The sequence below is a fragment of the Nonomuraea sp. B1E8 genome (assembly GCF_039871515.1).
GTDB lineage: Bacteria > Actinomycetota > Actinomycetes > Streptosporangiales > Streptosporangiaceae > Nonomuraea.
Genome location: NZ_JBDPLS010000015.1, coordinates 112640 through 168666, shown reverse-complemented (window position 1 = coordinate 168666; position 56027 = coordinate 112640). Strand labels below are relative to the sequence as shown.

At 70.5% G+C, this 56027-nt stretch carries 55 protein-coding genes (1 of these 55 cut by a window edge); 31 read left to right on the top strand and 24 right to left on the bottom strand.

Annotated features, from left to right (window positions below; all coding sequences use genetic code 11):
• Positions 1-142 precede the first annotated feature (142 nt).
• Positions 143-793 (top strand): DUF1707 domain-containing protein, encoded by a 651-nt coding sequence (locus ABGA98_RS38000; protein WP_347623284.1) that lies wholly within the window; start codon positions 143-145, stop codon positions 791-793.
• A 30-nt stretch (positions 794-823) separates the two neighbouring features.
• Here ABGA98_RS38000 and glpX read toward each other — a convergent pair whose 3' ends face one another.
• Positions 824-1858 carry a class II fructose-bisphosphatase gene (gene glpX, locus ABGA98_RS37995; protein WP_347623283.1) on the bottom strand — a complete coding sequence of 345 codons (1035 nt, stop codon included), beginning with the start codon at positions 1856-1858 and terminating at the stop codon, positions 824-826.
• A 229-nt stretch (positions 1859-2087) separates the two neighbouring features.
• Between glpX and ABGA98_RS37990 the strand changes: the two genes are divergently transcribed.
• The 3 genes from ABGA98_RS37990 (at position 2088) to ABGA98_RS37980 (ending at position 3571) form a co-directional block, all read left to right on the top strand.
• The gene (locus tag ABGA98_RS37990) at positions 2088-2696 is read left to right on the top strand and encodes a TetR/AcrR family transcriptional regulator (RefSeq protein ID WP_347623282.1); all 609 of its coding nucleotides are present in this window, start codon (positions 2088-2090) and stop codon (positions 2694-2696) included.
• Between the two features lie 11 nt (positions 2697-2707).
• The gene (locus tag ABGA98_RS37985) at positions 2708-3238 is read left to right on the top strand and encodes a DUF4245 domain-containing protein (protein WP_347623281.1); all 531 of its coding nucleotides are present in this window, start codon (positions 2708-2710) and stop codon (positions 3236-3238) included.
• A 96-nt stretch (positions 3239-3334) separates the two neighbouring features.
• The gene (locus ABGA98_RS37980) at positions 3335-3571 is read left to right on the top strand and encodes an exodeoxyribonuclease VII small subunit (RefSeq protein WP_132512172.1); all 237 of its coding nucleotides are present in this window, start codon (positions 3335-3337) and stop codon (positions 3569-3571) included.
• A gap of 103 nt (positions 3572-3674) precedes the next feature.
• Here the strand turns inward: ABGA98_RS37980 and ABGA98_RS37975 are convergent, their stop codons facing one another.
• Positions 3675-4088 (bottom strand): nitroreductase family deazaflavin-dependent oxidoreductase, encoded by a 414-nt coding sequence (locus ABGA98_RS37975; protein ID WP_347623280.1) that lies wholly within the window; start codon positions 4086-4088, stop codon positions 3675-3677.
• 80 nt (positions 4089-4168) lie between these two features.
• On the opposite strand from ABGA98_RS37975, the gene ABGA98_RS37970 reads away from it, so the two are divergent.
• Positions 4169-4801 carry a TetR/AcrR family transcriptional regulator gene (locus ABGA98_RS37970; protein WP_347623279.1) on the top strand — a complete coding sequence of 211 codons (633 nt, stop codon included), beginning with the start codon at positions 4169-4171 and terminating at the stop codon, positions 4799-4801.
• On the opposite strand, the gene ABGA98_RS37965 is transcribed toward ABGA98_RS37970, so the two are convergent.
• The 3 genes from ABGA98_RS37965 to ABGA98_RS37955 are packed head-to-tail and all read right to left on the bottom strand — an operon-like array spanning position 4768 to position 7345.
• Positions 4768-5001 carry a hypothetical protein gene (locus ABGA98_RS37965; protein WP_347623278.1) on the bottom strand — a complete coding sequence of 78 codons (234 nt, stop codon included), beginning with the start codon at positions 4999-5001 and terminating at the stop codon, positions 4768-4770. The two genes, ABGA98_RS37970 and ABGA98_RS37965, sit on opposite strands and share 34 nt — an antisense overlap.
• 58 nt (positions 5002-5059) lie before the next feature.
• Positions 5060-6283 (bottom strand): exodeoxyribonuclease VII large subunit, encoded by a 1224-nt coding sequence (gene xseA / locus ABGA98_RS37960; RefSeq protein ID WP_347623277.1) that lies wholly within the window; start codon positions 6281-6283, stop codon positions 5060-5062.
• Between the two features lie 48 nt (positions 6284-6331).
• Positions 6332-7345 carry a hypothetical protein gene (locus tag ABGA98_RS37955; protein WP_347623276.1) on the bottom strand — a complete coding sequence of 338 codons (1014 nt, stop codon included), beginning with the start codon at positions 7343-7345 and terminating at the stop codon, positions 6332-6334.
• A gap of 101 nt (positions 7346-7446) precedes the next feature.
• On the opposite strand from ABGA98_RS37955, the gene ABGA98_RS37950 reads away from it, so the two are divergent.
• Positions 7447-8412 carry a 4-hydroxy-3-methylbut-2-enyl diphosphate reductase gene (locus ABGA98_RS37950; RefSeq protein ID WP_347623275.1) on the top strand — a complete coding sequence of 322 codons (966 nt, stop codon included), beginning with the start codon at positions 7447-7449 and terminating at the stop codon, positions 8410-8412.
• 109 nt (positions 8413-8521) lie between these two features.
• Here the strand turns inward: ABGA98_RS37950 and ABGA98_RS37945 are convergent, their stop codons facing one another.
• Positions 8522-9031 (bottom strand): DUF6542 domain-containing protein, encoded by a 510-nt coding sequence (locus tag ABGA98_RS37945; protein ID WP_347623274.1) that lies wholly within the window; start codon positions 9029-9031, stop codon positions 8522-8524.
• 14 nt (positions 9032-9045) lie between these two features.
• Positions 9046-10326 (bottom strand): DNA recombination protein RmuC, encoded by a 1281-nt coding sequence (locus ABGA98_RS37940; RefSeq protein WP_347623325.1) that lies wholly within the window; start codon positions 10324-10326, stop codon positions 9046-9048.
• A gap of 87 nt (positions 10327-10413) precedes the next feature.
• On the opposite strand from ABGA98_RS37940, the gene ABGA98_RS37935 reads away from it, so the two are divergent.
• The 13 genes from ABGA98_RS37935 to ABGA98_RS37875 all read left to right on the top strand — a co-directional run bounded on the left by ABGA98_RS37935 (position 10414) and on the right by ABGA98_RS37875 (position 27388).
• Positions 10414-11145, top strand: coding sequence for a hypothetical protein (locus ABGA98_RS37935; RefSeq protein WP_347623273.1), 732 nt, complete (start codon positions 10414-10416; stop codon positions 11143-11145).
• A gap of 11 nt (positions 11146-11156) precedes the next feature.
• Positions 11157-12233 carry a redox-regulated ATPase YchF gene (gene ychF, locus ABGA98_RS37930; protein ID WP_347623272.1) on the top strand — a complete coding sequence of 359 codons (1077 nt, stop codon included), beginning with the start codon at positions 11157-11159 and terminating at the stop codon, positions 12231-12233.
• Positions 12234-12349: 116 nt separating this feature from the next.
• The gene (locus tag ABGA98_RS37925) at positions 12350-12649 is read left to right on the top strand and encodes a hypothetical protein (protein WP_347623271.1); all 300 of its coding nucleotides are present in this window, start codon (positions 12350-12352) and stop codon (positions 12647-12649) included.
• Between the two features lie 625 nt (positions 12650-13274).
• Entirely contained in the window at positions 13275-13994 is a 720-nt protein-coding gene (locus ABGA98_RS37920; protein WP_347623270.1) for a conjugal transfer protein, read from the top strand.
• An 80-nt stretch (positions 13995-14074) separates the two neighbouring features.
• The gene (locus ABGA98_RS37915) at positions 14075-14320 is read left to right on the top strand and encodes a hypothetical protein (RefSeq protein ID WP_246091063.1); all 246 of its coding nucleotides are present in this window, start codon (positions 14075-14077) and stop codon (positions 14318-14320) included.
• A 53-nt stretch (positions 14321-14373) separates the two neighbouring features.
• On the top strand, positions 14374-17094 hold the full coding sequence (locus tag ABGA98_RS37910; RefSeq protein ID WP_347623269.1) for a TcpE family conjugal transfer membrane protein: 2721 nt from the start codon (positions 14374-14376) through the stop codon (positions 17092-17094).
• A 47-nt stretch (positions 17095-17141) separates the two neighbouring features.
• Positions 17142-19619: an ATP-binding protein gene (locus tag ABGA98_RS37905; protein ID WP_347623268.1), complete on the top strand. Its 2478-nt coding sequence runs from the start codon at positions 17142-17144 to the stop codon at positions 19617-19619.
• The gene (locus ABGA98_RS37900; RefSeq protein ID WP_347623267.1) at positions 19616-21856 is read left to right on the top strand and encodes a type IV secretion system protein; all 2241 of its coding nucleotides are present in this window, start codon (positions 19616-19618) and stop codon (positions 21854-21856) included. The genes ABGA98_RS37905 and ABGA98_RS37900 overlap by 4 nt, the downstream gene beginning before the upstream one ends.
• Before the next feature lie 159 nt (positions 21857-22015).
• Positions 22016-22642: a hypothetical protein gene (locus tag ABGA98_RS37895; protein WP_347623266.1), complete on the top strand. Its 627-nt coding sequence runs from the start codon at positions 22016-22018 to the stop codon at positions 22640-22642.
• A complete protein-coding gene (locus tag ABGA98_RS37890; RefSeq protein WP_347623265.1) occupies positions 22639-23727 on the top strand; it encodes an NlpC/P60 family protein in 1089 nt (362 codons plus the stop codon). The genes ABGA98_RS37895 and ABGA98_RS37890 overlap by 4 nt, the downstream gene beginning before the upstream one ends.
• Before the next feature lie 13 nt (positions 23728-23740).
• Positions 23741-24133 carry a (deoxy)nucleoside triphosphate pyrophosphohydrolase gene (locus ABGA98_RS37885; RefSeq protein WP_347623264.1) on the top strand — a complete coding sequence of 131 codons (393 nt, stop codon included), beginning with the start codon at positions 23741-23743 and terminating at the stop codon, positions 24131-24133.
• A 122-nt stretch (positions 24134-24255) separates the two neighbouring features.
• Complete coding sequence (locus ABGA98_RS37880; protein ID WP_347623263.1) at positions 24256-25992, top strand: hypothetical protein; 1737 nt, start codon at positions 24256-24258, stop codon at positions 25990-25992.
• 73 nt (positions 25993-26065) lie between these two features.
• A complete protein-coding gene (locus ABGA98_RS37875) occupies positions 26066-27388 on the top strand; it encodes a hypothetical protein (RefSeq protein WP_347623262.1) in 1323 nt (440 codons plus the stop codon).
• 86 nt (positions 27389-27474) lie between these two features.
• On the opposite strand, the gene ABGA98_RS37870 is transcribed toward ABGA98_RS37875, so the two are convergent.
• The 7 genes from ABGA98_RS37870 to ABGA98_RS37840 form a co-directional block, all read right to left on the bottom strand.
• A complete protein-coding gene (locus ABGA98_RS37870) occupies positions 27475-28227 on the bottom strand; it encodes a succinate dehydrogenase/fumarate reductase iron-sulfur subunit (protein WP_132600105.1) in 753 nt (250 codons plus the stop codon).
• Positions 28224-30113: a fumarate reductase/succinate dehydrogenase flavoprotein subunit gene (locus tag ABGA98_RS37865; protein ID WP_347623324.1), complete on the bottom strand. Its 1890-nt coding sequence runs from the start codon at positions 30111-30113 to the stop codon at positions 28224-28226. Before ABGA98_RS37865 ends, ABGA98_RS37870 begins: the two co-directional genes overlap by 4 nt.
• Positions 30114-30137: 24 nt before the next feature.
• Complete coding sequence (locus ABGA98_RS37860) at positions 30138-30926, bottom strand: hypothetical protein (protein WP_347623261.1); 789 nt, start codon at positions 30924-30926, stop codon at positions 30138-30140.
• Positions 30927-31119: 193 nt separating this feature from the next.
• Positions 31120-31566 carry a response regulator gene (locus tag ABGA98_RS37855; RefSeq protein ID WP_347623260.1) on the bottom strand — a complete coding sequence of 149 codons (447 nt, stop codon included), beginning with the start codon at positions 31564-31566 and terminating at the stop codon, positions 31120-31122.
• A gap of 5 nt (positions 31567-31571) precedes the next feature.
• Entirely contained in the window at positions 31572-32708 is a 1137-nt protein-coding gene (locus ABGA98_RS37850) for an ATP-binding protein (RefSeq protein WP_347623259.1), read from the bottom strand.
• Positions 32705-33838 (bottom strand): fused response regulator/phosphatase, encoded by a 1134-nt coding sequence (locus tag ABGA98_RS37845; RefSeq protein WP_347623258.1) that lies wholly within the window; start codon positions 33836-33838, stop codon positions 32705-32707. The genes ABGA98_RS37850 and ABGA98_RS37845 overlap by 4 nt, the downstream gene beginning before the upstream one ends.
• 32 nt (positions 33839-33870) lie before the next feature.
• A complete protein-coding gene (locus ABGA98_RS37840) occupies positions 33871-34800 on the bottom strand; it encodes a LysR substrate-binding domain-containing protein (RefSeq protein WP_347623257.1) in 930 nt (309 codons plus the stop codon).
• 134 nt (positions 34801-34934) lie between these two features.
• Here ABGA98_RS37840 and ABGA98_RS37835 point away from each other — a divergent pair, with 134 nt between their 5' ends.
• The 3 genes from ABGA98_RS37835 to ABGA98_RS37825 are packed head-to-tail and all read left to right on the top strand — an operon-like array spanning position 34935 to position 38361.
• Positions 34935-35681: a succinate dehydrogenase cytochrome b subunit gene (locus ABGA98_RS37835; protein ID WP_347623256.1), complete on the top strand. Its 747-nt coding sequence runs from the start codon at positions 34935-34937 to the stop codon at positions 35679-35681.
• A gap of 17 nt (positions 35682-35698) precedes the next feature.
• A complete protein-coding gene (locus ABGA98_RS37830; RefSeq protein ID WP_347623255.1) occupies positions 35699-37624 on the top strand; it encodes a fumarate reductase/succinate dehydrogenase flavoprotein subunit in 1926 nt (641 codons plus the stop codon).
• On the top strand, positions 37621-38361 hold the full coding sequence (locus tag ABGA98_RS37825) for a succinate dehydrogenase/fumarate reductase iron-sulfur subunit (RefSeq protein ID WP_347623254.1): 741 nt from the start codon (positions 37621-37623) through the stop codon (positions 38359-38361). Before ABGA98_RS37830 ends, ABGA98_RS37825 begins: the two co-directional genes overlap by 4 nt.
• 10 nt (positions 38362-38371) lie before the next feature.
• On the opposite strand, the gene ABGA98_RS37820 is transcribed toward ABGA98_RS37825, so the two are convergent.
• Positions 38372-39202 (bottom strand): alpha/beta hydrolase, encoded by an 831-nt coding sequence (locus tag ABGA98_RS37820; protein WP_347623253.1) that lies wholly within the window; start codon positions 39200-39202, stop codon positions 38372-38374.
• Positions 39203-39461: 259 nt separating this feature from the next.
• Between ABGA98_RS37820 and ABGA98_RS37815 the strand changes: the two genes are divergently transcribed.
• Complete coding sequence (locus ABGA98_RS37815) at positions 39462-40931, top strand: ATP-binding protein (RefSeq protein WP_347623252.1); 1470 nt, start codon at positions 39462-39464, stop codon at positions 40929-40931.
• 69 nt (positions 40932-41000) lie between these two features.
• Here ABGA98_RS37815 and ABGA98_RS37810 read toward each other — a convergent pair whose 3' ends face one another.
• The 5 genes from ABGA98_RS37810 to ABGA98_RS37790 all read right to left on the bottom strand — a co-directional run bounded on the left by ABGA98_RS37810 (position 41001) and on the right by ABGA98_RS37790 (position 43086).
• The gene (locus tag ABGA98_RS37810) at positions 41001-41165 is read right to left on the bottom strand and encodes a hypothetical protein (RefSeq protein ID WP_347623251.1); all 165 of its coding nucleotides are present in this window, start codon (positions 41163-41165) and stop codon (positions 41001-41003) included.
• Positions 41140-41628: a hypothetical protein gene (locus tag ABGA98_RS37805; RefSeq protein ID WP_347623250.1), complete on the bottom strand. Its 489-nt coding sequence runs from the start codon at positions 41626-41628 to the stop codon at positions 41140-41142. The genes ABGA98_RS37810 and ABGA98_RS37805 overlap by 26 nt, the downstream gene beginning before the upstream one ends.
• A 117-nt stretch (positions 41629-41745) precedes the next feature.
• Entirely contained in the window at positions 41746-42153 is a 408-nt protein-coding gene (locus ABGA98_RS37800; RefSeq protein WP_347623249.1) for a hypothetical protein, read from the bottom strand.
• Entirely contained in the window at positions 42150-42398 is a 249-nt protein-coding gene (locus ABGA98_RS37795; protein ID WP_347623248.1) for a hypothetical protein, read from the bottom strand. Before ABGA98_RS37795 ends, ABGA98_RS37800 begins: the two co-directional genes overlap by 4 nt.
• 58 nt (positions 42399-42456) lie before the next feature.
• Positions 42457-43086 carry a TetR/AcrR family transcriptional regulator gene (locus tag ABGA98_RS37790; protein WP_347623247.1) on the bottom strand — a complete coding sequence of 210 codons (630 nt, stop codon included), beginning with the start codon at positions 43084-43086 and terminating at the stop codon, positions 42457-42459.
• Between the two features lie 79 nt (positions 43087-43165).
• Here ABGA98_RS37790 and ABGA98_RS37785 point away from each other — a divergent pair, with 79 nt between their 5' ends.
• On the top strand, positions 43166-44629 hold the full coding sequence (locus ABGA98_RS37785) for a DHA2 family efflux MFS transporter permease subunit (RefSeq protein WP_347623246.1): 1464 nt from the start codon (positions 43166-43168) through the stop codon (positions 44627-44629).
• A 70-nt stretch (positions 44630-44699) separates the two neighbouring features.
• Here the strand turns inward: ABGA98_RS37785 and ABGA98_RS37780 are convergent, their stop codons facing one another.
• Entirely contained in the window at positions 44700-45854 is a 1155-nt protein-coding gene (locus tag ABGA98_RS37780) for an RtcB family protein (RefSeq protein ID WP_347623245.1), read from the bottom strand.
• A gap of 397 nt (positions 45855-46251) precedes the next feature.
• On the opposite strand from ABGA98_RS37780, the gene ABGA98_RS37775 reads away from it, so the two are divergent.
• The 4 genes from ABGA98_RS37775 to ABGA98_RS37760 all read left to right on the top strand — a co-directional run bounded on the left by ABGA98_RS37775 (position 46252) and on the right by ABGA98_RS37760 (position 48341).
• Positions 46252-46392 (top strand): hypothetical protein, encoded by a 141-nt coding sequence (locus ABGA98_RS37775; protein WP_347623244.1) that lies wholly within the window; start codon positions 46252-46254, stop codon positions 46390-46392.
• 17 nt (positions 46393-46409) lie between these two features.
• Complete coding sequence (locus ABGA98_RS37770) at positions 46410-47252, top strand: DUF1996 domain-containing protein (protein WP_347623243.1); 843 nt, start codon at positions 46410-46412, stop codon at positions 47250-47252.
• Positions 47253-47309: 57 nt separating this feature from the next.
• On the top strand, positions 47310-47873 hold the full coding sequence (locus tag ABGA98_RS37765; RefSeq protein WP_347623242.1) for a DUF305 domain-containing protein: 564 nt from the start codon (positions 47310-47312) through the stop codon (positions 47871-47873).
• A gap of 207 nt (positions 47874-48080) precedes the next feature.
• Positions 48081-48341, top strand: coding sequence for a hypothetical protein (locus ABGA98_RS37760; protein WP_347623241.1), 261 nt, complete (start codon positions 48081-48083; stop codon positions 48339-48341).
• On the opposite strand, the gene ABGA98_RS37755 is transcribed toward ABGA98_RS37760, so the two are convergent.
• Positions 48304-49110 (bottom strand): NAD(P)H-binding protein, encoded by an 807-nt coding sequence (locus ABGA98_RS37755; protein ID WP_347623240.1) that lies wholly within the window; start codon positions 49108-49110, stop codon positions 48304-48306. The two genes, ABGA98_RS37760 and ABGA98_RS37755, sit on opposite strands and share 38 nt — an antisense overlap.
• Positions 49111-49145: 35 nt before the next feature.
• Positions 49146-49784, bottom strand: a complete 639-nt coding sequence (locus ABGA98_RS37750) for a phosphotransferase (protein ID WP_347623239.1) — start codon at positions 49782-49784, stop codon at positions 49146-49148.
• Positions 49785-50039: 255 nt separating this feature from the next.
• Here ABGA98_RS37750 and ABGA98_RS37745 point away from each other — a divergent pair, with 255 nt between their 5' ends.
• The 3 genes from ABGA98_RS37745 (at position 50040) to ABGA98_RS37735 (ending at position 54934) form a co-directional block, all read left to right on the top strand.
• A complete protein-coding gene (locus ABGA98_RS37745) occupies positions 50040-51215 on the top strand; it encodes an MFS transporter (protein ID WP_347623238.1) in 1176 nt (391 codons plus the stop codon).
• Positions 51216-51481: 266 nt separating this feature from the next.
• A complete protein-coding gene (locus tag ABGA98_RS37740; protein WP_347623237.1) occupies positions 51482-53170 on the top strand; it encodes an ABC transporter ATP-binding protein in 1689 nt (562 codons plus the stop codon).
• 3 nt (positions 53171-53173) lie between these two features.
• Positions 53174-54934: an ABC transporter ATP-binding protein gene (locus ABGA98_RS37735; protein WP_347623236.1), complete on the top strand. Its 1761-nt coding sequence runs from the start codon at positions 53174-53176 to the stop codon at positions 54932-54934.
• Positions 54935-54977: 43 nt separating this feature from the next.
• Here ABGA98_RS37735 and ABGA98_RS37730 read toward each other — a convergent pair whose 3' ends face one another.
• A protein-coding gene (locus ABGA98_RS37730) for an alpha/beta fold hydrolase (RefSeq protein ID WP_347623235.1) crosses the window boundary here: on the bottom strand, positions 54978-56027 show its 3' portion. It continues 342 nt past the right edge of the window; 1050 of the gene's 1392 nt are visible here — the last part of the coding sequence; its start codon lies beyond the right edge, outside the window; the stop codon is at positions 54978-54980.

Below are 56027 nucleotides of genomic sequence, written 5' to 3'. Positions count from 1 at the left end.
TCTGCCCGGGGACGCTGCCTCCCGCCACGCCGAGACGAACGAGGACCTGGCCGAGGAGATCGTCGCCTCCCCGGCGCGAATCGGCTGACGCGGACCGGTTCGGGACGAGCGCGTCCGGCGAGCGCCAGATATCGTCAGAAGTGTGAACGAACGCGCTGGATCGTGGTTGCCCAAGCTGCAGGAAGTGGGAGAGCGGCTGGCCGAGGAGTGGGTGTCGGCCCGCCGCCCGCCGGTGTCCGGCGACGCACCGCAGCCCCACGAGCTACGCGCGTCCGACGCCGACCGGGAGCGCATCGCCCAGGTCCTCCAGGACGCCCACGCCGACGGCCGGCTCTCCCTGGAGGAACTGGAGGAACGGCTCGGCGTGCTCTACTCCTCGCGCACGCTCGGCGAGCTGGCCTCGCTCACCGCCGACCTGCTGCCCGCCGAGGAGCAGCCGCTCAACCTCGACGGCCGTCCGGTGTCGGCCATCTTCAAGAAGGAGCAGCGCGGCGGGCGCTGGGTCGTGCCCGCCGAGGTCGCCGTGACGGCCATGTTCGGCACGACCAAGCTCGACTTCCGTGACGCGATCCTGCAGAACCGGCAGATCATCATCAACGCCACCCTCGTCTTCGGCGGGCTGGAGATCCACGTTCCCGAAGGGCTCGAGGTGATCAGGGTCGCCAAGGACAAGACCGTCCGGCTGACCAAGCAGCCGACCGAGCCGGGCGGGCCCGTCGTCGAGGTGCGCACGACCAACTTCGCCGGCGAAGTCAAGGTCAAGGAGCCACCCCGCCGCAAGCGCCGCCGCTGACCGCGCCCCATCGGCGCCGGGCCCGCCGCCTCAGCCCGCGGTGTCGAAGTTGATCGCGCTGTACGCCCGCAGCTTCCAGAGCTGGTGCTCGCTCTCGATCTTGCGGATCGTCCCCGACCGGCCGCGCATGACCAGCGATTCCGTCACCGCCGAGCCGGCCCTGAACCGCACACCCCGCATGAGCTCGCCGTGCGTGATGCCGGTCGCCGCGAAGAACACGTCGTCCGACCTGACCAGGTCGTTGGTGGTGAGCACCTGCCCGAGATCGTGCCCGGCCTCGACCGCCTTGCTCCGCTCGGCGTCGTCGCGGGGCCAGAGCCGGCCCTGGATCACGCCGCCCAGGCACTTGAGCGCGCACGCCGCCACGATGCCCTCGGGTGTGCCGCCGATGCCCAGCATCAGGTCGATGTTCGTACCGGAACGGGCCGCCATGATCGCGCCGGCCACGTCGCCGTCGGTGATGAACTTGATCCGCGCGCCCGTCTCCCTGATCTCCTTGACCAGCCGCTCGTGCCTGGGCCGGTCGAGCACCACCACGGTCACGTCGGACGGCGAGCAGTGCTTGGCCTTGGCCACCGCGTTGATGTTCGCGGACACGGGGGCCTCGATGTCGACCACGCCGGCCGCCTCCGGGCCGGTGACCAGCTTCTCCATGTAGAACACCGCCGACGGGTCGTACATCGAGCCGCGCTCGCTCACGGCGATCACCGACACCGCGTCGGGCATGCCCAGCGCTGTCAGCCTGGTGCCGTCGATGGGGTCGACGGCCACGTCGCAGGCGGGGCCGCTGCCGGCGCCGACCTGCTCGCCGTTGAACAACATCGGGGCGTGGTCCTTCTCGCCCTCGCCGATGACCACCACGCCGTTCATCGACACCGTGTTGATCAGCTGGCGCATGGCGTTCACGGCCGCGCCGTCGGCGCCGTTCTTGTCTCCCCGGCCGACCCAGCGGGCCGCCGCCATCGCGGCGGCCTCCGTGACCCGGACGAGCTCCATCGCCAGGTTGCGATCGGGGGCGTGCTCGCCCGTGGCGAGCTGGGCCGGTACGGACGTCTCGTCGGACATGATGCGTGGCCTCCTCGTGGAACCTGTACGTCGATCGTAGTTGCCGCCATATTCCCGCTCAGGGCGGGATAATCTGCCCTGTCGACATTGCTTCTCTGCCCAGAAGCGGGGAGAAGGCGACCTCGGTAAGCTTCGACTGGTCGCCCTGCCTGTCGGAGGACGGGTCCCGCGCTGGAGATCCCGCCTCCGCCGTGGAGCAGGATGGCGCCTCGCCGTGGAGGGGATGCGAATGAGCGATGTGGAAAACGTGGTGGCCCAGTCGCGCACGTCCGAGCGGGGCGCGGCCACACGCAGCTCACTGCTCGCCGCAGCCAGGGAGGTCTTCGTCTCCAAGGGCTTCGCGGAGGCGGGCGTGACCGACGTGGTGGCCAAGGCGGAGGCCAGCGTGGGCAGCCTTTACCACCACTTCTCCGGCAAGGCCGACCTCTACCTCACGTTGTGGGAGGAGTTCCAGGCCGGGCTGTCCCAGCGCACCAAGCTGGCCGCCCGCGCGGCCCGCGCCGACGGCGAGACCGACCCGATGCGCGTGTTCGTCAGCGCCGCCCGCGCCTATCTGGAGGGCTGCCTGGAGGAGCGCGAGCTGGCCGCGCTCTTCCTGCGCGGCGACGGCCCGCCCGGCTTCGACGTCATCATGCGCGACCGGCTCCGCAAGTGGGCCCAGCTCAACGCCGCCCTGTTCGAGGACGAAGGCGCGCTGGTCGTGGTGATCACGGGGGCGCTGGCCGCGGCCGTGTCGGAGGTCGTACGGTCAGGAGACCGGGGCCTGGCCGAGGACGCCCTCGCCATCATCGGCCAGATCCGCCCGGCCACTTCGGCGACCGCCTCGTCCAGCGGGTAATCTCGCAAGGTGTGCGACGGTTCACCGAAGGTTTCTACGGCTACGCGGTAGCCCTGCTGGTCTGCCTGGTGGGAGCCGGGGTGTTCCTGCTGGTCACCCCGCAGAGCCGCGATGAGCACATCCCGCGGGTCGACTACTCCATCACCGTCGCCAACTTCGGCCACGAGGTGCCCTACGGCGTGTGGGCGCCGCGGAACGACCCGGCCGGATGGGTGCCCAACAGCAACCGGATCGCCGCAGGCACGGGCGGCGCCAAGGTCCTCTACCTCGGTTACGCCACCGCCGAGCGGGAGCACGCGATGTTCGCGCAGAGCGACGAGAAGCCGCCCGCCGGGTTCGCGAGCCGCATGGCCAACAGCGACAAGGCCGTGGGCACGCAGCAGATCGGCGGGGTCACGTGGGAGCGGCGCTTCCGCGAGGACAAGAACCAGCGCACCCTGGTGCGGATCCTGCCCGACGTGACCCTGGTGGTCACCGGCACCGCCGGCTGGCCCGAGCTGGCCGAGCTGGCCGCCCTCCTCCAGCAACGTCCCCAGGGCTGACCCCGCGCCCGCGCTCCCGCCAGGGCATGCCCTGCCGCTCGCGTACGGGTACGCGCCTGCGCCCGGGCACGCGCCGTCGCGTCTAGGGTGGGTGCCGTGGCAGACGAGAAGGCACCCTCATATGAGCAGGCCCGCGAGGAGCTGACCGAGGTGGTGCGCCGCCTGGAGACCGGCGGGCTCACTCTGGAGCAGTCGATCGAGCTCTGGGAGCGGGGCGAGAAGCTGGCCGCCGTCTGCGAGGAGTGGCTGCAGGGGGCACGGGTCAAGCTCGCCGCGGCCATGGCCCGCCGCTCCGACCCCACATCGGACGACGCGGGCGACGCCCCGTTCTAGCCAGCCCGCCCACGTCGGGCGGCGCTTCCGCCTGCGGCGGGGTCCGTAGCCGTTCCTGCCGCGGCCGGTCCCAGGCCTGGTGACCGATCGCGGTTCAGGATCGTCAGGAGCCGGCGGGTTCGAGGACGACCACCGGGATGCGGCGGGTGGTCTTGGCTTCGTACTCGGCGAACTGGGGTGCCTGCGCCACCATCCGCGCGTAGAGCCGGTCGCGTTCCTCGCCCTCAACGGCGACGGCCCTGGCCTCGAACGTGTCCACGCCGACCTCGATGGTGGCCTTGGGGGTGGCGCGCAGGTTGTGGTACCACGCCGGGTGCTTGTCGGCGCCGCCGGCGGACGCGATGACGACGTGGCGGTCGCCGTCCGGCAGGTACATCAACGGGGTGGTGCTCTGCTTGCCGCTCTTGGCTCCCGTGGTGGTGAGCAGCAACAGCGGCGCCCCCTCGAACATGCCCCCGACCCGCCCCTCGTTGGCGCGGAACTCGTCTATGACCTGCTGGTTGAAATCCTGCATCATGGCTCCTCAGGGAATCGGAGAAATCTCCGGTTCGAAGATTAATCGGAGAGTTCTCCGTTTACAAGCTGTATGCTCCCTCCGTGTGCGGACGCCGAACCCTGCCCGTGATCGGGCAGCCCCAGCCGGAACGGGCCGACGCCGCCCGTAACCGACGGAAGATCATCGAGGTGGCCGCCAGGATGATCGCCGAGCACGGCGCGGACGACATCTCGCTCGACGAGGTGGCCCGCGTCGCCGGCGTCGGGGTCGGCACGGTCTACCGGCGCTTCGGCGACCGCGCCGGGCTGGTCCTAGCCCTGATCGACGACCAGGAGCGGCGGTTCCAGGAGTCGTTCCTCGCCGGGCCGCCGCCGCTCGGGCCCGGCGCCCCCGCGGCCGAACGGATCACCGCGTTCCTGGGCGCTCTGGTCGACCGGGTCGTGGCCCAGCAAGGGCTGTTCGTGCAGCTGGACACGTGCGGCAAGACCCTCAGGTACGGCGGGCCGTACCGGGTGTACCACGTCCACCTGGCCACGCTGCTCGTCCAGGCCTGCCCGGCGGCCGATCCGGCGTTCCTGGCCGACGCGCTCCTCGCACCCGTCAACGCCCGCCTGATCGCCTTCCAGCAGGAAGAGCGCGGCATGACGATTGAGGAGATCAAGGCCGGCCTGGCCCGGCTGGCCACCGTGGTCACGTGCGGCTACAACGTCCCGCCCGGAGGCAGCCAGCGGTAGCCGGGGCCGGCCTCCTGGGCCAGCCACCCGTTCACGCTCGCCAGCCCCCGCTCGTTGACCTGCGCGTCATGGATCCCGTACGCCCGCCGCGCCCGCACCGCGCGGACGAAGTCGATCACCTCGGCGGTCTTCAGCCACGACGCCTGCAGCTGAGGGCTCGCTCCACGTCCCCGGGTCGATGACCGGCCTGCGCCCCTCATGCTCCACGCGTACGCAGGCGTGCGTGAACTTCGTGACCTTCAACCGCCGGACCTCAGGTCAGACGCCGCTCGTCTCACCGGGCTCCTCGGTGCGCACGGTCAGGCGGTCGTCCGTAAGGCGGATCGTCAGCACGGTGCCGGGGGAGACGTCCTTCGCCCGGCGCACCACGTCACCGGACGGGTGCTGCACGATGGCGTAGCCGCGCTCCAAGGTGGCGGCCGGCGACAGCGCGATCAGCCGGGCACGCAGGTGGGTGAGGTCGTCGGACGCCCGGTCGAGCGAACCGGTCAACGACCGCCTGGCGCGCTCGCGCAGCGCGTCCACCTGCTCGGCCCTGCGTTCGAGCTCGCGTACGGGATCGGCCAGCGACGGCCGCGACCGTACGGACGTCAGCCATGACATCTCGCGGTCGAGCCAGCCGCTCAGCACTCGCCGGCCCCGGTCGCGCAGCTGGCGCACCAGCGTGAGCTGCTCGCCGACGTCGGGCACCACCTTCTTGGCCGCGTCGGTGGGGGTGGACGCGCGTACGTCGGCCACCAGGTCGAGCAGCGGGCTGTCCTGCTCGTGGCCGATCGCGCTCACCACGGGGGTGCGGCAGGAGGCCACGGAGCGCACGAGCGTCTCGTCGGAGAACGGCAGCAGGTCCTCCAGCGAGCCGCCGCCCCGGGCGATGACGATCACGTCGACCGAGGAGTCGGCGTCGAGCCTGCCCAGCGCCTCGGTCACCTCGCCCACCGCGTACGGCCCCTGGACGGCCACCTCTTCGACCTTGAACCGCACGGCGGGCCAGCGCCTGCGGGAGTTTTCCAGCACGTCGCGCTCGGCCGCCGAGTCGCGACCGCAGATGAGCCCGATCGTGCCGGGCAGGAAGGGCAGCCGACGCTTCCTGTCGGCGTTGAACAGCCCTTCGGCGGCCAGCAGCTGCCTGAGGCGTTCGAGTCTGGCCAGCAGCTCGCCCACGCCGACTGGGCGGATCTCCATCGCGGTGAAGGCGAACGATCCTCTGTTGACCCAGAAGTCGGGCTTGACGTGCACGACCACCCTGGCGCCGTCGGCCGGTCTCGGCATGGCCGCCTCATAGACCCCGCGAGGGGCGGTGACCCTGGCCGACACGTTGGCGACCGGGTCGCGCAGGGTCATGAACACCGTGCCGCCGCGGGCGCTCAGGTCGGTGATCTGGCCCTCGACCCAGACGGTGCCGAGCCTGCCGATCCAGCCGCCCACCATCTGCAGGACAGTGCGGATCGGCAAGGGTGACTCGGGCGAGGTCTTCGAGGTCATGACGGAAGACTACGCGGGCTTCCGCACGGGCCGGACGGTTCTTCCCCGCTACTCGCCGGCCTGCAGCTTGGCGAGGCGGTTCTCGAACATGCGGATGACCTCGGCCCTGGCCGTCGTCGCCCGCTCGTAGGCCAGGAAGGCGCTGATCTGCTCGGCGGTCTTTCCGCGCATCCTCGCGCGCAGGGAGGCGACGGTCAGCTCCGCGTAGCCGGGCAGCGGCTCGGCCAGGTCGGTCGCCGCGGCCGTCACGGGCTCGGGCGCCGCGGCCGGCTCCGTGGACGCCGCCGGTTCGGGTGCCGCGGCGGGCTCCTTGGCGGCGGACTTCCTGGTGGCGGGCTTCCTCGCGGCCTTGGGCTTGGCCTGCGTCGCCTTCGGCTTCGCGGCGGGCTTCGCGGCGGGCTTCGTGGCGACGGCCGGCTCGGCCGCTACGTCCGGCTCCTCAGCGCCGGCCGGCTTGGCGACGGCCCCCTCCGCGATGGCGGGCTCGTCCGTGACCGCCGGCTTGTCCTCGACGGCGGGCTCTGCGGCCTTGGGCGTGGTGGGCGCTGCCGTCGCCTCCGCGGTCCTGGCTTCGGCGGGCTTGACCTCCGGAGCCTTCGCCTCCGCGGTCCTGGCTTCGGCGAGCTTCGCCTCCGCAGCCTTCGCCTCCGCGGGCTTGGTCTCCGCTGCCTTACCTGTGGGCGCGGCGGGCTCGGCGGTGGCGGGCTCCGCCTTGCCGGCCGGGGCGAAGATGACCGGGTCGGGCCTGCTCTTGCCGGTGCCGTTCGGCTCGGCGGCCCCCGGACGAGGGGCGAAGATGACCGGCTCCTTGCGGGCGGGCTTCTCCTCGTCCTCCGCGGCGGGCGCGGCGAGCTGGTCGGCGGCGGGCCGGGAGTCCTGCTCCTCCTTGTCGCCCGACCCCCTGATGGAGTTTTTCACCCGGTCGACGAGCAGCATCGCCTGCCCGGCGGCGCTGAGCGCGGTCTGGGCGACGAGAAGCGGCAGATCCTTGGCCTTCTCCTTGAGCTCGTCCTTGTTGGTAACGGTTTTGGCGATGTTGCGTATCACGTCGCTGAGGGACATGTACGTCTCCCTGGGAGGTCAGTATTGAACGGCCAGTGTGGCAAACCGCGGGCGGCCACGCATGCGCGGGCCTACTGGCCGCTCCACGTAGCATAAGAAGTATGGAGCCGCAGACCCCCACTTCCCGCCGAGTCCTCGTAGCCAAACCACGTGGCTACTGCGCCGGAGTCGATCGAGCCGTGGTAGCGGTCGAGAAGGCTTTGGAGCAGTACGGTGCGCCGATCTACGTGCGCAAGCAGATCGTCCACAACACCCACGTCGTCAAGACGCTCGAGGCCAGGGGCGCCATCTTCGTCGAGGAGACCGAGGAGGTGCCGGAGGGGGAGATCGTCGTGTTCTCCGCCCACGGCGTCTCGCCCGTCGTGCACGAGGAGGCCAGGGCCCGCCGGCTGCGCACCATCGACGCCACCTGCCCGCTGGTCACCAAGGTGCACAACGAGGCGAAGCGGTTCGCGGGTCAGGACTACGACATTCTCCTGATCGGGCACGAGGGCCACGAGGAGGTCGAGGGCACCTCCGGTGAGGCGCCCGACAACATCCAGCTGGTCGACGGGCTCGACGCGGTCGACAAGGTGCAGGTGAAAGACCCGAACAAGCTCGTGTGGCTGTCGCAGACCACGCTGTCGGTCGACGAGACCACCGAGACGGTCGCCCGGCTCAAGGAGCGTTTCCCCACGCTGATCGACCCGCCGAGCGACGACATCTGCTACGCCACCCAGAACCGGCAGGTCGCGGTCAAGGAGATCGCCGCCGACTCGCAGCTGGTCATCGTGGTCGGCTCCGAGAACTCCTCCAACTCCAAGCGGCTGGTCGAGGTGGCGAAAGACTACGGCGCCGAGGCCGCCTACCTCGTCGACGACGCCACGTTCATCCGCGACGAGTGGCTCGACGGCGTCACCACGGTCGGTGTGACCAGCGGCGCGTCCGTTCCTGAAGAGCTTGTGGATGGGGTGCTGGCGCGGCTGGCCGAGCACGGGTTCGGCGACGTGACGGAGGTGCAGCCGGTCGACGAGCGCATGCGCTTCGCCCTGCCCCACGAGCTGCGTAAGGACATGCGGGTCTCCTGACGCGGGCGGTGATCGGCCGCCCCGAACCGGGTGGTCCTTCCGTGACGTCCGGGCGTCATCGCGCGTTCTGCTCGTGCATGGCGCCCGGAGCACCCGGTGCCGGCCGGTCTCAGTCGTCGGCGCGCGGCGTGCCGTACACCTTCGGCTCGAAGTAGCCCTCCGGCTCGGGCACGAACGGCTGGCGCGGGCGCGGCACCTCCGCGCCGGCCTTCAGCTCCTCGCGCAGGTCGCGTACGTTGTCCCGCAGCCCGCGCCGCCACGCGACGCCCAGCACGGCGGCCGAGCCGGCGAACAACCACGGCGCCCCCTGCGTCAGCGACGTGTAGAGACCGAGCGCCAGCGACTGCACGATCGACACCGAGCCGAACGCCCGCCCGAGCTCGACGAAGAGCGTCGCGCAGAAGAACACCAGCGGCGGCGTCACCACCAGCGACAGCAGCTCGCGCCGGTTGACCAGCAGCACGCCAAGCAGGCTGGCCAGGACGAACGCACCGCCCACCAGGTGGGGGACGTCGAGCAGGGCGGTCAGCACGTAGCCCGCGAGGGTGGCGACCAGGGAGAGCGCGATGGCGCCGCGCGCGGTCAGCTTGACCGCCGAACGCCTGCCTTTCCCGGCCACTGGCCCACCCCCGTCTACTGCGACCCGTTGGCCAACTTACCGTTCGGGTGCGAAATCAGTGACGAGGTTGGCTGAGAAGCGGTTTCGAGCAGCTCGGGTGAGGCGAGGGGCCTGGGCAGCCCTTCGAGCATCTCGGGGGAGTCGAGGTCGCCGTCGACGACGCCCAGATCGTGCAGCTTGCGCGCGGTGACCAGCACACGGCTTTCGAGCGATCCGACCGACTTGTTGTACGCCTCCACGGCCCGCGTCAGCGCCCTGCCGAGCGAGTCGACGTTCCTGCCCAGGGTCGAGAGCCGTTCGTACAGTTCCTTGCCCAGCTCGAACACCGCCCGTGCGTTCTCGCTGAGCGCCGCCTGCTGCCAGGCGTAGTGCGCGGTGCGCAACATCGTGATCAGGGTCGTCGGCGTGGCGATGTGCACCCGCCGCGTCATGGCGTATTCCAGCAGCCCGGGGTCGCGTTCGAGAGCGGGCGCCAGGAACGCCTCGCCGGGGATGAACAGCACGACGAACTCCGGCGACGGGTTGAACCCCTGCCAGTAGGACTTGGCGGCCAGCCGGTCGATGTGCTCGCGCACGTGCCTGGCGTGCGCGTCGAGCCGGACCGTGGCGAGCGACTCGTCGGACGCCTCCGCGGCCTCCAGGTAGGCCGCCAGCGACACCTTGGAGTCGACCACGATGTTCTTGCCGCCGGCCAGCCTGACGACCATGTCGGGCCGCATGGAGCCCTCGGCGACCTGTTCGTCGAAGTCGCAGTAGCGCTGCATCCCGGCGATCTCGGCGACCCTGCGCAGCTGGAGCTCACCCCACCGGCCGCGCGCCTCGGGCCGCTGCAGGGCCCTGACCAGAGCGGTGGTCTGGGAGCGCAGCTGCTCGTGGCTCTGGCGTACGAACTCCATCTGCTTGGCCAGCTCCGCACGCGCGGCGCGCTGGCCCGACTCGGTGTCGCGCAGCTGCGACTCGACCCGGGACAGCGCGTCCTTCAGCGGCTCGACCAGGTGCTCGACGGCCTGCCTGCGCTGCTCCAGGTCGCCGGTGGCCTCGGCGCGGCTGGCGGCGAGCCTGGTCTCGGCCAGCTCCAGGAAGCGCACGTTGTTGACGTCGAGCGCGCGCGTGGACAGGGCCTGGAAACGTTCGGCGAGCTGCTCCTCGACGTAGACCAGCTTCTCCGCGGCGGATTTCGCCCGCGCGTCGGCCTCGGCCACCCGCACCGCCGCTCGTGTCCTGGCGACGAGGAAACCGATGAGCAGCCCGGCGGCGAGACCTGTGAGAAGCGAGATGACATCCACTTCATCGATGATTGCAGGACTCCCGGGCGCGGATCTCCCCGACACGCTTGGGCGTTCCGCTTGTGCGCCGAGACTCTCGTCGCCGAGAGTAGTGGAATGGACACGCTCGCGAAGCAGGGGGTGGTGGGCGTCTCGGTGGCGGTGGCGCTGGTCGCGCTGGCCGGGGCCGTCATCGCCGGCGCGGGGAAGAGCTCCCGGCCCGAGCGGACGCCCGGGCCTGCCGCGCTGCGCTGGTCGCCGGGCGCGTGCGTCACCGGCGACTTCGCGCTGACCCCGTGCAACGGCGGTGTCTCCGAGGTAGTGGCCGTCGCTCCCGACCCGCCGGGTCCGGGTGACTGCCCCGAGGACACCGACGACGTCCTGCGCGTCGGGCCGGGCCGTACGGCGTGCGTACGCAACTTCCTCGACCCGCACCCCGGAGCCCCCGGCGGTGGCGGCGGACTGCTCAGGGCGGGCGACTGCGTGGCGCACGACGGTCGCGAGCGGCCGTGCGCCCGGCCCGGCTGGTACGGCAGAGCCGTCGCGGTCACGCCGGACGCCGCCGCCTGCCCCGAGGACACCCTGGACACCCTCGGCAGCGGCTCCAGGACGATCTGCCTGGGTCCTGGCGGACAGGTGCTCGACCGGGGCGCGTGCGTGGCGCGGCCGCCGAGCCGGGTGGCCGACCGCTCGGACGTCACCAGGGTGGCCTGCGGCTCGGCCCGGGCGTGGGCCAGGGTGCTGTCGTCCGAGACGGCCGCGCGGAACTGCCCGGCGCGCTCCGAGCGTTACCTGCGCTCGTCCTCCGCCCCGCGCCCGGTGACCTGTCTGGACGTGCTGAGCAAGTAAACTCGACGTCCGTGAGTCTCTCCATCGGCATCGTCGGCCTGCCCAACGTCGGCAAGTCCACGCTCTTCAACGCGCTGACCAAGTCCGGCAACGCGCTCGCCGCGAACTACCCGTTCGCCACGATCGAGCCCAACGTGGGCATCGTGGGCGTGCCCGACGACCGCCTGCCCAAGCTGGCCGAGATCTTCGGTTCGGCCCGCATCCTGCCCGCCAAGGTCGAGTTCGTCGACATCGCGGGCCTGGTCAAGGGGGCTTCCGAGGGGCAGGGCAGGGGCAACCAGTTCCTCGCCAACATCCGCGACACCGACGCGATCTGCCAGGTCATCCGGGTCTTCGACGACCCCGACGTCACCCACGTCGACGGCGAGATCTCGCCCAAGCGCGACATCGAGACCATCAACACCGAGTTGATCATGGCCGACCTGCAGACGGTCGAGAAGGCCGTCCCGCGCCTGCAGAAGGAGGCGCGCAACAACAAGGACAAGAAGGTCGCGCTCGAGGCCGCGGAGGGCGCCCTGAGGGTGCTGGAGACCGGCAAGACCATCTTCGAGAGCGGTCTCGACCGCGACGAGCTGCGCGAGCTGCACCTGCTGACGGCCAAGCCCTTCCTGTACGTGTTCAATCTCGACTCCGACGAGCTGGCCGACGCGGCGCTCAGGGAGCAGCTGTCCACGCTGGTCGCGCCGGCCGAGGCCGTCTTCCTCGACGCCAAGATCGAGTCCGAGCTGGTCGAGCTCGACGAGGAGGAGGCGCTCGAGCTGCTGCAGTCGGTCGGCCAGGAGGAGTCGGGCCTGCGCCAGCTGGCCAGGGTCGGCTTCGAGACGCTCGGCCTGCAGACCTATCTGACGGCGGGCCCGAAGGAGACCAGGGCCTGGACGATCAGCAAGGGCGCCACGGCGCCGGAGGCGGCCGGCGTGATCCACACCGACTTCCAGCGCGGCTTCATCAAGGCCGAGATCGTCTCCTTCGACGAGCTGGTCGAGGCGGGCTCCATCGCCAACGCCAGGGCCGCGGGCAAGGCCCGCATCGAGGGCAAGGACTACGTCATGCGCGACGGTGACGTGGTGGAGTTCCGCTTCAACGTCTGACCGGACGGTCCCGGAAAAGGAATGGACGTCTGATCCCGGGACGAGTGATGCGTCAACCTCCGCGGGCGTCCGCGCGTCGAATCGTCACGGCGTTCACGCTGACTCGGGAGACCCTCATGATCCGTCGCATCATCCGGAAACGACGCCCCGCACCCACGCTCACGGGCATCAGCCTCGAGGAGGAACTGGCCCTGATCAGGGTCGAGCTCATGTACGGCCTGCGTGTCAACCGCGAGGCGTACCTCCGCAGGAAGGTCGACGAGCGCAACGAGATGGTGACCCGCATGCGCGAGCAGGGGCCCACGGGCATGCTGGCCGATCTCCGCGGCTCCCTGGAGCGGGCGGTGCAGCCGACGGTCGTCGACCTGGAGAGCAGGCGCCGGTCGCACTCGTCTCAGGACCCCGAGCCCGCCTGACGCTCCGCCTCCGCTCGTGACCTATGCCGAATCCGCAGGTCGCGAGAGTCCTTGCGCGATTTGGACAGGAATCCGTGGCCGCCACGCTATGCGTTTTTAGGCGTTTGGCCTGGTCAAAAGCCGTTTACACCGGGAACTCACTGGAATCGGGTCTGGGGCCTGTCATGAGGGCCCGGTTTGCCGTGAGGACGGTCATGCCGCAGCATGGGCGTGGCTTTCCTGGAACAATGGCGGAGACCGGATAGGGTGACTACTTCACCGCGGATGATGGGGATCGGCAACGGACGACACCGCGCCAGCCGGGGGGATCGGCGCGAGCGGAGGCGTGATGGCTCGTAGGTCTACCGTCCAGCACGATCCTCGGATCGCTGGCGAGCCCGAGCTTTCCGCGCGCCTCGACACAGACGACTTCGACGCGCCGCCGCCTCGCCGGCCCCGGCGCGGCGGCTGGTCGGGCGGCGGCGGACGGTGGCTGGTGTGGACCGGCCGCATCATTCTCTGGGCACTTATTGTGGTTGTCGTGGTGAATGGGATTCGTGCCCCATTTGAGAGGTTTACCCAGCAAGAGGTTGCCGCGCCCAATGGTGCGGCGCAGGAGCACCATGGATTCCCCGCCGAGCGTGGCATGGCATTCGCCGCCCAGTTCGCGGGCGTCTACCTTAATTTCAACCCCGACGACGCGGCGAGCAGGTCCAGCAAACTCGCCGCGTTCCTGGCCCAGGGCATGGACCCGCAAATGGGCTGGGACGGCTTCGGCAAGCTGGCGGCCGTCGCCATCCAGGCCTACGACATCGAGGCGGCCGACGCCCACAACGCGGTGGCGAGCGTGGCCTTCCAGACCGGACCGCGCAGGATGATGTTGTCGGTCCCGATCTACTTCTCCGGCGACGACGCCGGAGCAAGGTTCGTCGTCTCAGGGCGTCCGGCGATCCTGCCCGCCCCGGCCCCGGCCGACCTCCCCCAGGTGGCCAGGCCCGAAACCGACGACGCGGCGGCGGCCGAGCTCAAGCCGCAGCTGGAGGGCTTCTTCAAGGACTACGCCGACGGTGACGCCGCCGGGCTGCAGCGCTACGTCGCCGCGGGCAAGAGCCTGCCGAGCTTCGGTGGCGCCTTCACCTTCGCAGAGCTCAAGGAAGTCGTGGTGCCTGTGGGGGGTGCCACCAGAGAGATCCAGGCGGTGGTGGTGTGGACCGTCCCGAACGGCGACGTCCCGCCCACTCCCGACTCCACCGACCCAGCGACGGCCGGCGGGCGTCTGGAGCAGGCCTATCGCCTGACCGTCGAGAAGCAGGGCGACAAGTGGTTCGTCGCCGATATCCGCGGCGCCGGCCGGGTCGCTGATTAGGGCATGGCCACGCTGCTGATCGGTACCCCCCGGGAGGACAAGAAGTGACCTATAAGACCGTACTGCTCACCTTGATCGAGATGACGCCGACACCGGTGTCGACCGGCATCGACACCGGAGGGCTCGCCGACTTCCTGCGCGCGTTCTTCGCGCCGCTGTTCCTGGTCGTCGTCTCCGTGGTCGCGCTGTTCTTCCTCTTCACCCGCGAGATCACGCGGTTCGTGCAGTTCCTCATCTTGGCCGTGGCCATCGGTGTGATCTTCTACGTTCCCAACATCATCGAGGTGACGGCGAAGGCGATCGCCGGCGCACTGGGCATCACGTAAGGGTTGAGACCGCTCCCCGGCGGTCATGAACGAGCGGGCGAGAGGAGGGCCGTGTGGACCTGCCCACGTACACGAACATCTGGCGGATAGAGAAGCGGCTGTACAAGCTGTACGACCTGCGCCTGCCGATGCCGCTGCCGATCGTCTGGATCGGCGTCTTCGTCGGGGTGTTCGTTCCGTGGTCGCTCCTGCTGGTCCTGGTGGGCGTGCCGGTGGAGATGCCGTGGCACGTGCTGTTCCTCGTCCCGCCCGGGATCGTCACGTGGTTGTCCACCCGTCCCGTCATCGAGGGCAAGCGGCTCACCGAGCTGCTCGAGTCCCAGCTCCGCTACCTCGGCCAGCCCAGAGCCTGGTACCGCCTCGCGCCCGGCGCCGAGCCCGAGACCGTCACGTTCTCCGCTCGCGTCTGGCGTGCCACCCCCGCCAGGGTCAAGACGAAGAAGCCGCGCAAGGCCCGCCAGGCGCAGCGCAGGCGCGAGGGCCAGCGGATCACCGGGCCTCGCCAGGTGCGGCCCGCCGTGGCCGCCGCCGCTGCCGCCGCCGCGCAGGCCCCGGTGGGCGAGCAGACCGGCGCGCGTCCCGGCTGGGGCACGCGCCGCGGCACCGCGCCGGCGCTCAAGGCCCAGGCACACCAGGCGCCCCCCTCCCCGGCACGCGGCAGCGCGGGTGGCACGATCCGGCGCGAGAAGGGGCTCTCAGGCGGCGCTGAACGCCGTCACGACCGCTCGCCCGTGCCGTCCGCGGGCTCCGGCGCGCCGGAGCCCGGAGACAGGCGTACATCGTTCGGCGAGACGGACGCCGAGGCGCGGGCCGCACGGGACGCGGTCGTGCCGATCAAGACGGCGGAGAGCCGCAAGCCCGTCGCGGGCAAGCCGATCGACACCGAGGCGCTGCGGAGGTTGAGAAGACTCGCGGCGAGCGCCGACGCGCCCGCCGGGACGCCGGAGCCCGCACCGGAGCCCGCGCCGGAGCCCGCACCGGAGCCCGCACCGGCCGAAAGCCCCTGCGACGACGCGCGCCACGATGCTCGTGACGGCGCGCGCCACGACGGTGGACAGCGGCGGGACGACGGGCGGCACGAGGACGAGGCCGCACGCGATCAGCACAGGAAGGGGCAGCCGCCCCGGCTGGGGCCGGCCCTGGTGCTGACGGGCACGCAACGGATCTGGCCGCCGCTCAACCCCGACGCCAAGCCCCTACCCCGCCCCGCCACCCCCACAGAAGCCACTCCCACGGACGACCGCGCGGCAGCCACCTCCACGGGAGCCACCGCCGCAGGAGACGACCGCACGGGGGCCGCTCCGGTAGGAGACGACCGCCCGAGAGCCACTCCCACGGGAGATGACCGCGCGGGAGTCTCCGCCACAGAGGACGACCACGCCGAAGCCGTCCCTACCGCACCCGACACGGCGAAGGCCGACGACGTTCCCCCGGCCGCTGCCGGTGATGCGCCTGTGGCCGCTGACGTTCCGTCGGTTGCTGGTGACGCGGCTGTGGCCGCTGACGTTCCGTTGGCGGCTGCCGGTGACGCGGCTGGGAACGTGGACGCGCCGTCGGACGCCGAAGAGGCGGGGAACACCTCCAGCCAGGTCGCGGACGTACGGGAAGCGCCAGGCACCCCGCAGGCGCCCGACGCGGCAGCCGACCGTGACGTTCCCGCGGCGCGCGCTCGCGGTGCCCGTGACGCCCGGGCCGCTGGTGGGCGCGGCGGTCAGAGGGCTGCGGGGCGGGAGGCGCCCCCGTTGCGGAGCGAACCCGGCCGGGGCGGCGAGCTGGTGCCACCGGTGCCCGGGCCGCGTCCGGGTGAGGGCAGGGTGCGCCGGGTCGAGTCGGTGGTGGGGCGCGACTCCGGCGGATGGCGGCGGATCGCCCAGGTGGTCGTCGGCGGGGGTGGTGTACGCACCGACGGGTCCGAGATCGACGAGGCCAGGGCGAGGGGCGTGTTCAGCGGCAGCCGCAGGGTCGTCGTGCTGGGCTGCACCGGCGGCGCAGGGCAGAGCACGACCGCGCTCATGCTGGGCCACACGTTCGCCCGCTACCGCGACGACAGGGTGGTGGCCGTCGACGCCAACACCGGCGGCAGCACCCTGACCAGCAAGATCGAGCTGGAGACCCCCGAGACGCTCACCTCGCTGCTGTCCGGTCTCGACCGGGTCAGCGGCTACCTCGCCATGCGCGGATACACCACCAGGACGGCCTCCGGGCTCGAGGTGATCAGCGCGGACACCGACGCCGGCGCCGAGCAGCGCCTGGCGGACCGGTCCCTCTTCTCCGACCACCGGCTGGGCGAGTCGATGCGCCTGCTGGACCGCCACTACAAGCTGGCCGTCATCGACCCGGCGGCGGCGCTGGCGGCACGGTTCCTGCCGTACGCCGACCAGCTGGTGCTCGTGGTCCCGGCGAGCGAGGAGGCGTCCGAGGCGGTGGCGATGACGTACGAGTGGCTCGACGGGCACGGCTGCGCGGAGCTGCGCAGGCGTGCGGTGATGGTCGTGAACGGCGTGAGCAGGCGTTCGATGGCCGACGTCGAGCAGGCGGAGGCGGTGGCCAGAGGCAGGTGCCGGGCCATCGTCAGGGTCCCATGGGAGGACGATCTGGCGCCCGGCGGTGCGGAGGTCGTCGAACCCGGGCAGTTGCGCGCGGCCGGGCGGCGGGCCTACCTCGCCCTCGCGGGCGTGGTGATAGCGGGCTTCGCGGCACAGGCACAGACCGTCCGACCGAGCGAGGAGGAGTTGGCGAGTGACCCCCCGGGCACGAGAATCGGTGAGCGATAAGTGAACAAGCGAGCAGGCCTGGCCCGTTCATGCGCTGAGGGGGCGGCATGAGCAGGGCGTCACGAGCGCACCAGCGCCTCGCGGTCCGCTATTTCGACGACCGCATCCTGCTCACGGACACCTGCGCATGGGCGTACTTCAGACTCCCGACGGTCAGCTACGAGTTCGTCACGCCTGAGGAGCGCGAGGCGCTGGCCACCAACATCACGATCGCGCTGGCCGCGATCAGGATGCCCGACGCCGAGGTCCATCTGAGGGTCGCGCACCGCACCTACCCCGCGGCGGAGTGGGCCATGGCGCTCAACGCCACGTCCGACGAGGGGCCGGGCTGGCGCGACTACCTGGAGGAGATGTACCGGCACGTCTGGGCGAAGGACTTCTGGTCGAAGGAGGTCTACCTCGGCGTGCGGCTCGGGCCGCGCGGCAAGCAGCTCGGCAGCGGCGTGCTCAGCCAGCTCCTCGGCTTCTACCAGAAGACCGAGAAGTCTCTCGGCATGGAGGACGACCACGTGCCCGACAGCGAGATCGGGCGGTGGACCGAACACGCGGAGCGGCTGGGCAGGGCGCTCGCGTCGAGCGCCCTCTACGCCAGGCACGCCACCTCCGTGGAGGTGGCGTGGTTGTTCCAGCACGCGGCCGCGGGCGCTCTGGGCGACCCGCCGCCGTCGGCGAGCCCGAAGCGGCGCTGGGGCAGGGGCGAGATCGAGGCGCTGGTGGAGGGCGAGATCCACAACGGCAGGTCGTTGTTGCGGATCGTGCAGCCGCAGGGCGACTCGTACGTGGCTCATCTGTCGTTCGCGCGTTTCCCCGATCTCATGCCGTTTCCCGACGGCGAGCCGTGGATGCACTTCGCCGACCAGCTCGCGTTCCCCGTGGAGATCTCGTCGCGGATGCGGCTGATCCCGCCGGTCAAGGCGTCCAAGGACGTCGCGCGCAAGCTGGCGCACGCCCGTGACATGGACCACCACATCCGGGAGGCGGGCGCGGAGGCGCCGCTGGCGCTGGCGGAGCAGATCGACGCGGCCCGGATGCTGGAGCACGGCATCACGAAGGAGCGGCTGCCGTTCGTGTACGGCTGGCACCGCCTGATCGTGTCGGCCCCGACCGAGGACATCTGCGTGCAGCGGGTGGAGGCGGTTGTCGAGCACTACCGCGACATGGGCATCGACGTGGTCAACTCGACCGGCGACCAGTTCTCGTTGTTCCGCGAGGCGTTGCCGGGGGAGAAGGTGCAGGTCAACGCCTACGCCCAGCGCCAGCCGCTGCGGACGATCTCGGGCGGCATGGCCACGGCGACCGTCGACCTGGGCGACCGGCTGGACGACGGCAGCGAGGGCTGGCTGGGCCCGTACATCGGCGAGACGGTGGGCAGGGCGCGCAGCATCGTGCACTTCGACCCGCTGCTGGCGGCCAGCCGTAACCGGCCGACCGCCATCGCGATCACCGGCGAGCCGGGCGGTGGCAAGACGACGCTCGCGCTGCTGATGATCTATCAGATGGCGTTGCGCGGCGTGACGGTCGCGGTGATCGACCCGAAGGGCGACGCCGAGTCGCTCGTACGGCTGCTCGACAAGCGGGGGCGTAAGGCGCGCATCATCCCGCTCGGGTCGGCGGCGCCAGGGCTGCTCGACCCGTTCTCGTTCGGCGACGACATCGCGGCGAAGAAGACGATGGCCACCGAGACGCTGCGCCTGCTGCTGCCCCGCATGTCGGAGGAGCGCGAGTCGGCGATGATCCAGGCGGTGGCCGCGGTGTCGAACGCGCCCGACCCTTCGCTGGGCAAGGTCGTCGACTTCCTGGAGCAGGCCGGCGACGCCGCCTCGAAGAACCTCGGCGCGGTGCTGCGCTCCATGTCGGAGATGCACCTGGCCAGGCTCTGCTTCGACCCTTCCGGCGGCGACCAGATCGACACGGAGGGGTGGACGACCGTGTTCACGCTGGGCGGGCTGACGCTGCCCGACGTGGCCACGACCAGGGACGACTACTCCTACGAGCAGCGGCTGTCGGTGGCCCTGCTCTATCTGGTCTCCCAGTTCGCGCGCAGGCTGATGAACGGCCTCGACCGGCGCGCCCCCAAGGCGATCTTCCTGGACGAGGCGTGGGCGATCACCTCCACGCCCGAGGGCGCCAAGCTGGTGCCGGAGGTCAGCCGGATGGGCCGCTCCCGCAACACCGCTCTGGTGCTGGTCTCGCAGAACGCGGGAGACCTGCTGAACGAGCAGGTGACCAACTGCCTGTCGTCCGTCTTCGCGTTCAGGTCCACCGAACGGGTGGAGGTGGACCACGTCATGTCCCTGCTCGGGGTGGAGCCGTCGGAAGAGCACAAGGCCGTGCTGCGCTCGCTCGGAAACGGCGAATGCGTATTCCGTGATCTGGATGGCAGGGCGGGCCGCATCGGAGTAGACCTGATCTCCGAGGAACTTCTCCGTTGGCTCGACACGAACCCCACACACGACAAACCCGTCGCCGACGGGCATGATGATCTTCAGGGGGGCGTGGGCAGAGCGCAGGAGGTACGGTCATGAAGGTCCGGCTATCCCGACGACTCGCGCTGGCGTTCGCGCTCGTCACCGCCGTGCTCGTGGTGCCCGTCGTGGTGGGCGGCGTGTCCGCCCCGGCGGCCGCGGCGCCCTGCGACCTCTCGGGCGCGCTCGCGCCAGAGGTGATCGGCGGCGGCACCGACGGCATGATCCAGCCGCCGCCCCCCGAGGGCGGGGCGCAGGCTCCGACCACCAACTACGGCCAGTTCGGGATGAGCGGCCAGTTCTGGCACACCCACGAGCTGGGCTGTTCCGACTACGTCGCCGTGCTCGGCAACATGTGGGCCAACGGCATCTTCACCGCGGCCAAGGCCGTCGACCGGCTGACGATCACCACGTACCAGGCGGCGGCGACCGAAGGGCCACTCCAGTCGATCAAGGACGTGGTCGACGACATCGTCACGAACCTGGCCGACGCGATGTACTGGCCGCTCCTCCGGCCGATCGTGATCATCGGCGCGATCTGGCTGGCCTGGTACGGCCTGATCCGCAAGCGGGCCACCACGACCGCCGAAGGCGTGATCTGGATGGTCCTGGCGGTCACCGTGGCGGTCTGGTTCTTCAGCAGGCCCGGCGACTTCACCGGCCTCGGCAAGGTGGTCACCGACAAGACCGGCGAGGTCGTCAACTCGGCGTTCTCCGGCCTGCCCGGCGCGGGCGGCGCGTCCTGCCTGCCGCCTCCCGGCGACAGCGATCCCGAGCTCAAGCCGGGCGGCTTCGGCCAGGGCGGCACGCCGGGCGTCGAGCAGAACGCCGACGCGCTGTGGTCCACGCTGGTCTGCAAGCCGTGGCTGGTGGGCCAGTTCGGCACCGCCGATCCGCAGCAGCCCATCGTGCGCGACTTCGGCCGCAAGATGCTGGAGATCCAGTCGATCCCGCCCGCCGTCGCCGGTCAGCCCGCCCCCGACGTGGGGGCCCGCCAGTCGGAGTACGCGGAGCTGGCCTCGCAGCTCAGGAACGACCCTCGTTACACCGTCTTCTCCGGCAGGGACTGGTCCAACCGCCTCGGCGTGGCCGTCGGCGCGTTCATCGCCGCGCTGGTGGCCGGCACGCTCATCTTCCTGGTGGCGGTCTCACTGCTGGTGCTGAAGGTGGGCTTCCTGCTGCTGCTCATCCTCGGGCCGATCTTCCTGCTCATCGGCGTGCATCCGGGCAGCGGGCGGATCATCGCCATGCGCTGGGTGGAGATGCTCGTCGGCACGCTGCTGAGACAGGCCGTGCTGACGATCGTGCTCAGCGTGCTCGTGTACGGTTACGCGCTGATCATCTCCACGGCCATGCCGTGGGGGCTGCAGGTGTTGTTCATGGCCCTGCTGACGATCGCGGTGTTCTTCTACCGCCGCCCGTTCCAGCACCTGTTCGCCTCGCTGAACGGCCACACGGTCACCACCCGCATGCTCGGCGAGGCGGCCGGCTCGTCCGTGCTCGAACGGTCCGCGGGCGCGCTGCCACCGGTCGCGTCGGCCAGGATCGGACGCTGGGGGCTGCGCAAGGCCGAGCCGGTCATCAGGGCGGCGGCCGCGGCCAACCCGGCGGGTGCGGCGGCCACGGCGGCGACAGGCCAGGCCAGGGTCCGCGCCGAGGAAGGGGAAGGCGCTCCCTCCGGCACCCGCGTGCCGGCCACGGCGGCGCCCCTCGACACCGACCAGCAGGGCGGCAAGGCGGCGACCAGGGCGCCGCTCGAACCACGCAGGGGCACGGCGCCGCCGCTCAACCTGGGCGCTCCCACCCGCACGCGCGGCGGGGCGGGCGGGCCCAGGCCCGGCGGCGGTCCTGGCGGCTCCGGTGGCGCGGCCGGAGGCAGGGCCGGTGCGGGCGCGGGCTCCGGCGGGTCCGCGGGCTCCGGCGGCGGCTGGTTCGGCGGCGGGTCCGGTGGCGGCTGGGCGCGGCGCGGCGGATCGTCGGGCGGCTCGCGTAACGGATCGTCGGGCGGCTCGCGCGGGTCCCGGTTCGGCGGGTCGGGCGGCACACGTTCCAGCGGCTCCGGCGGCGGGCTGTTCGGCGGCTCCAACGGCTCAGGCCGGTCCGGCGGGTCGCGATCCGGCGGCGGCGGTGGCCGCGGCCAGGCGGGCCCCCGGATCTTCACGTCCGGCGAGTCGTCGTCCCGCTCCTCGGAGGCGCCACCGCTCTGGCTGCGCAGCGGCAGCGACGGTGGCGGCTCCGGAGGCGACAGCCCTTCCGTGCCGTTCTGGCTCAAGCCGAACTCCCCCGACAAGGACTGAACGTGACTCCTCCGCGCCCTGAGGGGAGCGGCTTCTCGCCCCGCTTGAGCGGGAGACGACGGCCAAGTCCTGACCGATGCCCGAAAGCACGAAGCCGATCCCGTCCGGAGGTGGCGACAATGGCTGAGGTTCTGGCGACGGTCCCCTCGGGAGGATCTGATGGCACAGCCAGGTGACCGGCGCGGGCTGGCCTTCGCCGTCATCGTCGTGGTCGTCGCCGCGGTCGGCGTCTACCTGACGATCGGGCCGCCCTCGGAGGAGCAGGCGGAGCCCGCGCCTGAGACGACCCCCGCGGCCGTCGCACCGGCGGCTTCGAGCACGCCGCTGGCGACCGCGAGCGCCGAGCCGTTCGACGTCTACTCCTACCTGCCCATGCAGAAGGAGCAGCTCGCCGCGGCTGCGGACCTGGCCGAGCGGTTCACCGCCGAGTACGGCACGTTCCGTTACGACGAGGATCCGGCGGCCTACGCGACGCGGCTGAAGGCGTACACGACGGCCGAGTTCGGCAACGAGCTGACCAGAACGCTCTCCTCGGCGGGCACCATCGAGCAGAACCGCAATGACGAGATCGTCTCCACGGCCACGGCCCGGCTGAAGGAGATCAGGCAGGTCGAGAAGACCTCCATCGTCTTCGTGATCAGCGCCAGCCGGCAGGTCGCCGCGAAGAGCGGTTCCAAGCAGCACAACGAGGAGTACGCGGTCACGGTGAGCCAGCAGGGAGCCGACTGGCGCGTCTTCGACCTCCGTCCGTCGACGGAGGGCCAGGAGGGGGACATTCTGGAGTGAAAGGTTCGCGTCTCGCCCTGGTGATCGGTCTCGCCGGGGCATTGGTCCTGGTGGCGGTCATCGTCTCGCCGATGTTGCTCATCTCGTTGCCGTCCTTCATCTCCGGCGGCGGCAGCTCCGTCGACTGCGAGGACGACACGCAGGTGGAGGAGGTGTCCGACTCGGGCTCCTCCGACATCCCCGGAAGATACCTGGAGCTGTACAAGAAGCACGGCAAGAAGATCGGCGTGCAGTGGAACATCCTGGCCGCCGTGGGCAAGCGCGAGACCGACCACGGCCGCTCCGACCTGCCGGGCGTCAAGGACGGCACCAACCACGCGGGCGCGGCGGGGCCGATGCAGTTCCTGATCTCCACGTGGGGCGGCAAGGCCAGGATCCCGATGTCGTCCGACTTCAACGGCTACGCCTCCGACGGCGACGGCGACGGCGTGGGCGACGTCTACAACCCCGCCGACGCCATCCTGGGCGCCGCGAAGATGCTCAAGCGCAACGGCGCGCCGGAGAACGTGCGGCAGGCGCTGTTCGTCTACAACCGGGCCTGGTGGTACGTCGACCAGGTGGTCGAGATCGCCAGGAAATACGCCAGGTCCGGCGAGGTGAAGGTGCCGCCGCAGGCCTCGGAGGAGTGCGACGACCCGCTGATCGAGGCCGCGCCGAGCGACGTCGTCGCCAAAATCCTCGAGTACGCGCTCGACCAGCGCGGCAAGCCGTACCTGTGGGGCGGCACGGGGCCGGACGCGTTCGACTGCTCGGGCGTCATCTACGCGGCCTACCGGGCGGCGGGGTTAGTGATCCCGCGGACGACGTTCGTGCAGTGGCCGTTCGGGGTGAAAATCCAGGAAGGGGACGAGCAGCCGGGTGACCTGGTGTTCTTCAACTCCGGTCCCGGCACGTCCGCGAACAACCCCGGCCACGTCGGCCTGGTCGTGTCCAAGGGCAAGATGCTGGAGGCGCGCTGCCGGCTGTGCGGGCCGATCAAGGTCACCAGCTACGAGGCCCGTACCAACAGGGTGGGCTTCACCCGCCCCCTCCAGAACCCCGACGTGCTCGAACAGCTCAAGAAGCTGCAGAATCCATCCCTGTGAGGAATGTGACGTGATGAGCACGGTCGTGGTCGTGGCCGCGGTGATCGTCGCCCCCGGCCGCCGGGTGCTCGCGGCCCAGCGCGCCGAACCGGCGGCGCTGGCCGGCGGGTGGGAGTTCCCCGGCGGGAAGGTGGATCCCGGGGAGGACGAGCGGGCGGCGCTCGTGCGGGAGTGCCGCGAGGAACTCGGCGTCGAGATCGCGGTGGGCGAACGCGTGGGTGGTGACTGGCCGCTTTCGGCGGGGTATGTCATGCGCGTGTGGCTGTGCTCCCTGATTTCGGGCGTGCCCGAGGCCAAGGAGCACCTGGCGCTGCGGTGGCTCGGTCCCGGCGACTATTACGACGTCGACTGGCTGGGCGCTGACCTTCCCATCATGAAGACCGTGGAGAATCTGCTGCCCCGGTGATGGACCTCTCGCTCTGTGTGACATGATGGTGACTCAGTGTGATTTGTCGCAACGGGGGAGTGGAAATGATGCGGCGTGGCTGGATCATTGCCGGAGCCCTCCTTCTGACGGCGGTGCCTTGTGTGCCTGTGGGGGCCACAGGGGTGTCGCTGGTGCTCGAGCGGATCAAGGGGTCTGACGGCGCGGGCCAGCGGGTCAGGACGGGGGACGTCCAGCGGTTCAAGGTACGGCTGAACGGGATGGGCGAGGGCGCGAGGGTCGCGGTGGCGGCCAGCCCGGCGGAAGCGCTGGCGGAGGTCGTCTGCGCCCCGTCGCCCGACCATCCCGCCTGGAGTCCCGGGCCGAGGGCTGTCATGCCGGAGCATGCCAGGCTTCCCGGGGCGGACCGGGAGGAGCTTGCGGAAGGCTCCCGGGCGGAGGTGGCGACGGCGGGCGAGGCGGCCTCCGAGGAGCTTGCCGTACGCGCGTTGTCGGTCCCTTCCGGCTCCACCCGCACCGGCGCCTCCCTGCCGGGAACGCGGGTGTGCAGGCTGGGCGAGGTCTCCGGGGAACGATCCGTGGAGGTGACGCTCACCGCGCCGGCCGGGGCCAGGGCCGTGGCGCTGGCGGCGGCCGCCTGGGTGCGCACCGACGCCGGTGACGGGCTGACGGCCATGGCCGACACCGTCTCCACGGGGGTCAGGAGCACCGTACCGGCGACCCGGCCGCCCGGACCGGACGAGCCCGGCGGCGGAGCGCGGGTGCCCTACGGAGTGCGGGACCGGTCGCAGGACGCTGACTATTCTGCTGTCGCCGGAGCCGGCCGGCCGCCGGCCGGCCCTGGGGTGGGCGAATGGCCTGGTCCGGAGTTCTGGCCGCCCGCCGGTCCGGTGGCCGGGGGTGGGTGGCCTCCCGGTTCAGGCGGGGACGGCCCGCGGCCCGTCGGTCCCGATGATGGACCGCCTCCTGGTTACGGCGCCGAGGCACGTTCACCCGGGGGTGCGGAAGGACGGAGGCCTGCCGGCGTCGAGCGGCATTCCCCGGTGTGGCGCGGTGCGGGCGAGCCCGGGGTGCGGGAGCGTGGCGTGGAAGCGCGGGAGCCTGTGGAGGCCGGGGCGCAGGAGCACGGTCAGGTGATCCGCGAGCTGGAAGGCGCGCGGCGCGAGGCGCAGGGACCACCGGCCATGCGGGGCGGGGTCGAGGAGCAGGGGCCGCCTGCCGTCTCCCCGCAGCGGGCGCCGGGAACGTCGGCACAGGAGCAGGGCGCGGATCCCGGACCCGCTCAACAACCGCCCATCGGGACCCGGTCCCAGGGCTCCCCATCTCACGGGTCCCGGTCTCATGGGGGAGCGCAGTCCCGGGGATCCGGCCAGCCTCAGGGCGCTGTGCCTCAGGGCGTCGGGCAGCCTCAGGGTGCCGGGCAACCTCAGGGGACGGCGCAGCCCGGTGCCGCCCAGCCTCAGAAGACCGCCCAGGCTCAGGGCCGGCAGTCCCTGCCCGCGCAGAACCGGGGGGCAGCGCAGGCTCAGGGCTCGACCCGGTCCCACGGGTCCACGCAGTCGTTGCCCTACGCGAACGCGCAGGAGGTGCCTGACGGGTTCGCGCAGGCGTTCCCCGACGGGGCGCCGCAGGTGCCGGCGACCGCGGGGAACGTTCCATCCCCGGAGGTGTCGTTCCCGCCGGCCGCGAGTCCGGGGTCGGCGCCGTTGCCGTTCGAAATGGTGTCGTCGGCGAAACGTGTGCGCCCGGAAGAGGGGGTCAGCATCGTGGACGGCGCGACGGGTTTCTGGCTGGCGGCCGCAGCCGTCGGACTGCTGCTGGGGGCCTTGGGGCTCATTGTCACGGTACAACAGGGCCGTAACCGTAAATTGGAGTTGTAAATCGGTCTTTACTGTTACTTTGACCCGGCTAGTATTCCCTTGACCATGGTTTCGGGATTGGCGGAGGGCAACGGTGGAGCGCACGAGAGCGACAGCCGTGTCCGCGATCGTCCTGGCGCTGGGCCTCGCCGGTGCGGGCGCGGCCCCGTTCGTCGTGCAGAGCGCCAGCGCGTCCACGGCGGCGTACGACCCCATCGAGGGGTGCAGTCCCGGCGAGGTGTGCGACGCGTGGCCGGAGGATCCCGAGACCACGGTGACGGTCACGGCGACGGCGGGCGAGCCCCCTCCTGACGAGCCGGAGGAGGAGCAGGATCCGCAGACGACGATCACCCAGACCGTCACCGCGACTCCTACGAAGACCACCAAGAGCCCCACGCCGACGAAGACCACCAAGAGCCCGACTCCGAGCAGCACGCCGTCCACTCCGCAGCAGCAGCCGCAGCCGCTGCCCACGCAGAGCGTCGAGGTGCCGCCCAGCACCTCCGCCACTTCCACTCCTGAGGAGAGCGTGGAGATGCCGGCCATCGCGCCGACCGAGACGCCCCCCAGCGCGCCGTTGAGCGAGACGCCGCCTGCCTCCTCCGAGGAGGTGCCGCTGGAGTTGCGGAACGCGGCGCCCGAGTTCGACCAGCGCACGCTGACGCAGAAGCTCAGCATCCCGGCGCTGGTGCTGGTGCTGCTCGCCCTCTTCGCCGTCCTCATCTTCGAGGGGCGGCTGCGCCGGATGGCCCACGCGGCGGCGGTACGCAAGGCGGGGCCGATGGCCCAACCGGAGATGCCTCCTGGTGGCGGCTACCCGGCGGGCCCGGGCTACGCCACGGCCGGCTTCCCCGCCCCCGGCTATCCGGGCGGCACGGCGTACGCGCCGATCATCAGCTTCGTCCCCGTGCAGACCTATCCGGGCGGCCAGGCGCAGTACGGCGCCGTCTACCAGGACCCGCCGCAGGACTACCCGCACGAGGAGCACCCCCCGGCGGAGGATCCGGTGGTGCTGCACCCGGACGAGTTCGGCTCCTACGGTCACGAGCCGCCCAAGCAGAGCGAATACCGTGACCCGTTCGAGCCGGTGATCCCGCCTGCGGACATACCGCCGGGGGGTGCGAGCCCGTACGACGACGAGAGGGAGCGCCCGAGCGCGCCGGCCTCGGCCGCGGAACCGGGTGACGCGGAGCCCTGGCAGGGCCCGTCGGCCTCGCTGTTCGAGCCGCCCGTCCGCGGCGGGAACTACGACCCGCCGCCCTACCTGCCCGCCGACGGCGAGGTGACCGCGATCCAGCCGCTGCCGGACCAGGAGGCGGCCCTGGAGCAGCCGGCAGGCCCGCAGGAGGGTCAGGAACCCGCGCAGGACGCGCCGGGCGACGCCAAGCGCAAGCGCCGCTGGGGCCGCAAGAAGTAGGCGCACGCCGCGGAGGACAAGCGCACAGCGCGGACGCACGAAGGCGGGGGCCGGATCATCCGGCCCCCGCCTTCCGTGTCAGCGCCCTACGAGGTGCGCTTGAAGATCTTGTTGCCCAGCCACACCAGCGGGTCGTACTTCCGGTCGACCACGCGCTCCTTCATCGGAATCAGCGCGTTGTCGGTGATCTTGATGTGCTCGGGGCAGACCTCGGTGCAGCACTTGGTGATGTTGCAGTAGCCGAGCCCGTGCTCCTCCTGGGCCGTCTCCTGCCGGTCCGCCACGTCGTACGGGTGCATGTCCAGCTCGGCGATCCGCATGAGGAAGCGCGGGCCGGAGAAGGCCGGCTTGTTCTCCTCGTGGTCGCGGATCACGTGGCAGATGTTGTTGCACATGAAGCACTCGATGCACTTGCGGAACTCCTGGGACCGCTCGACGTCGACCTGCTTCATCCGGAACTCGCCGGGCCGGACGTCGGCCGGCGGCGTGAAGGACGGGACCTCCCGGGCCTTCTGGTAGTTGTAGGACACGTCGGTGACGAGGTCCTTGATGACGGGGAACGTGCGCATCGGCGTGACCGTGATGGTCTCGTCCTCCTCGAAGGTGGACATCCGGGTCATGCAGCCCAGCCGCGGCTTACCGTTGATCTCCATGCTGCACGAGCCGCACTTGCCCGCCTTGCAGTTCCAGCGCACGGCAAGGTCGGGCGCCTGCGTGGCCTGGAGCCTGTGGATGATGTCGAGGACGACCTCGCCCTCGTTGACCTCCACGGTGAAGTCCTCGAGCCTGCCCTCGCCGCCCTCACCGCGCCAGACCTTGAACTTTGCCTTGTAGCTCATGACTTCGCTATCCCGTCGAACTCGGTCATCTCTTCGTCGGTGAGGTATTTGCTCAGCTCGTCGCGTTCGAAGAGGCTGATCAGGTCGTCGCGCATGCGCGGCTGGATCTTCTCCTCGACGCGGACGGACGAGCCGCCCTCAGTGGAGCAGACGAGCAACTTGCGGCGCCACTCCGGGTTCATCCCGGGGAAGTCGTCGCGGGTGTGCCCGCCGCGGCTCTCCTCGCGCAGCAGCGCGGCGCGCGCCACGCACTCCGACACCAGCACCATGTTGCGCAGGTCGATCGCGAGGTGCCAGCCGGGGTTGTAGACGCGCGAGCCGGCCGCTCCGACCAGTGCCACGCGCTCCTTGAGCTTCTCCACGACCTGGAGAGCCTCGGCGACCTCGTCGGGCTTGCGGATGATGCCGACGAGGTCGTTCATGGTGCGCTGGAGCTCGTGGTGCACCTCGTAGGGGTTCTCGCCGCTGCGTCCGAGCGGCGCGATCGCCTCCTCGCGGGCCGCTTCGACCGCGTCGTCGGCCACCTTGGGCCGGGCCGCGAGCCCGTCCACGTACGCCGACGCGCCCGCGCCCGCCCGGCGCCCGAACACCAGCAGGTCGGACAGCGAGTTGCCGCCCAGCCGGTTGGAGCCGTGCATGCCGCCGGAGACCTCGCCGGCCGCGAACAGGCCGGGCACGGCCGCCGCGCCGGTGTCGGCGTCGACCTCGACGCCGCCCATGATGTAGTGGCAGGTCGGGCCCACCTGCATGGGCTCGGCGGTGATGTCGACGTCGGCCAGCTCCTTGAACTGGTGGTGCATCGACGGCAGCCGCTTCTTGATCTCCTCGGCGGGCAGCCGGGTGGAGACGTCGAGGAAGACGCCGCCCTGGGGCGAGCCGCGACCGGCCTTGACCTCGGCGTTGATCGCGCGGGCCACCTCGTCACGCGGCAGGAGCTCCGGCGGGCGGCGGTTGTTGGCCTGGTCGGTGTACCAGCGGTCGCCCTCTTCCTCGCTGGTGGCGTACTTGTCCTTGAACACGTCGGGGACGTAGTCGAACATGAAGCGCTTGCCCTCGGAGTTGCGCAGCACGCCGCCGTCACCGCGGACGGACTCGGTGACGAGGATGCCGCGCACGGACGGCGGCCAGACCATCCCCGTGGGGTGGAACTGGATGAACTCCATGTTGATCAGGTTGGCGCCGGCGAGCAGGGCCAGGGCGTGGCCGTCGCCGGTGTACTCCCAGGAGTTGGAGGTGACGACGTAGGACTTGCCGATCCCGCCGGTGGCCAGGACGATGGCCGGCGCGTCGAAGAGGATGAAGTTTCCCGTCTCGCGCCAGTAGCCGAACGCGCCGGAGATCGCGTCGCCGTCCTTGAGCAGCCGGGTGACCGTGCACTCGGCGAAGACCTTGATGTAGGCCTCGTAGTCGCCGTGGGTCTCGTAGTCCTCCTGCTGGAGCGCGACGACGCGCTGCTGCAGGGTGCGGATCATCTCCAGCCCTGTGCGGTCACCCACGTGGGCGAGCCGTGGATACTCGTGCCCGCCGAAGTTCCGCTGGCTGATCTTGCCGTCCTTGGTGCGGTCGAACAGCGCGCCCCAGGCTTCGAGCTCCCAGACGCGGTCGGGCGCCTCCTTGGCGTGCAGTTCGGCCATCCGCCAGTTGTTGAGGAACTTGCCGCCCCGCATGGTGTCACGGAAGTGCACCATCCAGTTGTCGTCGGGGTTGACGTTGCCCATCGCGGCGGCGGCGCCGCCCTCGGCCATGACGGTGTGCGCCTTGCCGAACAGCGACTTGCAGACGATCGCCGTGCGCTTGCCCTGCTGGCGCGCCTCGATCGCGGCCCGCAGGCCGGCGCCGCCCGCGCCGATGACGACGACGTCGTACTCGTGGCGCTCTGTGTTTATCGAGTTTTCCACTGAAGCTGGTCCTTACGCGAACGGGAAGGCGATGATGCCCTTGGCGACCAGACGGACATAGAGGTCGGCGCCCATGACGGAGAACATCGAGGCCCACGCGAGCTGCTGGTGCTTGGCGTTGAGCTTGGAGACGAACGTCCAGGCCCGATAGCGCAGCGGGTGACGGGAGAAGTGGTTGAGCCTGCCCGCGGTGATGTGGCGGCACGAGTGGCAGCCGAAGGTGTAGCCGAGGATGAGCACGGCGTTGACGAGCAGGATCCACGAGCCGAGGCCCAGCGGCTTGTGCACCAGCGCCAGGACAGCGTCGTAGGTGAGGATGGCGCCGATCACCACCGCGAAGTAGAAGAAGTAGCGGTGGATGTTCTGGATGATCAGCGGGAACCGGGTCTCACCGGTGTACTTCCCATGGGGCTCCTGCACGGCGCACGCCGCCGGCGACAGCCAGAACGAGCGGTAGTAGGACTTGCGGTAGTAGTAGCACGTCAGCCGGAACCCGCCGGGCAGGCCGAGGATCAGCAGCCCCGGCGGGAGCGCGTACCAGCCGCCGACGGGCGCCCACCCGAACAGCCGCGCGCCGTCGCAGACCTCCTGGGTCGTCAGGCAGGGCGAGGCGAACGGGGCGATGTAGGGCTCGACGAAGTTGCTCGTGTCGATGATCGCCCACACACCGTAGACAAGGAATGAGCTGAGCCCGAGGAACGTCACTAGCGGGACGAGCCACCATCGGTCGGTGCGCAGCGTGCGCACCTTGACCTGGGCACGCTGCCTTCTCGCTGGTGCTTCGGGCGTCGTTTGGGTCATCGCGGACCTCTCCACCTCCCGCGGACCCATCGCGCGGGGGGTCCGTGGTTTTCGTATTCGCTGGGCGCGCGGATGGCGATCTCCGCTCAGGCGCGCGTTGGTGGGGGATACGTTACGACGACAGGATCGAGTTTAGTGAGCGGGGTCACTCACAATTTCGATGACCCGCTGTGATTCCTGTCACGTAGGCGCGTCACATGGGCTGCCCCGAGGTAGGAAGTTTAACCACCGTTACGAAAAAATTATCTATCTGTCGGACAACGCGGATAAATTGCTCAAAGTCCACAGGCTTGGACACGTACGCGTTGGCGTGCAGCCGGTAGCTGCGCAGGATGTCCTCCTCCGCCTCCGACGTCGTCAGGATCACCACCGGGATCGTGCGTAGCGCGGGGTCGTCCTTGACCTCCCGCAGCACCTCGCTGCCGCTCTTCCTCGGCAGGTTGAGGTCGAGCAGGATGAGGTCGGGGCGGCTCGCGTCGCGGTAGTCGCCCTCCCTGCGCAGATAGGCCAGCGCCTGCTCGCCGTCGTTGACCACGTCGAGGCGGTTGCGGACCTTGTTGAGGTCGAACGCCTCCTTCGTCAGCAGGATGTCCCCCGGGTCATCCTCGACCAGGAGCACGTCGATCGGTCGTACGTCCATCGTGATCAGCCTCCGGCCGCAGGTAGTGTCCAGCGGAACGTCGTGCCCCCGCCCTCGGTCTCACCGTCCAGCCACAACCGGCCACCGTGATACTCGACGATCTTGCGGCACAGGGCGAGCCCGATTCCGGTGCCGGGATAGACATCGCGGGGATGCAGGCGCTGGAAGATCAGGAAGATGCGGTCAGCGTACTTCGGCTCCACCCCGATGCCGTTGTCGGAGCAGCTGAACTCCCACATGTCGCCGTTCCGCTCCGCCCCGATGTGGATGCGCGGGGGCTCCTCGGCGCGGAACTTCACGGCGTTCTCGACCAGGTTCTGGAAGAGCTGGGTGAGCTGCACCCGGTTGCCGGTGACCCGGGGCAGCTCGTCGCGGGTGACCGTGGCTCCGGTGTCCTCGATCGCGGCCGAGAGGTTCTCCAGCGCCGCGTCCAGCGCCACGCCCGAGTCGACGACGGCCTTCTCGCCGGTGACCCGGCCCACCCTGGAGAAGTCGAGCAGGTCGTTGATGAGCAGTTGCATGCGCTTGGCGCCGTCGACCGCGTAGTGGATGTACTGCCTGGCCCGGTCGTCGAGCTGCGGGCCGTAACGCTGCTCCAGCATCTGGGTGAAGCCGGCGACCTTGCGCAGCGGCTCCTGGAGGTCGTGGCTGGCGACGTAGGCGAACTGCTCCAGCTCGCCGTTGGACCTGCGCAGCTCCTCGCTCTGGTCGGCGGCGACCCGCCAGGCCGCGACGATGCGGTCACGCATGGAGTCGACGTGACCGGCCAGCTCGGCCAGCTCCGCCGGCCGGTCGACGTGCAGGACGTGGTCGAAGTCGCCGGCGGCGACCGTACGCACCTGTGTGGTGAGCCGGTCGATGGGGTTCAGGACGAAGTGGCGCACGATGAACGCCAGCCCGATGCCGCAGGCGAGCAGCACCGCGAACACCACGATCAGCGTGACGTTCAGCCGGGACAACTGCGCGGCCACCTCGGGGGGCGGGGACAGCTCCATGGTGCGGGCGCTCATCACCAGGACGACCGTGACCCCGGCCACGAACGCGATGCCGGCGACCGCCCCGACGAACAGGAACCAGCGGGCGACCGGCAGCCGGCCCAGCCCCTTGGCCTCCGGGGCGGGCGGCAGCGGATGGATGCTCATGCTCTCCTCCTGCGCAGCAGGATCACGGCGAGGTCGTCGCTCAGCGTGCCGACATGGGGGATGAGCCGGTCGAGGTCGATGTCTCCGCGAGCGCGTACGAGCTCGACCAGGCCGTCGACCCCGATCTCCCCGCCGGGCTCGCCCACGGCCGCCTCGATCAGGCCGTCGGTGTAGAGCATCATCGTCCACTCCTCGCCCAGCGGGACGTCGATCACCAGCCACTCCACGTCGGGGAAGATGCCGAGCGGTGGGCCGGAGGGCGTGTCGCACACCGCCTCGGCGCCTCCGTCGCGCACCAGCACGGGAGGTGGGTGGCCGACCACGTGCATCTTCGCGTGCCGCAGGTCGGGGGCGATGGTGGCCGTGCAGAGCGTGGTGAAGATCTCGGGGGCCTGGCGCTCGGCACGCAGCAGCGCGTCGAGCGTGCGCAACATCGCCTCGTCCGTCTGCCCGGCCAGCACCAGCGTGCGCCAGGCGATGCGCAGCGCCACTCCGAGCGCCGCCTCGTCGGGCCCGTGCCCGCACACGTCGCCGATCACGACGTGCACGGAGCCGTCCGGCGTCTGCACGGTGTCGAAGAAGTCGCCGGCCAGCGTGCCGCCGCTGCCCGGAAGGTAGCGGGTGACGTGCTCGATCGCGCCGGTACGCAGCAGCGCGTCGGGCAGCAGCGCGCTCTCCAGCCTGGCGTTCTCCTTGGCCGTCAGCTCCGCCTGCAGCAGCGCCAGGTGGGCCAGGTCGGCCCGCTTGCGCTCCATCGCGTATCTGATGGCCCTGGCCAGCAGCCGCGCGTCGACGTCCTGTTTGACCAGGTAGTCCTGGGCGCCTGCCTGGACGGCGGTGACGCCCACGTGGACGTCCCGCAGGCCGGTGAGCACGAGCACGGCCGCGTGCGGGGCCAGCGCCAGGACCTCCTCCAAGGCTTCCAGGCGGTTCGCGTCGGGCAGCGTCAGGTCGACGAGCACGCATTGGATGTGCTCGGTCAGCTTCTCCTTCGCCTCGCGCAGACTTCGCGCCCGGAGGATCCTGGGCAGGGCTTCCGCCTCCTCGAGCAGCTCTTCGACGAGGAAGGCGTCGCCGTCGTCATCCTCGATGAGGAGCAGCGTCAGCGTTTCTGAGAGATTTGCCGTCAAGACGCCTCTTCGGGGAGTTGAAGTGGTAGTGCTCATTTTGTGATGAGCTCCACGCCTTGGGGAAGCGTGCCTTCATGTCCAGACTCCGCCACGAAAGCTAGCAAAATCTCGCGGAACGCCTGTGCCGCTCTGGTCGGCTCGACGTCCTTGCGGTGGGCCAGGGCGATCGTCCTGCTGAGCCCTGGCGGCGCGAGCGGCGTGCCCGAGAGGCCAGGCCGCCCGTCGAGCACCATCGACGGCACCACGGCCACGCCCAGGCCCGCCTCCACGAACCGCAGCACCGCGTCCATCTCGCCGCCCTGCACCGCGAATCTCGGCTCGAACCCCGCCTGACGGCACGCCGCCAGCGTGGCCTCCCGCAGGTCGTAGCCGCGCCGGAACATCACCATCTGGCGGCCGCGCAGGTCCTCGATGTGCAGGTAGCGCCCGCGCGCCGCCTCGTGCGAGGGGGTGGCGACCACGAGGTTCTCCCTGAGGATCTCCTCCGTCACCAGGGCCGGGTCATCGCTGTGCAGCGGCATGATGATCAGCGACAGGTCGAGCTGGCCCCGGGCCAACGCCCTGACCAGGTCACGCGAGCCGCCCTCCTCCACCAGCAGCTCGATTCCCGGGTACGCGCGGTGGAAGCGGGCCAGCGCGTCGGCCAGCAGCCCCGCGCACAACGACGGCGTGGCGCCGAGCCGCACCCGGCCACGCCTGAGCCCCGCGAGCTCGGCCACCTCCTGCCGGGCGGTGTCGGCGTCGGCCAGGATCCGGCGGGCCAGCGGCAGCAGCGCCTCGCCCGCCGCGGTCAGCGTGACGTTGCCCCGGGCGCGGGAGAACAGCCGGGTGCCCAGGTCGTCCTCCAGGGTCTTGATCTGCTTGCTGAGGGACGGCTGCGCGACCCGCATGCGCTCGGCCGCCTGGGTGAAGTGCCTGGTCTCCGCGACCGCGACGAAGTAGGCCAGTTGTTGCAGCTGCATGTGACATTCCTCGCATCGGCCGACCGTCCCTGGCGTGGGGCGACCGTACAGACCCGAATCATAGCTTGTGGCTATCGAAACGAGGCCTACGATGACTTGGACGGATCGTCGCTGCGTACATAGCGTCTGGAGACGTGACAGCCACGATAGAGCGCGGCGCCGCCACAGCGCCCGTCACCCCTCCCAGCACCCGGAAGCGCCGCAGAGCGCGCGGCTTCATGGGTTCCTCGAACGGCAAGAAGGCCGTCATGGCCGTCACGGGCGCCGTGATGGTGCTGTTCCTCATCCTCCACATGCTCGGCAACCTCAAGATCTTCTTCGGCCGCGACTCGTTCAACGAGTACGCGCACGCGCTGCGCACGCTGCTCGAGCCGATCGTCCCCTACCGCACGGTGCTGACGATCGTGGAGATCGTGCTCGCCGCCTCCGTCGTCCTGCACATGTGGGCCGCGATCTCGCTGGCCCGGCGGGCGGGCAAGGCCAGGCCGGTGAAGTACGTCGCCAAGAAGTCGCAGGCCGGCGGCTACGCCACCCACATCATGCGGTTCGGCGGCCTGACGATCGCGCTGTACGTGGTCTGGCACCTGCTCGACCTGACCTTCGGCGTCGTCAACCCCAAGGGTTTCGACTCCGCCCCCGCCGACCGGATGGTCGCGGGCTTCGACCCCTCCCGGTGGTGGGTGACGCTCATCTACGTCGTCGCCGTCGTCCTGGTCGGTCTGCACCTGCGGCACGGCGTCTGGAGCGCGTTCCAGACCCTCGGCTGGGCCAACCGGGCCCGCAACAAGATGCTGCGCCTCGGGGCGGGCCTGCTGGCCGCCGGGCTGGTCATCGGTTTCCTCGCCCCGCCCCTCGCGATCACGTTCGGAGTTGTGCAGTGAGGAGTGGTGAACGACCAATGGGCGCGTACAAGGAGGGCTCGGAGATCCGGGACGCCAAGGCGCCTTCCGGCCCCATCGAGGAACGGTGGGAGAAGCGGAAGTTCAGCGCCAAGCTGGTCAACCCGGCCAACAAGCGCAAGCTCCACGTGATCGTGGTGGGCACCGGCCTGGCGGGCGGCTCGGCCGCCGCGACGCTGGGCGAGCTGGGCTACAACGTCACCTCGTTCTGCTACCAGGACTCACCCCGCCGCGCCCACTCCATCGCCGCGCAGGGCGGGATCAACGCCGCGAAGAACTACCGCGGCGACGGCGACAGCATCTACCGGCTCTTCTACGACACCGTGAAGGGCGGCGACTTCCGCGCCCGCGAGTCGAACGTCTACCGCCTCGCCCAGGTCTCGGTGAACATCATCGACCAGGCCGTCGCGCAGGGCGTGCCGTTCGCGCGCGAGTACGGAGGCCTGCTCGACACCCGCTCGTTCGGCGGCGCCCAGGTCTCCCGTACGTTCTACGCCCGCGGCCAGACGGGCCAGCAGCTGCTGCTGGGCGCGTACCAGGCGCTGGAGCGGCAGGTCGCGGCCGGGACCGTCACCATGCACACCCGGCACGAGATGCTCGACCTTATCGTCTCCGACGGGCGGGCCCGCGGCGTCATCGTGCGCGACATGGTGACCGGCGAGATCGAGCGGCACGTGGCCGACGCCGTGGTGCTGGCCACCGGCGGCTACGGCAACGTGTTCTTCCTGTCCACCAACGCCAAGGGCTGCAACACCACGGCGATCTGGCGGGCGCACGAGCGGGGCGCGTACTTCGCCAACCCCTGCTACACGCAGATCCACCCCACCTGCATCCCGGTCTCCGGCGAGTACCAGTCGAAGCTGACCCTGATGTCGGAGTCGCTGCGCAACGACGGCCGCGTCTGGGTGCCGCTGCGCAAGAACGACTCCCGTGCCCCCGGCGACATCCCGGAGGAGGAGCGCGACTACTACCTGGAGCGGATCTACCCCGCGTTCGGGAACCTCGTGCCCCGCGACATCGCCTCCAGGGCCGCCAAGAACGTCTGCGACGAGGGCCGCGGCGTCGGTCCCGGCGGGCTGGGCGTCTACCTGGACTTCCGCGACGCGATCGGCCGGCTCGGGCGCGACGCCGTGGAGAAGAAGTACGGCAACCTGTTCGAGATGTACGAGCGCATCACGGGCGAGAACCCGTACGACGTGCCGATGCGCATCTACCCCGCCGTGCACTACACGATGGGCGGGCTGTGGGTGGACTACGACCTGCAGTCCACGATCCCCGGCCTGTTCGTCATCGGGGAGGCCAACTTCTCCGACCACGGCGCCAACCGGCTGGGCGCGTCGGCGCTGATGCAGGGGCTCGCCGACGGATATTTCGTGCTTCCCACCACTATCGGTGACTATCTCGCGGACGGCCCGTACAACGACGTCGACGAGGAGGCCGTGGCCGCGGCCGAGCTCAGGGTCCGCGACAAGATCGATCGGCTGCTGTCCGTGAACGGCACCCGCACCCCCGACTCCTTCCACCGCGAGCTGGGCAAGCTCATGTGGGACTACTGCGGCATGGAGCGTACGGAGGAGTCGCTGCGCAAGGCGCTGGAGCGCATCCCGGAGCTACGCGCGGAGTTCTGGCAGAACGTCAAGGTGACCGGCACCGCCGAGGAGCTGAACCAGGTCCTGGAGAAGGCCGGCCGCGTCGCCGACTTCTTCGACCTCGCCGAGCTCATGTGCCTGGACGCCCTGGTCCGCACGGAGTCGTGCGGCGGCCACTTCCGCGCCGAGTCACAGGACTCCGACGGCGAGGCGCTGCGCGACGACGAACACTTCGCGCACGTGTCGGCCTGGGAGCGCACCCCTGACGGGCCGGTGCTGCACAAGGAACCGCTCGAGTACGAGTACGTCAAGATGACCCAGCGGAGCTACAAGTGAATTTGACCTTGAAGGTCTGGCGCCAGAGCGGCCCTTCGGACGCGGGACGCATGGTGACGTACCGGGTGGAGGACGTCTCCCCGGACATGTCCTTCCTGGAGATGCTGGACGTCCTGAACGAGCGCCTCATCCTGGAGGGCGACGACCCGATCGCCTTCGACCACGACTGCCGCGAGGGCATCTGCGGCATGTGCGGCATGGTGATCAACGGCGTTGCGCACGGCGAGCAGCGCGCCACGACGACGTGCCAGCTGCACATGCGCCACTTCGAGGACGGCGCCACGATCACCATCGAACCGTGGCGGGCGGCGCCGTTCCCGGTGGTCAAGGACCTGGTGGTGGACCGCAGCGCGTTCGACCGGATCATCCAGGCGGGCGGCTTCGTCTCCGTTCCCGCCGGTTCGGCGCCCGACGCCCACAGCATCCCCGTACGCAAGGAGGACGCGGACGCCGCGTTCGACGCGGCGACCTGCATCGGCTGCGGGGCCTGCGTGGCCGCCTGCCCGAACGGCTCGGCCTCGTTGTTCACCGCCGCCAAGATCACTCACCTGAGCCTGCTTCCCCAGGGCCAGCCGGAACGTGTGTCCCGCGCCAAGGCCATGGTGGACCAGATGGACGCGGAGGGGTTCGGCGGCTGCACGAACACGGGGGAGTGCACGGCGGTCTGCCCCAAGGGCATCCCGCTGGACACGATCGCCCAGATGAACAGCGACTATCTCAAGGCCAACACCAAGTAGCCCGCCGCCCTCACCTCGGGGCGGCGAGGAAGTCCGTGATCAGGGCGGCGACCGCCTGCGGCTGCTCGGCGAGCAGGTCGTGGCCGGAGTCAAGCTCCCTGACCCGGATGTGGGGCGGCAGGGAGGCGAGGTCGCGGCGCACCCCTCTCCTGAACGCCGCCATCAGCTCGCCGCCCGGCACGGCCTGCGGGTCGCGGGTCGGGATCACGACCAGGGCGTCACAGGTGACCTCGCGCAGCAGGGGGATCGTGTCGCGGAACTCCGGGGTGTGGCGCACCGCTTCGAGGAGTTCCGCGCCCGGCCGGGCATAGACCTGCCCGTCCCTTTCGACGAGAGCCCTGGCGGGGAGCATGGGCCGGAGTTCGGCGGGGAGCGGTCGGCCCATGCTCGCGGACTGCTCGTCGAACACGGCCTTGAGGCTCGCCAGCTCCAGGTCCCTCGTCACGGGGTCCATCCCCGGGTAGTTGCCGGGGGAACTCTCGGCGGAGCGCAGTCCGTCGAGGTTGACGATCGCCGGGCATTCGGGATGACGCCTGGCCCACAACACGGCGAGCATGCCGCCCAGCGAGTGACCGGCGACGGCCGGGTTGCCGAGGTCCAGATGTGCCACCACCGCATCGAGGTCGTCCAGCGCCCTTTCCCACTCCCACGGGCCGTCGCCGGACAGGCCGTGGCCCCGCAGGTCGAGTGCCACGGCCCGGTGGCCGGGCAGGTCGAGCGGGTCCCAGGCCTCCAGCGTGCCGCCCAGGCCGTGGAGGAGGAGGACGGGCTCGCCGGGCCCGCCGTGGTCGCGTACGGCGAGGGGGATGTCGTGGTCAGTGATGGTGACGTCGTGCGCCATGACGCTCCTGAGGTTGGTTCAGCCGTTCGCGGATCGAGTGGGTGCTCACCCCGCCGTCGGGATGCCGGTCGAGCTTCGCGCGCTTGACCAGGTCGTGAACGCCCGAAGGGTGAGTAATAGTCCCTTGACACAAGTTAGCAAGTACTTGCTTAGTGTCGTCAAGTAGTTAGCGCGGGCGGACTCCGGCAACTCCGTGAGCTGCGCAGAGAATGATAGGTACACTTATGATTAGTGTAGCTATGGTTCACGGAGGTCCACAATGCTCAGCAAGCCCGAGCGGCTTTTCGGCCGTGACACCGAATGGGAAGAGCTAGTTGAATTCGTCACGAGCCGGTTGGTGGGTGCCACCCTCGGGCTCGTGTACGGTCGCCGCCGCCAGGGCAAGACGCTCATGCTCGAACTCCTGGCCCAGAAGACCGGTGGTCTGCTCTTCGGCGCCACCCAGCAGGCCGAGGCGCAGAACCTGGCAGATCTGGGCGCGGCGTACGCAAGCCATCGTGGCCTGCGCACGCCCGTCTCGTTCGGCAACTGGCGAGAAGCGCTGGACGAGTTGCTGCGTCTCGGCGACGAACGCGCCACGCCAGTGATCATCGACGAGTTCCCCTACCTGGTCTCGGCCACGCCGGCGCTCCCCTCCTACCTGCAGCAAGCACTCAACCCGACCGGGCATGCCAAGGAGAACACCCGCACTCGGCTGATCCTCTGCGGCAGCGCCCTCACGACGATGGCCCAGTTGCTCGGGGGCGGCGCTCCGCTGCGTGGACGTGCCGTGCTGGAGCTGATCGTGCGGCCCTTCGGTTTTCGCGACGCGAGCGCTTTCTGGGGTCTCACGGAGTCGCCGGAGCTGGCGTTCCGGGTGCACGCGCTCGTCGGTGGCACGCCCGCCTACTTGGAAATGTGCGGCGGCTCGGGCCCTGCCGATCTCGACGGGTTCGATCGATGGGTGCAGCGGCGACTGCTCAACCCAGCGTCCGCGATGTTCCGCGAGGGCGGACTGTTGCTCAGGGAAGAGCCGTCGATCTCCGATCCCACCTCGTACGCAGCCGCGCTGGCGGCGATCAGCGCCGGAAACCACCGCCGCAGCGAGATCGCCGCCGCCCTCGGCAGGCCCACGAGCGCGCTGGCCCATCTGCTCGGCGGCCTTCAGAGCATCGGCCTCGTCCATCAGGTCGACGACGCGTTGCGGGAGAAGCGCAGCGTGTTCAAGATCGCTGAACCGATCGTCCGGCTCCATCAGCTGGTCACACAGCGGCGAGAACCAGAGTTGGTCAGCGGCCAAGCGGCCCGGGTCTGGCGCGACCATGCCGATACGGTCGCCTCCAAGATCTATGGACCCCATTTCGAAGACCTTGCGCGCGAATGGTGCTTCCTTCATGCGTCCACCGCGACACTCAACGGAACGGCAAGCACCGTCCGTCCCAGCGAGATCTCGTGTCGTGCGCACCGTCATGGACACGAACTGGACATCGTGGTGTCCGAGGCGAACTCCTTCGCCAGCGATCGGATCACTGCGATCGGTGAGGCGAAGGGCACCCTTGCGCCCATGGACGTCGCGCAGCTTCAGCGCTTGGAGCACCTTCGCGCCCTGCTTCCTGACACCCGCATCGACGAGCAGCCCAAGCTGCTGCTCTTCGCGCGCTCCGGATTCACCGATGGCCTGACGGAAGTGGCGCGTGGGCGGTCAGACGTGGAGCTCGTCGACCTGAACCGTCTGTATTTCGGGGACTGACCACGCGTCGGAGTAGGCGTGGCGACTCAAGGCGTCCGGCTGGGCCGCTCTTCGACGAGCCGACCGGCCTCACAGGTCAAGTGTCGCGGCCTGGTGGCCGGGCAGGTCGAGCGGGTCCCAGGCCTCCAGCGTGCCGCCCAGGCCGTGGAGGAGGAGGACGGGCTCGCCGGGCCCGCCGTGGTCGCGTACGGCGAGGGGGATGTCGTGGTCAGTGATGGTGACGTCGTGCGCCATGACGCTCCTGAGGTTGGTTCAGCCGTTCGCGGATCGAGTGGGTGCTCACCCCGCCGTCGGGATGCCGGTCGAGCTTCGCGCGCTTGACCAGGTCGTGAACTCCCTGCCGGGTAATGCCGAGCATCGCGCCCGCCGTGGCGAACGGCACCGCCACCTTGCCCGGATGGCCGGCGCGCCTGGCCACGGCCCTGCCGAAGGCGGTGCTCCACCACTCGTCGGGGGGATCGAACGGGCCGTCGCCGGGGAAGGCGGCCGCGATCAACCGCGCCGCCGTACGGACCGCGAGGCTTTCGTCGGGGCCCAGCAACTGGGCGGCCCACACCTCGGCCTCGATGCGCAGGCGCTCCCTGACCGGGTCCACCTGCTCCCCGGAGCCGAAGAGGATCTCCAGCGGATCGACGATCCGCCGCTCGACCAGCTCGACCAGCTCACCCGCCAACGCCACGTGCTCACGCGTGTTCACTTGACGTACGATAGCAAGTACTTGCTGTCATTCGTCAAGCAGCGGCAGGTGGGAGTTCGTCGACCTGATCCGTCTGTGTTGCGGAGACTGACGCGTCGGAGCGGGCGGGGTGCTCCGTCAGGCGGTCTGGCGGGACTCGTCGTTGGCGTTGGTGCGGATCTGCTGGATGCGCTGCTTGGTCAGGCCGAGCAGCTCCCCGATGTCGCCGTCGGACAGGCCCAGCTCGTGCATGTGCTTGACACGTTTCTTCAGTGTGCGCGTGTAGTCTTCGGCGATCGCGGCGGCCTGGCGCTGGAGCGCGGCGAAGTCGTCGAGGTCCTGCTCGGACAGGCCGGGCAGCGCGTAGTGGAAGACGGGCGCGGGCGGCCGGTCGCGGTCGGCGAACAGGAACGGCAGCCCTTCGGTGACGTCGGCGTGCAGCTCCTTCAGTGTGCGCGCGGACATGCCGCCGGCCACGCCGTCCACCTGGGCCAGCCACAGGCTGCCCGCCAGGGTGATGTGAACGTCAACGCGGTCCGCGGTCATGAGTCCTCCAGCCAGTGGTCGCCGAACAGGTGGGCGAGCCCCTGCTCGAGGGAGTCGACCAGATGGGGCGTCTCCCCGGGGTAGAGCGGGACGATCGCGCGGGCCGCGACGCGGCCCTCGGCGTCCCACAGCAGGAGGAAGCGCTGCCGCCTGGTCGTCTCCGCCCAGTCGCAGCGCAAGCCATGGGTGTGGGAGAGCCCGATGATCCGATCGCGGATGGCCGCGTAGTCGTCTCGTTCCACCACACGCGGCAGACTATATCCCTTGCCTACCTCCGACAAGAGGTCTTGTCGCCGACATCGGCTATGGCGTGTTCCGGCCCCAGGCGCGCATGAAGGTGCACACGGTGGCGCGGGCCAGGTCGTGGAGCTGGGTGTCGCTGATCTGACGGGTGCCCAGGCGGGAACGGGCCTCCAGCGGGCCGAGGAGCAGGGCGAGGAACTGCTCGGCCACGAGGTCGGGGTCGCCGGCGCGCAGGCGGCCTGAGAGCGCGAGCCGGGCCAGGCGGTCGGCCAGCGCCTGGGTGAGGTGGTGGGGGCCACTGCCGGTCACGACATCGAGGATGTCAGGAAATCTCGTGCTCTCGGAGTAGAGCAGCCGTTTCAACGCGCACGAACGTTCGTCGGTGTGCAGCCGGAGCAGCGCGTGGGCGACGCCCTCCAGCACGCCGGCCAGATCGTCGCCCGGATCGGCCAATGGTGCGAGCGCGCCGATCCGGGCGTCGAGCGCGGCCTGCGAGGCGGCCTCCACGGCGTGCCGGAACAGCGTGGCCTTGTCGGTCATGTGGTTGTAGACCGTGGGTTTGGCCACGCCCGCCTCGTTCGCGATGTCCTGCACGCAGGCCTGCGCGTATCCCAGGCGGGCGAAGACGGCGAACGCGCCGTCGAGGATCGCCTGGCGCTTGTCGATGCGCCCGCGTGTGCTGGTGGCCATGCCTGTGATTGTACGCGCTGGTTCATCCCTATGGACGTGCAGGTTGTATGAGAACGCATTAGATAACTAAATTGAACCCATGAGTTCAATACCACCGGACGACCGGATGGATTCCCGGCTCCTCGGCATGATCGGCGTGATCCTGCTCGGCGGGCTGCTGGGCATCCTCAACAGCACGATGGCCGCCGTCGCCATCGACACCCTGGCCGGCGCCTTCGCCACCTCGCTCAGCACGGTCGGCTGGACGTCCACCGGCTTCCTGCTCGCGGTCACCGCCACCATCCCGTTCACCACCTGGGCCGTCGACCGGTTCGGCGGCAGGCGGCTCTGGCTGGCCGGGTTGTCGCTCTTCCTGGCCGGATCGTTGCTGGCCGGGCTGGCCTGGAACGTCGGCAGCCTGATCACCTTCCGGGTGCTCCAGGGGTTAGGGGCAGGACTGCTCGACCCGCTCGTGCTGATCCTGCTGGCCAGGGCCGCCGGGCCGCGCCGGGCCGGACGCGTGATGGGACTGATGGGCGTGGTGCTCTCGCTCGGGCCCGTGCTCGGGCCGATCGCGGGCGGCGCGGTGCTCGCCGGACTGTCGTGGCGGTGGATGTTCCTGCTCAGCGTGCCCGTCGGACTGGTCGCCCTGCTGCTGGCCGTACGGGTGGTCCCCGCCGACGAGCCGTCCCATGGGCCGTCCGGCGCGTCGCCCGCCCGGCTGGACGTCGTGGGACTGGCGCTGCTCGGGCCCGGATTCGCGGCCGTCGTCCTGGCGCTGTCGCAGACGGCCGAGCAGGGGTCGTTCGCGGCCTGGCAGGCGCTGCTGCCGCTGGGCGCGGGAGTGCTGCTGCTGGCCGGCTACGCCGTGCACGCGCTGCGGTCGCGCCCGATGGGTTCACCGGCCAGGCGGAGGAACCCGCCGCTGATCGACCTGCGCCTGTTCGCCAACCGCGGGTTCACGGCCAGCGTCACGATCATGGGCCTTGGCGGGTTGTCCCTCTTCGGGGCGCTGTTCGCGCTGCCGCTGTACTACCAGCAGGCCCACGGGCACGGCGTGCTCGCCGCCGGCCTGCTGATGGCGCCGCTCGGACTCGGCGGCTCCATCGCGATGCCACTGGCCGGGCGGCTGTCGGACCGGATCGGCGCACGCGGGCTCGCCATCGCAGGCGTCACCGTCGCCCTGCTCAGCGCGCTCTCCTTCACCCGGATGGGAGCCCACACGCCCGAGATCTGGCCGGCGCTGGCGGCGCTCAGCATCGGGCTGGGCAGCGGATGTTTCAGCGCGCCCACCATGGGCTCGCTCTATCGCACGCTGCCCGAGTCCATGGTGGCGCAGGGCAGCTCGGTGCTCTACATGCTCAACCAGCTCGGCGCCGCGCTCGGCGTGGCGGTCGTCACGCTCATCCTGCAGACCGCCGGCGACGTGATCACCGGTTTCCACGGCATCTTCTGGCTCGTCGTCACCATGCTGGTGATCGTGCTGGCGGTCATCCCGCTCCTCCCCGGCCGCCCGCCTCGGGCGCAGGCCGCGGCCGGGGAACTCGCGAGCACCCCGGGCTGACTGCTCACCAGCGCTCCACGAGGTGCTCGCGGCCGGGCGGCGGCTCGCAGGGCTGAGAGGTGGAGCCTGGTCAGCCCTTGTAGTTGAAGATCTGGCGCAACGTGTGCCGCACCTCCACCAGATCGGTCTGGTCCGCCATCACCTGGTCGATGGGCTTGTACGCCTCAGGATGCTCGTCCACCAGGGCGGCGGCCCGGTCGGAGTTCCAGGTGCGGCCGCTCATGGCCGCGGTGAGCGAGCTCGCCGACAGCTCGCGCCTGGCCTTCGTCCGCGACATGCGGCGACCCGCCCCGTGGGAGCACGAGGTGTACGACTCGGGGTTTCCGCGCCCGCGCACGATGTACGAGCGCGTGCCCATCGAGCCCGGGATCACGCCCTCGTCGCCGCTGTCGGCCTTGATGGCGCCCTTGCGGGTGATCCACATCGACTTGCCGAAGTGGGTCTCCCGCTGGGTGAAGTTGTGATGACAGTTGATCGTGCGGACGCGCTGTCCCTTGCCGACGACCCGGAACAGGGCGTTGATCAGGACCTTGTCCATCCGGGCACGCGAGGCCATCGCGTAGCGCTGGGCCCACAGCATGTCCTCGATGTACGCGGTGAACTCCGGAGTGTCCTGGACGAAGTACGCCAGGTCCGGATCCTCCAGGCCGACCTCCTGCTTCTTCATCAGCTTCTTGGCGCCCGTGATGTGCAGCTGGGCGAGCTGGTTGCCGATGCCGCGCGAACCCGAGTGCAGCACCGTCCAGACGTGGTCGCGCTCGTCGAGGCAGACCTCGACGAAGTGGTTGCCGGACCCGAGGGTGCCGAACTGGTCGGCCACCTTCTTCGTCTGCTTCGGGTTGAGGTCGGTGTGGGGGAGCCCGAGGTCGCTGAGAGCGCGGTCGGTCGAGGGGTCGTCGTGGCCCTTGCCGACGCCGGCGGGGATGCGATGCTCCACCATGGGCATCAGGGCCGCGAGCGTTTCGGGCAGGTCCGCGGCCGTGAGCGTCGTCTCGCTGGCCACCATGCCGCAACCGATGTCGACGCCGACGGCGGCGGGAATGATCGCGTTCTCTGTGGGGATCACCGAGCCGACCGTCGCACCGATGCCGACGTGCGCGTCGGGCATGAGAGCGACGTGGCCGGAGACGAACGGCAGGCGGGCGGTGCGTGCGGCCTGCATGATCGCGCCTTCGTCGATCTCGCTGGCCCACGACAGCAGGTTCGGTGCGGGCTGGTTCGGCATGAAAATGCTCCTTACTGGTTGTTGATCAGTGTGGCGGGGCCAGTAAGGATTTCCCACCCATTTATCGGCTGCGGGTCACGCCGACCGTTCCAGGTTCACATGGTCCCTTTTTTAGAGAGCGCTCCCTCATCGGGTCCGGGTGCAGGTGTCGGGTGGTCAGGGCCGGGTGGACCGTCTCCTGTTGGCGCGGCTCGGGAGAAAGCGCCGGGGTGCGGCGCGAGGATCTGTCATTCTCGCTGGTCGAAGCTGTATATAGGCGTGTGAGGCGCGGCTTCTCGCGTGTCAGGCAGGTTTTCATCTGGTAACGAGCATCTTGACAGCGGCAGAGGAGGCGAGCACTCTCCCAATCAGGGAGCGCTCCCCGAACATCCCCGCTTCTCACCCTGACGGAGACGTCGTGAGTCCACACCCCGACCCGTGGATCTTCGACCCGCCATCCCCCGCCCTCGCGGTCGCGGCGACCGGCCGGGACCGCCTGACGCGTCCACGCCGTTTCCCGTCGCGGATGCTCATCGACCTCGTGCGCGTCCACCCATGACGACCAAGGGAGCCGCCATGCTCGCCTCACGACTCTTCGCGCTGCTGACCCTGCTGATCGGCCTGGTCGCCGTCGTGCCCCGCCCGGCGGTGGCGGAGCCCGTACGGGTGGCGGAGTTCCTCGCCGACTGCCCGTTCAGCCACCGGCTGCCCGATGACCCGATCGTCTTCCCCGGCCTGCCGGGCGCCTCGCACATGCACAGCTTCTTCGGCAGCCGCGTCACCAACGCCCACACCCAGCTCAACGACCTGCTCAACGGCGCCACGAACTGCAACCCGGCCGTGGACAAGTCGTCGTACTGGGTGCCGACCCTCTACAGGGACGGCGCACCCGTGGAGCCGGCCATCGTCACGTTCTACTACCTCGGCGAGGGCGTGCGGGACGACATCGTCGCCAGGATCCAGCCGCTGCCCCTCGGGTTGCGGATCGTCGCGGGCAACGCCATGGCGACCGGCCCCGACCACACGACGATCTCCCGGTGGTCCTGCCTGCACGCCGGGCACGTCGGCGCGTCGAAGGACTTCGTCACCTGCCCGCCGGGGACGATGCTGGAGTCGTACCTGGACTTCCCGCAGTGCTGGAACGGGCGCGACCTCGACTCCGCCGACCACAAGAGCCACATGGCCTATCCGGTGGCCGGCGCCTGCCCGAGCACGCACCCCGTGCCGGTGCCCAAGCTGCGGCAGGTGATCCGTTACCCGGTGAGCGGCGACCCGTCGCACTTCCGGCTGGCGTCGGGTGGCGGGTTCACGATGCACGGTGACTTCTTCAACGCCTGGCCGGCGGCGGAGATGGAGCGCCGGGTGCGCGACTGCATCCGGCCGATCATCAAGTGCGGGGCCGACGGGCGGCCGTCGTAACTCCTGTTCCTCGCCCGGGCGGGCCGTCACCGCCCGGGCCCTCCGGAGGTCGTACGCGTGTCACGGGTGCTCGGAATCCTGCTGCCGGCCGTCCTGCTGCTCGGCTGCTCGGCCGCTCCTGACCCTGTTCCTGTTCCTGCTCCTGTGCAGGCGCCCGCCTCCGGCGGGGCCTTCACCACCACGGACGTGGCCTGGCTGCAGCTGGCCGAGGCCCTGCACACGCGGGCGCTGCCCCTCCTGAAGCTCGCGCGAGACCGCGCGGCCGACCGGCCGCTCGCCGGTCTGGCGGCCCGGCTCGGGGAGGAGCACGAGAGCGGGCGCGGCCGGCTGCGCGCCCTGCTCGCCCAGGCCCGGGTCACCGGCGAGAACCCGCATGCCGGGCACGACATGCCCGGCATGCCCACCGTCGCCGACCTGGACGCGCTGTCGGGGCTGCGGGACGAGGCGTTCGACCGCAGGTTCGTCACGCTGTTGCGGGCGTACCTGAAGCAGCTCGCGCTGGTGGCGAAGGGCGAGCAGGGCGCGGGCGGCGCGCGACAGGTGCGCGAGCTCGCGTCCGCCATGCGGCGCGACCACACCGCCGACCTGGCCGAGCTGGACAGGATCGCCGGACGTACGTGAGGCGCGGCTCGGTAGGTTGACCGGATGGAGCTCGCGGAACTGCTGGGGCAGGGCCGCAGCGCCGGTACCGAGGAACGGGTGCTGCGCCGCTACCGGTCGGGCATCGACGCCGGGAGGCCGCGGTAGACCTGCACCTCACGGCCCGCGGACCGATGGTGATCGACTGGTGCAACACCGAGGAGGGCGGCCCGGAGGAGTGACTGCGCCATGTCGGCGATGATCCTCGCCCAGGTCGCGGCCGACGCCGGGGACGAGCGCGCGCAGGCGGCACGGGTGGTGCTCGGCGCGCTGCTGGCCGGGCTCGGTGCCGCGATGGGCTATGGCGACGCGCTCGACCGCGCCAAGGCCCGGCGCGGCGCGAACCCCACGATGACCACCAGGGAGCTGGAACTGCTCGACGCGGCGGCGGCCCTGGTGCGCGAGCTGGGCCTCACGGCCGCCAGGCGCCCCGCGCCGCCGTCTCGGTGACGTAGCTCTCGAAGGGCTTCGGCGGCCGGTCGGTCACCTGGCTCACGACCTCGGTAACCGGCTGGTCGCCGAGGGCACGCAGGGCGGTGAACGCCTTGGCCGCACGGATGGCGTCGCCGGAGAAGCCCTGCGCCGCGATGTATTCCTCCTCGCCGCCCAGATAGGTGATCTCGCGGCCGACCGCCCAGCCGATGATCTCCGCGGCCTCCCCGAACGACAGGGCGCGCGGCCCTGTGATCTCGTAGGAATGCCCCGCGTGGCCGTCCTGCGTGAGGGCCGCGGCGGCGACGGCGGCGATGTCGCCGGCGTCGACGAACGCCTGGCGCACGGCGCCCATCGGCACGATCAGCTCACCCGCCATGACCGCGGGCCGCAGGAAACCCTCGTCGAAGTTCTGGTCGAACCAGCTCGGCCGCAGGATCGTCCACCCGGCGCCGCTGTCGCGGACCGCGCGCTCCGCGTTGATCAGCCGCTCGTCGCCCATGACCTCGATGCCGCCGCTGGACAGCAGCACGATCTGCTCGACGCCCTGATCCACTGCCAGCGACACGAACGCCGGATCGATCGGGACGCCCTCGGGGGCCATGAGAAAGACCCTGGACACCCCTCTCACCGCGGGCTCCCACGTGCCGGGCCGCGCCCAGTCGAACGTGGTCTCGCCTCCTCTGGAGGCCGCACGCACGGCGTGGCCGGCCGCGCGCAGCCGCTCCGCCACGCGCCGCCCGATGGTGCCTGTCGCGCCGAGGACGAGGATCACGAGCCGAGTCATGCCCCGAGTCAAGCAAAGGACACCGACAGAACCTGTCAAAGACGTCCGGCGGCCCGCTCGGTCCAGGCGGCCGTGGCGTCGATGCGCTCGCGCCACATCTTCTCGCCGCCCCCGCCGGGCTCCCAGCGGACGCAGAAGTCGAGCAGGTCACGGCAGCGCGCCAGCATCGCCGCGTGGCGCTCCGCCCAGCCGGGCACCGGCTCGCCGTACGCGGAGAAGAACCGCGGCAGCAGCGGCACCTGCTCGGGGTGGTGCATGCGGACGATCCACTCGCACCAGGCGAGGTCCTCGACCGGCCGGCCCGGATGGGCCCACTCCCAGTCGAGGATCGCGGTGGTCTCGAACGTGGCCGGGTCGAACAGCATGTTCTGCGGCCCGTAGTCGCCGTGGACGATGCCGAGCCGGTGGATGCGGGCCAGCATGCGGCCGCACTCGGCGAGCACCTCCGCGGCGCGGCCGTCGTCCAGGAGGTCCTGGCCGTGGGAGCCCTCGACCCAGCGGGTGGTCAGGCTGGTCGAGGTGACCTGGTGGAGGCGGGGGACGGGAATGCGGCCGCGCAGGCGGCGCAGATATCTGCTCTCCGTGCTGAGCCTGAACGCCGCCTCGGGCCCCTGGTAGCACTTCACGACCAGGGCGCCGTCGCCGACCGTGCTGTTGGTGTACCCGTGCTTCACAAGGGTCGATTCTGGCGCACCGGGACCCGTGCCGGGTGCACCCGCGCACGATCGCCCGTGCGCGCGATACACGATGTAAGAACGGCGCAAACCGCCCGATTGGGTGGAAGGAGCGCGCTCCGGGCGGCTGACCGGGAAAGGTGCGAGCAGCGCCATCCCGGCCACGGTGGGCACCATGTAAAGAGTGTCCGCCCGGGTTGTCGCCGCACGCTCTCACCTCCTCACAGGAAACCGAGAATCTGTTACACAGAGTGCATGTCCGAACTTCGTGCAGGCCAGGTGCGGAACCTGGTGCTGGCCACGGTGGCCTTCGCGGTGACGTTCTGGGCGTGGAACCTCATCGGTCCGCTGTCCGGGAGCTACAGCAGGCAGTTGCGGTTGTCGCAGACGCAGCTCTCGCTGCTGGTGGCGATCCCCGTAGTGGTCGGCTCGCTGGGGCGGATCCCGGTGGGGATGCTGGCCGACCGGTTCGGGGGGCGGCGCATGTTCGCGGCCGTCTGCTTCGTCTCGATCGTGCCCGTCCTGTTCACCGGCTGGTCCACGTCGTACGGCTGGCTGCTGTTCTGGGGATTCCTGCTGGGCATCCCCGGCACGTCGTTCGCGATCGGCATCCCCTTCGTCAACGCGTGGTACGAACCCGCCCGCCGGGGTTTCGCCACCGGCGTGTTCGGGGCCGGCATGGGCGGCACGGCGCTGTCGGCGTTCTGCACGCCGGTCCTGGTGGAGACGTTCGGGCGGCCTTTCACGCACGTGCTGATGGCGGCGGCGCTCGCGGCGACGGGTCTCGTCATGCTGGGCGCGAGCCGCGACTCGCCGCGCTGGTCGCCCGCGACCGCCCCCGCGTGGCCCAGGATCAGGAAGGCCATGGCGATCAAGGCGACCTGGCAGTCGGCCTTCCTGTACGCGGTGGCCTTCGGTGGGTTCGTGGCCTTCTCGACGTACCTGCCGACCCTGCTGCAGAACGTGTACCGCTTCGCCCAGACCGGCGCGGGGCTGCGCACGGCCGGGTTCTCGATCGCCGCGGTGCTGGCCCGGCCGCTCGGCGGCACGCTCTCCGACCGGATCGGGCCGGTCAAGGTCCTGCTCATCGCGTTCGCCGGCACCACGGTCATGGCGCTCGTGCTGGCGCTGGAGCCGCCGGCCGAGGTGCCCGCGGGAGCGAGCTTCGTGCTCATGGCGCTCTTCCTCGGACTCGGGACGGGCGGCGTGTTCGCGCTCGTCGCGAAGCTGGTCGAGGCGTCCAGGGTGGGGACGGTGACCGGGCTCGTCGGCGCGGCCGGAGGGCTCGGCGGCTATTTCCCGCCGCTCGTCATGGGAGCGGTCTACGCCGCCACTGGGGCGTACACGATCGGCTACGCGTTGCTCGCGCTCACGGCGCTGGTGACGCTGGCGTACACGATGCGGGCCTTCAAAGGCATCCAGGGGCACTAGCACAACCGACGCGCCGGCCCGGATCACTCATCGCCCGCGGCCACGGACCCGGGCCAGGGACATGCCCGGTGATCAGAATGGGTGTCTCCCGGGCGGCTCGGCGGGCGTTCGTCCACGAGGTGAAGGCTGAGGCGACGCCGGAGATCTGGCGGTTTCGTCGGGAATGGTCCGGTGCCGTCGTCGGAACCCACTCGTTCAGGGGAACGTTCCAGCAGGTCGAAAACCGATTGCCGGGCCGCCTCACGCCTTGTCAAGGTTGTCAGGCTATGCGCTCCCTTCCTGAGGCCGATCCTGGCGTGCCCGACATCCGCAGCCCGCTGCGCTATTTGTGGTGGACTGCGCGCAGGCAGTGGCCGTCTCTCCTCGCGGGCATCGGCTTCGCGACCCTGTGGTGGCTGGTGCAGGCCCTGATGCCGGCCGTGCTCGGCAGGGGCATCGACGCCGTCACCGCCAAGGACACCCGGGCGCTGCTGCTCTGGGCGGGTGTCCTGCTGGCGCTCGGGCTGCTGCAGGCCTACACCGGGCTGATGCGCCACCGGATGGCGGTGCACACCTGGCTGTCGGCCGCCTACCGCACCGTGCAGGTGACCGCCAGGCAGGCCGCCAGGCTCGGTGCCACGCTGCCCAAGCGGCTGTCCACCGGCGAGGTCGTCAGCGTCGGCAACTCCGACATCGCCCACATCGGCAGCTCCATGGACATCCTGCTGCGCGGCACCGGCTCCATCGTGGCGATCGTCACCGTCACCGTGATCCTCATCTCGACCTCGCTGCCGCTCGGCCTGCTCGTGTTGTTCGGGGTGCCGGTCATGGCCCTCGCCGTCTCGCCGCTGCTGCGCCCCCTGCACCGGCGGCAGCTCAGGCACCGCGAGCTGGTCGGCGACCTGTCCACCAGGGCGAGCGACATCGTGGCCGGGCTGCGGGTGCTGCGCGGCATCGGCGGCGAGCACGTGTTCGCCGGCCGTTATCGCGAGGAGTCGCAGCTCGTCCGCCAGGCCGGCGTCGGCGTGGCCAGAGTCGAGTCGGTGCTCGAAGGCGCCCAGATCGTGCTGCCCGGCCTGCTCATCGCCATCGTGACCGGCGTCGGCGCCTCGTTCGCCGTCGCCGGCGAGATCCCCACCGGCCAGCTCGTCTCGTTCTACCTCTACGCGGTCTTCCTCATCGGCCCCCTGCGCACCCTCACCGAGGCGGCCGACAAGCTCACCAAGGGCCACGTCGCCGCGGGTCGCGTGATCCGCATCCTGTCGATCGAGCCCGAGGTCGCCGGCGGCACCGGGAGCAGCCCTGGTGGCGTGCTGCGCGACTCCTACAGCGGCGTCACCCTCCAGCCGTGCTCGCTGACCGCCATCGCCGCGAGCTCGCCCGACGACGCCGCCGCCATCGCCGACCGGCTCGCCCGCTACGCCGACGGCGACGTCACCTTCGGCGCGGCAGACCTGGCCGACCTGCCCATCGCCGAGGTCCGCGAGCGCATCCTCGTCGCCGACAACGGCGCTCGCCTGTTCACCGGCCGCCTGCGCGACGAGCTCGACGTGCGCGGCGGTGCCACCGACGCGCAACTGCGCGAGGCACTCCACGCGGCCTGCGCCGACGACATCGTCGAGGCCCTGCCCGACGGGCTCGACACCGTCGTGGCCGAGGCCGGTCGTGAGTTCTCCGGCGGGCAGCAGCAGCGGCTGCGCCTGGTCAGGGCGCTGCTGGCCGACCCCGAGGTGCTCATCCTGGTCGAGCCCACCAGCGCCGTCGACGCCCACAGCGAGGCCCGCATCGCCGGGCGGCTGGCCAAGGCGCGCGCCGGCCGCACCACGCTGATCTGCACCACCAGCCCGCTGGTGCTCGACCGCACCGACCACGTCATCTACGTCGAGGACGGCAGGGTGCTGGCCGAGGGCGCACACCGGCAGCTGCTCGACAGCACGCCCGCCTACGCCGCGACCGTGACCCGCGGGGAGGACTGACACATGGCCCGCGAGATCCTTCCGGTCGCCGACCGCAAACAGGTGCGCGCCTACGCCAGGCGGCTGACCCTGCGCTATCCGCGCGAGCTCACGCTCGCCCTCCTCCTGCACGGTCTGGCCGCCGTGGCCGGGCTGGCCGTGCCGTGGCAGCTCGGCCGGCTGGTGCAGGACGTGCAGTATGGAGCCGAGGTCGACGTCGTCGTCGTGGCCGCCGCCATCGGAGGGTTCCTGCTGCTGCAGGGCGTTCTCGTGCGCTATGCCGTGCTGGCCTCCGCCAGGCTCGGCGAGAAGGTGCTGGCCGAGCTGCGCGAGGAGTTCGTCGACCGGGTGCTCGGGCTGCCGCTGTCCACCGTCGAGCGGGCCGGCGCCGGAGACCTGATCACCAGGACCTCCCGTGACGTCGACGCCCTGTCGCGCACCGTGCGGCACGCCGTGCCCGAGACGCTCATCGCGTCCGTCACTTTCGTGATCACCGTGGGTGCCCTGCTCCTGGTCAGCCCGCTGCTCATGCTGCCCATGCTGATCGCCGGCCCGGTGTTGTGGATCTCCACCCGGTGGTATCTGAAGCGGGCGCGCGACGGCTATCTCCGTGAGAACGCCGCCTACGCCGACCTCACCGAAGGGCTGGCCGAGACCGTCGAAGGCGCCAGGGCGGTGGAGGCGCTCGGGCTGCAGGAACGGCGCCGGGCCCGCACCGACGACGACATCGCGCGATCGTACGCCGCCGAGCGCTACACGCTGCACCTGCGCACCGTGTGGTTCCCCGCCGTCGAGCTGGGCTATGTGCTGCCGGTCGTGGCCACACTGCTGGTCGGCGGCCTCTTCTACACCAACGGCTGGGTGGCGCTCGCTCAGGTGACGACCGCGACGCTCTATGCCCAGCAGCTCATCGACCCGCTCGACAGGTTTCTCATGTGGATCGACGAGCTGCAGGTGGGCGGGGCGTCCATGGCGCGGCTGCTCGGCGTGGCCAACGTGCCCGACGACCGGGTGGCCTCCGCGTCGTCGTCGCCCTCCGGCGAGCTGCTGGAGGCGTCGGACGTGCGTTACGCCTATCGTGAGGGCCGCGACGTGTTGCACGGCGTGTCGCTGACCGTCCAGCCGGGGGAGCGGCTGGCCATGGTCGGGCCGTCGGGCGCCGGGAAGTCCACGCTCGGAAGGCTGCTGGCCGGCATCCACGGGCCGCGCGCCGGCGCGGTGGCCGTGGGCGGAGTGCCGCTGGTCGAGCTGCCGCTCGACGACCTGCGCGGCCACGTCGCGCTCGTCACCCAGGAACATCACGTGTTCAAGGGCACGGTGCGCGACAACCTGGTGATCGCCCGCTCCGACGCCGACGACCAGGCTGTGCGGAAGGCGCTCGAAGCGGTGGACGCGCTCGAGTGGGTGCTTGAGCTGCCCGCCGGCCTGGAGACGCACGTGGGATCCGGCGGGCTGGCCGTTTCGCCCGCGCAGGCGCAGCAGCTCGCCCTGGCGCGGCTCGTGCTCGCCGACCCGCACACCCTGGTGCTGGACGAGGCCACCTCCCTCATCGACCCACGCGCCGCCAGGCACCTGGAACGTTCGCTGGCCGCCGTGCTCGACGGGCGGACGGTCATCGCGATCGCCCACCGGCTCTACACGGCGCACGACGCCGACCGGGTGGCCGTCGTGGAGGACGGACGCATCAGCGAACTGGGCTCCCACGACGAGCTGGTGGCGGCGGGCGGCTCCTATGCGGCCCTCTGGACAAGCTGGCACGGCACCTCCTCCTCCGCTCATCAGTGACGCCGCCTGCCCACAGGTGCGGGACCTCCCCGGAAGGGTTTCGTCAGCATCGTGTGATCTTGGCGGGGACGGTGCGGTCGGTGAAGTAGCGGTTGATGTGGTCGCGGGCGCACTCGTTGAAGCCGTAGAGCGTGTGGCCGGGCCCGTCGTGGTGGACGACGGCGCTGCCCGGGACCGACGACAGCGCTCGGGCCACCGAGTCGGACTCGCCCCACGCTCCCGCTCCGAGCAGGGGAGGCAGACCCTTGGGGAGGGGAGCGGGCTTGTTGGTCACGGGGACCGGCCAGCCGATGCAGCCCAGCATCGCCGTGGACAGGGTGTTGGCGGTGCCCGCGTTGGGGGCGACCTTGCGTAGGCGGGTGTTGGTGGCGGCCAGCTCCTTGAGGTCGGCGAAGCGGGGCCAGTCGGTGCATTCCGTGACGCCCGTGGCCTGGTCGGGGTAGCGGGCACCGCGCTCGGGCACGAAGCCGGACGCGTCGCCCTTGGCCGCCTGGCGGATCGCCTGCGCCAGGGCGGGCCAGGCCGGCTTGCCCTGCCGGGCCCGGCTGATGGCGAAGGACTGCAGGTCGCGGCCGTTGTAGGCGACGTTGGCGGTCGTCGTGGGGACGGGGGCGCGCTCTGCCTTGGCGATCAGTGCCCGCCAGCGGCCGGGCACGTCGGAGCAGTCGTTGCTCCTGCACCAGGTGAAGAAGCGCCGCAGGAAGCTCTCGTTGGCCTTGGCCGACTCCTCCAGCTCGCGTTTCCAGCTCACGGTGCTGTGGTTGATCGTGCCGTCGAGGACCATCGTGCGGATGCGGCCGGGGAAGAGGCGGGCATAGGCCTGGCCGTAGATGCCCGCGTAGGAGGCGCCGTAGAAGTTGAGCTCGCCGTCGCCGAGGAACTTCCTGATGGCCTCCATGTCTCTGGCGTGGTCGACCGAGCTCATGTGGGCGAACAACTCGGGGTCTTCCAGGCGGCAGGCCTCGGCGTAGCCGCGGTTGGTGTCGGACAGCCGGCCGAAGGCGGCGTTGTCTTCCGGGGCGTCGGGGAGGGGGACGCGGGTCCAGGCGCACTGCAGGCCCGTGCTGAGGCCCTGGAACTGCTCGCCGTAGCC

Bases quoted from the DNA above. Each gene is read 5' to 3' on its own strand.
- ABGA98_RS37770 (WP_347623243.1), top strand. From the start codon at position 46,410: ATGCTCGCCTCACGACTCTTCGCGCTGCTGACCCTGCTGATCGGCCTG.
- ABGA98_RS37935 (WP_347623273.1), top strand. From the start codon at position 10,414: ATGGACACGCTCGCGAAGCAGGGGGTGGTGGGCGTCTCGGTGGCGGTG.
- ABGA98_RS37990 (WP_347623282.1), top strand. From the start codon at position 2,088: ATGAGCGATGTGGAAAACGTGGTGGCCCAGTCGCGCACGTCCGAGCGG.
- ABGA98_RS37800 (WP_347623249.1), bottom strand. From the start codon at position 42,153: ATGACCGCGGACCGCGTTGACGTTCACATCACCCTGGCGGGCAGCCTG.
- ABGA98_RS37810 (WP_347623251.1), bottom strand. From the start codon at position 41,165: ATGGCGCACGACGTCACCATCACTGACCACGACATCCCCCTCGCCGTA.
- ABGA98_RS37925 (WP_347623271.1), top strand. From the start codon at position 12,350: ATGATCCGTCGCATCATCCGGAAACGACGCCCCGCACCCACGCTCACG.
- ABGA98_RS37915 (WP_246091063.1), top strand. From the start codon at position 14,075: ATGACGCCGACACCGGTGTCGACCGGCATCGACACCGGAGGGCTCGCC.
- ABGA98_RS37815 (WP_347623252.1), top strand. From the start codon at position 39,462: ATGCTCAGCAAGCCCGAGCGGCTTTTCGGCCGTGACACCGAATGGGAA.
- ABGA98_RS37965 (WP_347623278.1), bottom strand. From the start codon at position 5,001: ATGAGGGGCGCAGGCCGGTCATCGACCCGGGGACGTGGAGCGAGCCCT.
- ABGA98_RS37760 (WP_347623241.1), top strand. From the start codon at position 48,081: ATGTCGGCGATGATCCTCGCCCAGGTCGCGGCCGACGCCGGGGACGAG.
- ABGA98_RS37785 (WP_347623246.1), top strand. From the start codon at position 43,166: ATGAGTTCAATACCACCGGACGACCGGATGGATTCCCGGCTCCTCGGC.
- ABGA98_RS37745 (WP_347623238.1), top strand. From the start codon at position 50,040: ATGTCCGAACTTCGTGCAGGCCAGGTGCGGAACCTGGTGCTGGCCACG.
- ABGA98_RS37820 (WP_347623253.1), bottom strand. From the start codon at position 39,202: ATGGCGCACGACGTCACCATCACTGACCACGACATCCCCCTCGCCGTA.
- ABGA98_RS37955 (WP_347623276.1), bottom strand. From the start codon at position 7,345: ATGTCCCTCAGCGACGTGATACGCAACATCGCCAAAACCGTTACCAAC.
- ABGA98_RS37790 (WP_347623247.1), bottom strand. From the start codon at position 43,086: ATGGCCACCAGCACACGCGGGCGCATCGACAAGCGCCAGGCGATCCTC.
- ABGA98_RS37840 (WP_347623257.1), bottom strand. From the start codon at position 34,800: ATGCAGCTGCAACAACTGGCCTACTTCGTCGCGGTCGCGGAGACCAGG.
- ABGA98_RS37905 (WP_347623268.1), top strand. From the start codon at position 17,142: ATGAGCAGGGCGTCACGAGCGCACCAGCGCCTCGCGGTCCGCTATTTC.
- ABGA98_RS37860 (WP_347623261.1), bottom strand. From the start codon at position 30,926: ATGACCCAAACGACGCCCGAAGCACCAGCGAGAAGGCAGCGTGCCCAG.
- ABGA98_RS37830 (WP_347623255.1), top strand. From the start codon at position 35,699: ATGGGCGCGTACAAGGAGGGCTCGGAGATCCGGGACGCCAAGGCGCCT.
- ABGA98_RS37950 (WP_347623275.1), top strand. From the start codon at position 7,447: ATGGAGCCGCAGACCCCCACTTCCCGCCGAGTCCTCGTAGCCAAACCA.
- ABGA98_RS37975 (WP_347623280.1), bottom strand. From the start codon at position 4,088: ATGATGCAGGATTTCAACCAGCAGGTCATAGACGAGTTCCGCGCCAAC.
- ABGA98_RS37735 (WP_347623236.1), top strand. From the start codon at position 53,174: ATGGCCCGCGAGATCCTTCCGGTCGCCGACCGCAAACAGGTGCGCGCC.
- ABGA98_RS37780 (WP_347623245.1), bottom strand. From the start codon at position 45,854: ATGCCGAACCAGCCCGCACCGAACCTGCTGTCGTGGGCCAGCGAGATC.
- ABGA98_RS37740 (WP_347623237.1), top strand. From the start codon at position 51,482: ATGCGCTCCCTTCCTGAGGCCGATCCTGGCGTGCCCGACATCCGCAGC.
- ABGA98_RS37855 (WP_347623260.1), bottom strand. From the start codon at position 31,566: ATGGACGTACGACCGATCGACGTGCTCCTGGTCGAGGATGACCCGGGG.
- ABGA98_RS37885 (WP_347623264.1), top strand. From the start codon at position 23,741: ATGAGCACGGTCGTGGTCGTGGCCGCGGTGATCGTCGCCCCCGGCCGC.
- ABGA98_RS37920 (WP_347623270.1), top strand. From the start codon at position 13,275: ATGGCATTCGCCGCCCAGTTCGCGGGCGTCTACCTTAATTTCAACCCC.
- ABGA98_RS37850 (WP_347623259.1), bottom strand. From the start codon at position 32,708: ATGAGCATCCATCCGCTGCCGCCCGCCCCGGAGGCCAAGGGGCTGGGC.
- ABGA98_RS37895 (WP_347623266.1), top strand. From the start codon at position 22,016: ATGGCACAGCCAGGTGACCGGCGCGGGCTGGCCTTCGCCGTCATCGTC.
- ABGA98_RS37755 (WP_347623240.1), bottom strand. From the start codon at position 49,110: ATGACTCGGCTCGTGATCCTCGTCCTCGGCGCGACAGGCACCATCGGG.
- glpX (WP_347623283.1), bottom strand. From the start codon at position 1,858: ATGTCCGACGAGACGTCCGTACCGGCCCAGCTCGCCACGGGCGAGCAC.
- ABGA98_RS37870 (WP_132600105.1), bottom strand. From the start codon at position 28,227: ATGAGCTACAAGGCAAAGTTCAAGGTCTGGCGCGGTGAGGGCGGCGAG.
- ABGA98_RS37900 (WP_347623267.1), top strand. From the start codon at position 19,616: ATGAAGGTCCGGCTATCCCGACGACTCGCGCTGGCGTTCGCGCTCGTC.
- xseA (WP_347623277.1), bottom strand. From the start codon at position 6,283: ATGACCTCGAAGACCTCGCCCGAGTCACCCTTGCCGATCCGCACTGTC.